56 protein-coding genes and 4 pseudogenes (1 of these 60 running past the window's edge) are annotated in these 54951 nt (G+C 64.6%); 25 read left to right on the top strand and 35 right to left on the bottom strand.

The window, feature by feature from the left end:
• Positions 1–56: 56 nt before the first annotated feature.
• The 3 genes and pseudogenes from JQ591_RS20835 to JQ591_RS20825 form a co-directional block, all read right to left on the bottom strand.
• Positions 57–470 carry a GFA family protein gene (locus JQ591_RS20835; protein ID WP_211397854.1) on the bottom strand — a complete coding sequence of 138 codons (414 nt, stop codon included), beginning with the start codon at positions 468–470 and terminating at the stop codon, positions 57–59.
• A gap of 67 nt (positions 471–537) precedes the next feature.
• Positions 538–1063: pseudogene (locus tag JQ591_RS20830) on the bottom strand (class I SAM-dependent methyltransferase).
• A 261-nt stretch (positions 1064–1324) separates the two neighbouring features.
• Entirely contained in the window at positions 1325–3022 is a 1698-nt protein-coding gene (locus tag JQ591_RS20825) for a methyl-accepting chemotaxis protein (RefSeq protein WP_211397853.1), read from the bottom strand.
• 237 nt (positions 3023–3259) lie between these two features.
• Here JQ591_RS20825 and JQ591_RS20820 point away from each other — a divergent pair, with 237 nt between their 5' ends.
• Complete coding sequence (locus JQ591_RS20820) at positions 3260–3451, top strand: hypothetical protein (RefSeq protein WP_249137357.1); 192 nt, start codon at positions 3260–3262, stop codon at positions 3449–3451.
• Between the two features lie 3 nt (positions 3452–3454).
• On the opposite strand, the gene JQ591_RS20815 is transcribed toward JQ591_RS20820, so the two are convergent.
• Positions 3455–3607, bottom strand: coding sequence for a hypothetical protein (locus JQ591_RS20815; RefSeq protein WP_211397903.1), 153 nt, complete (start codon positions 3605–3607; stop codon positions 3455–3457).
• A 113-nt stretch (positions 3608–3720) separates the two neighbouring features.
• Here JQ591_RS20815 and JQ591_RS35755 point away from each other — a divergent pair.
• Together JQ591_RS35755 and JQ591_RS20805 are read left to right on the top strand one after the other, a co-directional pair.
• Positions 3721–4124: pseudogene (locus JQ591_RS35755) on the top strand (hypothetical protein).
• 304 nt (positions 4125–4428) lie between these two features.
• Entirely contained in the window at positions 4429–4683 is a 255-nt protein-coding gene (locus JQ591_RS20805) for a hypothetical protein (RefSeq protein WP_211397851.1), read from the top strand.
• Positions 4684–4751: 68 nt separating this feature from the next.
• On the opposite strand, the gene JQ591_RS35685 is transcribed toward JQ591_RS20805, so the two are convergent.
• The 4 genes from JQ591_RS35685 to JQ591_RS20785 all read right to left on the bottom strand — a co-directional run bounded on the left by JQ591_RS35685 (position 4752) and on the right by JQ591_RS20785 (position 7291).
• Positions 4752–4994, bottom strand: coding sequence for a DUF6719 family protein (locus tag JQ591_RS35685; protein ID WP_028141091.1), 243 nt, complete (start codon positions 4992–4994; stop codon positions 4752–4754).
• Between the two features lie 242 nt (positions 4995–5236).
• The gene (locus JQ591_RS20795; RefSeq protein WP_211397850.1) at positions 5237–5950 is read right to left on the bottom strand and encodes an outer membrane protein; all 714 of its coding nucleotides are present in this window, start codon (positions 5948–5950) and stop codon (positions 5237–5239) included.
• A 302-nt stretch (positions 5951–6252) separates the two neighbouring features.
• Entirely contained in the window at positions 6253–6687 is a 435-nt protein-coding gene (locus JQ591_RS20790; RefSeq protein ID WP_211397849.1) for a hypothetical protein, read from the bottom strand.
• A gap of 205 nt (positions 6688–6892) precedes the next feature.
• Positions 6893–7291 carry a His-rich protein BRANT gene (locus JQ591_RS20785; protein WP_211397848.1) on the bottom strand — a complete coding sequence of 133 codons (399 nt, stop codon included), beginning with the start codon at positions 7289–7291 and terminating at the stop codon, positions 6893–6895.
• Between the two features lie 251 nt (positions 7292–7542).
• Between JQ591_RS20785 and JQ591_RS20780 the strand changes: the two genes are divergently transcribed.
• Both JQ591_RS20780 and JQ591_RS20775 read left to right on the top strand, forming a co-directional pair.
• Positions 7543–8085: a tetratricopeptide repeat protein gene (locus tag JQ591_RS20780; protein WP_211397847.1), complete on the top strand. Its 543-nt coding sequence runs from the start codon at positions 7543–7545 to the stop codon at positions 8083–8085.
• Positions 8086–8195: 110 nt separating this feature from the next.
• The gene (locus tag JQ591_RS20775; protein ID WP_211397846.1) at positions 8196–9581 is read left to right on the top strand and encodes a serine hydrolase domain-containing protein; all 1386 of its coding nucleotides are present in this window, start codon (positions 8196–8198) and stop codon (positions 9579–9581) included.
• On the opposite strand, the gene JQ591_RS20770 is transcribed toward JQ591_RS20775, so the two are convergent.
• Complete coding sequence (locus JQ591_RS20770; RefSeq protein WP_211397845.1) at positions 9571–11160, bottom strand: S10 family peptidase; 1590 nt, start codon at positions 11158–11160, stop codon at positions 9571–9573. The two genes, JQ591_RS20775 and JQ591_RS20770, sit on opposite strands and share 11 nt — an antisense overlap.
• 257 nt (positions 11161–11417) lie before the next feature.
• On the opposite strand from JQ591_RS20770, the gene JQ591_RS20765 reads away from it, so the two are divergent.
• From JQ591_RS20765 to JQ591_RS20755, 3 genes are all read left to right on the top strand, one after another.
• Positions 11418–12197, top strand: a complete 780-nt coding sequence (locus JQ591_RS20765; protein WP_211397844.1) for an NAD kinase — start codon at positions 11418–11420, stop codon at positions 12195–12197.
• Between the two features lie 88 nt (positions 12198–12285).
• Positions 12286–12831, top strand: coding sequence for a response regulator (locus JQ591_RS20760; protein WP_008133731.1), 546 nt, complete (start codon positions 12286–12288; stop codon positions 12829–12831).
• A gap of 31 nt (positions 12832–12862) precedes the next feature.
• On the top strand, positions 12863–13441 hold the full coding sequence (locus tag JQ591_RS20755; protein ID WP_211397843.1) for an Hpt domain-containing protein: 579 nt from the start codon (positions 12863–12865) through the stop codon (positions 13439–13441).
• A gap of 159 nt (positions 13442–13600) precedes the next feature.
• Here the strand turns inward: JQ591_RS20755 and JQ591_RS20750 are convergent, their stop codons facing one another.
• From JQ591_RS20750 to folE, 4 genes are all read right to left on the bottom strand, one after another.
• Entirely contained in the window at positions 13601–14776 is a 1176-nt protein-coding gene (locus JQ591_RS20750; protein ID WP_211397842.1) for a DUF2336 domain-containing protein, read from the bottom strand.
• Between the two features lie 207 nt (positions 14777–14983).
• Entirely contained in the window at positions 14984–16063 is a 1080-nt protein-coding gene (locus JQ591_RS20745) for a lytic transglycosylase domain-containing protein (protein ID WP_211397900.1), read from the bottom strand.
• Positions 16064–16151: 88 nt separating this feature from the next.
• Positions 16152–16574 carry a phosphoribosyl-AMP cyclohydrolase gene (gene hisI, locus JQ591_RS20740; protein WP_106944629.1) on the bottom strand — a complete coding sequence of 141 codons (423 nt, stop codon included), beginning with the start codon at positions 16572–16574 and terminating at the stop codon, positions 16152–16154.
• A 27-nt stretch (positions 16575–16601) separates the two neighbouring features.
• Positions 16602–17294 (bottom strand): GTP cyclohydrolase I FolE, encoded by a 693-nt coding sequence (folE, locus tag JQ591_RS20735; protein ID WP_211397841.1) that lies wholly within the window; start codon positions 17292–17294, stop codon positions 16602–16604.
• 241 nt (positions 17295–17535) lie between these two features.
• Here folE and JQ591_RS20730 point away from each other — a divergent pair, with 241 nt between their 5' ends.
• A complete protein-coding gene (locus JQ591_RS20730; RefSeq protein ID WP_211397840.1) occupies positions 17536–17997 on the top strand; it encodes an iron-sulfur cluster assembly scaffold protein in 462 nt (153 codons plus the stop codon).
• A gap of 59 nt (positions 17998–18056) precedes the next feature.
• Here JQ591_RS20730 and JQ591_RS20725 read toward each other — a convergent pair whose 3' ends face one another.
• Positions 18057–18956, bottom strand: a complete 900-nt coding sequence (locus tag JQ591_RS20725) for a hypothetical protein (RefSeq protein ID WP_211397839.1) — start codon at positions 18954–18956, stop codon at positions 18057–18059.
• 242 nt (positions 18957–19198) lie between these two features.
• On the opposite strand from JQ591_RS20725, the gene yidD reads away from it, so the two are divergent.
• Both yidD and JQ591_RS20715 read left to right on the top strand, forming a co-directional pair.
• Positions 19199–19543, top strand: coding sequence for a membrane protein insertion efficiency factor YidD (yidD, locus tag JQ591_RS20720; protein WP_211397838.1), 345 nt, complete (start codon positions 19199–19201; stop codon positions 19541–19543).
• A gap of 85 nt (positions 19544–19628) precedes the next feature.
• Positions 19629–19841: a hypothetical protein gene (locus JQ591_RS20715; protein WP_211397837.1), complete on the top strand. Its 213-nt coding sequence runs from the start codon at positions 19629–19631 to the stop codon at positions 19839–19841.
• An 8-nt stretch (positions 19842–19849) separates the two neighbouring features.
• On the opposite strand, the gene JQ591_RS20710 is transcribed toward JQ591_RS20715, so the two are convergent.
• From JQ591_RS20710 to JQ591_RS20700, 3 genes are read right to left on the bottom strand one after another with little or no spacing between them, the layout of a single operon-like run.
• Complete coding sequence (locus tag JQ591_RS20710; protein WP_211397836.1) at positions 19850–20806, bottom strand: PDR/VanB family oxidoreductase; 957 nt, start codon at positions 20804–20806, stop codon at positions 19850–19852.
• A complete protein-coding gene (locus tag JQ591_RS20705; RefSeq protein WP_211397835.1) occupies positions 20803–21324 on the bottom strand; it encodes an MOSC domain-containing protein in 522 nt (173 codons plus the stop codon). The genes JQ591_RS20710 and JQ591_RS20705 overlap by 4 nt, the downstream gene beginning before the upstream one ends.
• A gap of 55 nt (positions 21325–21379) precedes the next feature.
• Positions 21380–22693 carry an MFS transporter gene (locus tag JQ591_RS20700; RefSeq protein WP_211397834.1) on the bottom strand — a complete coding sequence of 438 codons (1314 nt, stop codon included), beginning with the start codon at positions 22691–22693 and terminating at the stop codon, positions 21380–21382.
• Between the two features lie 356 nt (positions 22694–23049).
• Between JQ591_RS20700 and JQ591_RS20695 the strand changes: the two genes are divergently transcribed.
• Entirely contained in the window at positions 23050–23613 is a 564-nt protein-coding gene (locus tag JQ591_RS20695; RefSeq protein WP_211397833.1) for a helix-turn-helix domain-containing protein, read from the top strand.
• Between the two features lie 21 nt (positions 23614–23634).
• Here the strand turns inward: JQ591_RS20695 and JQ591_RS20690 are convergent, their stop codons facing one another.
• Both JQ591_RS20690 and JQ591_RS20685 read right to left on the bottom strand, forming a co-directional pair.
• Positions 23635–24849 carry a hypothetical protein gene (locus JQ591_RS20690; RefSeq protein ID WP_211397832.1) on the bottom strand — a complete coding sequence of 405 codons (1215 nt, stop codon included), beginning with the start codon at positions 24847–24849 and terminating at the stop codon, positions 23635–23637.
• Between the two features lie 2 nt (positions 24850–24851).
• On the bottom strand, positions 24852–26219 hold the full coding sequence (locus tag JQ591_RS20685) for an APC family permease (RefSeq protein ID WP_211397831.1): 1368 nt from the start codon (positions 26217–26219) through the stop codon (positions 24852–24854).
• Between the two features lie 328 nt (positions 26220–26547).
• Between JQ591_RS20685 and JQ591_RS20680 the strand changes: the two genes are divergently transcribed.
• Complete coding sequence (locus JQ591_RS20680; protein WP_211397899.1) at positions 26548–27885, top strand: alpha/beta hydrolase; 1338 nt, start codon at positions 26548–26550, stop codon at positions 27883–27885.
• A gap of 172 nt (positions 27886–28057) precedes the next feature.
• Complete coding sequence (locus JQ591_RS20675; RefSeq protein WP_211397830.1) at positions 28058–28384, top strand: GrlR family regulatory protein; 327 nt, start codon at positions 28058–28060, stop codon at positions 28382–28384.
• 30 nt (positions 28385–28414) lie between these two features.
• Here the strand turns inward: JQ591_RS20675 and JQ591_RS20670 are convergent, their stop codons facing one another.
• Positions 28415–28804, bottom strand: a complete 390-nt coding sequence (locus JQ591_RS20670) for a hypothetical protein (protein ID WP_211397829.1) — start codon at positions 28802–28804, stop codon at positions 28415–28417.
• A 92-nt stretch (positions 28805–28896) separates the two neighbouring features.
• On the bottom strand, positions 28897–30069 hold the full coding sequence (locus JQ591_RS20665; RefSeq protein ID WP_211397828.1) for an MFS transporter: 1173 nt from the start codon (positions 30067–30069) through the stop codon (positions 28897–28899).
• A 186-nt stretch (positions 30070–30255) separates the two neighbouring features.
• Here JQ591_RS20665 and thrS point away from each other — a divergent pair, with 186 nt between their 5' ends.
• From thrS to JQ591_RS20650, 3 genes are all read left to right on the top strand, one after another.
• Positions 30256–32337: a threonine--tRNA ligase gene (gene thrS, locus JQ591_RS20660; RefSeq protein ID WP_211397827.1), complete on the top strand. Its 2082-nt coding sequence runs from the start codon at positions 30256–30258 to the stop codon at positions 32335–32337.
• Positions 32338–32430: 93 nt separating this feature from the next.
• A complete protein-coding gene (locus tag JQ591_RS20655) occupies positions 32431–32994 on the top strand; it encodes a nitroreductase family protein (RefSeq protein ID WP_211397826.1) in 564 nt (187 codons plus the stop codon).
• Positions 32995–33057: 63 nt separating this feature from the next.
• Entirely contained in the window at positions 33058–34326 is a 1269-nt protein-coding gene (locus JQ591_RS20650; protein WP_211397825.1) for a serine hydrolase domain-containing protein, read from the top strand.
• Here the strand turns inward: JQ591_RS20650 and JQ591_RS20645 are convergent.
• Together JQ591_RS20645 and JQ591_RS20640 are read right to left on the bottom strand one after the other, a co-directional pair.
• Entirely contained in the window at positions 34312–36774 is a 2463-nt protein-coding gene (locus JQ591_RS20645; RefSeq protein WP_211397824.1) for a putative bifunctional diguanylate cyclase/phosphodiesterase, read from the bottom strand. The two genes, JQ591_RS20650 and JQ591_RS20645, sit on opposite strands and share 15 nt — an antisense overlap.
• A gap of 1162 nt (positions 36775–37936) precedes the next feature.
• Positions 37937–38788 carry a LysR family transcriptional regulator gene (locus JQ591_RS20640; protein WP_211397898.1) on the bottom strand — a complete coding sequence of 284 codons (852 nt, stop codon included), beginning with the start codon at positions 38786–38788 and terminating at the stop codon, positions 37937–37939.
• A 106-nt stretch (positions 38789–38894) separates the two neighbouring features.
• On the opposite strand from JQ591_RS20640, the gene JQ591_RS20635 reads away from it, so the two are divergent.
• Positions 38895–39887 carry a zinc-dependent alcohol dehydrogenase family protein gene (locus JQ591_RS20635; protein WP_249137349.1) on the top strand — a complete coding sequence of 331 codons (993 nt, stop codon included), beginning with the start codon at positions 38895–38897 and terminating at the stop codon, positions 39885–39887.
• Between the two features lie 77 nt (positions 39888–39964).
• Here the strand turns inward: JQ591_RS20635 and JQ591_RS20630 are convergent, their stop codons facing one another.
• Together JQ591_RS20630 and JQ591_RS20625 are read right to left on the bottom strand one after the other, a co-directional pair.
• Positions 39965–40210 carry a hypothetical protein gene (locus JQ591_RS20630; protein WP_249137347.1) on the bottom strand — a complete coding sequence of 82 codons (246 nt, stop codon included), beginning with the start codon at positions 40208–40210 and terminating at the stop codon, positions 39965–39967.
• 253 nt (positions 40211–40463) lie between these two features.
• A pseudogene (locus JQ591_RS20625) lies at positions 40464–40956 on the bottom strand (aldo/keto reductase); the annotation flags it as partial.
• Positions 40957–41038: 82 nt separating this feature from the next.
• On the opposite strand from JQ591_RS20625, the pseudogene JQ591_RS20620 reads away from it, so the two are divergent.
• Positions 41039–41173 (top strand): annotated as a pseudogene (locus JQ591_RS20620) (LysR family transcriptional regulator); the annotation flags it as partial.
• Positions 41174–41332: 159 nt separating this feature from the next.
• Here JQ591_RS20620 and JQ591_RS20615 read toward each other — a convergent pair.
• Positions 41333–42406, bottom strand: a complete 1074-nt coding sequence (locus JQ591_RS20615) for a hypothetical protein (RefSeq protein ID WP_211397823.1) — start codon at positions 42404–42406, stop codon at positions 41333–41335.
• Positions 42407–42648: 242 nt separating this feature from the next.
• Here JQ591_RS20615 and JQ591_RS20610 point away from each other — a divergent pair, with 242 nt between their 5' ends.
• Positions 42649–43689 carry a patatin-like phospholipase family protein gene (locus tag JQ591_RS20610; RefSeq protein WP_211397822.1) on the top strand — a complete coding sequence of 347 codons (1041 nt, stop codon included), beginning with the start codon at positions 42649–42651 and terminating at the stop codon, positions 43687–43689.
• Here JQ591_RS20610 and JQ591_RS20605 read toward each other — a convergent pair whose 3' ends face one another.
• Positions 43690–44118 (bottom strand): CBS domain-containing protein, encoded by a 429-nt coding sequence (locus JQ591_RS20605; RefSeq protein WP_211397821.1) that lies wholly within the window; start codon positions 44116–44118, stop codon positions 43690–43692.
• A gap of 189 nt (positions 44119–44307) precedes the next feature.
• Complete coding sequence (locus JQ591_RS20600; RefSeq protein WP_211397820.1) at positions 44308–45144, bottom strand: rhomboid family intramembrane serine protease; 837 nt, start codon at positions 45142–45144, stop codon at positions 44308–44310.
• Between the two features lie 464 nt (positions 45145–45608).
• On the opposite strand from JQ591_RS20600, the gene JQ591_RS20595 reads away from it, so the two are divergent.
• Both JQ591_RS20595 and JQ591_RS20590 read left to right on the top strand, forming a co-directional pair.
• Positions 45609–46163: a PAS domain-containing protein gene (locus JQ591_RS20595; protein ID WP_211397819.1), complete on the top strand. Its 555-nt coding sequence runs from the start codon at positions 45609–45611 to the stop codon at positions 46161–46163.
• 226 nt (positions 46164–46389) lie between these two features.
• The gene (locus JQ591_RS20590; protein ID WP_249137346.1) at positions 46390–47178 is read left to right on the top strand and encodes a Crp/Fnr family transcriptional regulator; all 789 of its coding nucleotides are present in this window, start codon (positions 46390–46392) and stop codon (positions 47176–47178) included.
• Positions 47179–47456: 278 nt separating this feature from the next.
• On the opposite strand, the gene JQ591_RS20585 is transcribed toward JQ591_RS20590, so the two are convergent.
• Entirely contained in the window at positions 47457–47948 is a 492-nt protein-coding gene (locus JQ591_RS20585) for a phasin (RefSeq protein ID WP_249137342.1), read from the bottom strand.
• Between the two features lie 499 nt (positions 47949–48447).
• Here JQ591_RS20585 and JQ591_RS20580 point away from each other — a divergent pair, with 499 nt between their 5' ends.
• Positions 48448–48876, top strand: a complete 429-nt coding sequence (locus JQ591_RS20580) for a cupin domain-containing protein (protein WP_211397817.1) — start codon at positions 48448–48450, stop codon at positions 48874–48876.
• 263 nt (positions 48877–49139) lie between these two features.
• Here the strand turns inward: JQ591_RS20580 and JQ591_RS20575 are convergent, their stop codons facing one another.
• Complete coding sequence (locus JQ591_RS20575; RefSeq protein WP_211397816.1) at positions 49140–49529, bottom strand: COG4315 family predicted lipoprotein; 390 nt, start codon at positions 49527–49529, stop codon at positions 49140–49142.
• Positions 49530–49676: 147 nt separating this feature from the next.
• Here JQ591_RS20575 and JQ591_RS20570 point away from each other — a divergent pair, with 147 nt between their 5' ends.
• Positions 49677–50186 (top strand): GNAT family N-acetyltransferase, encoded by a 510-nt coding sequence (locus tag JQ591_RS20570; protein ID WP_211397815.1) that lies wholly within the window; start codon positions 49677–49679, stop codon positions 50184–50186.
• A gap of 65 nt (positions 50187–50251) precedes the next feature.
• Here JQ591_RS20570 and JQ591_RS20565 read toward each other — a convergent pair whose 3' ends face one another.
• Complete coding sequence (locus JQ591_RS20565) at positions 50252–52261, bottom strand: DEAD/DEAH box helicase (RefSeq protein ID WP_211397894.1); 2010 nt, start codon at positions 52259–52261, stop codon at positions 50252–50254.
• Positions 52262–52727: 466 nt separating this feature from the next.
• Between JQ591_RS20565 and JQ591_RS20560 the strand changes: the two genes are divergently transcribed.
• A complete protein-coding gene (locus JQ591_RS20560) occupies positions 52728–53081 on the top strand; it encodes a cupin domain-containing protein (RefSeq protein ID WP_211397814.1) in 354 nt (117 codons plus the stop codon).
• Between the two features lie 32 nt (positions 53082–53113).
• Here JQ591_RS20560 and JQ591_RS20555 read toward each other — a convergent pair whose 3' ends face one another.
• The 4 genes from JQ591_RS20555 to JQ591_RS20540 all read right to left on the bottom strand — a co-directional run.
• A complete protein-coding gene (locus JQ591_RS20555; protein ID WP_211397813.1) occupies positions 53114–53626 on the bottom strand; it encodes a hypothetical protein in 513 nt (170 codons plus the stop codon).
• Between the two features lie 110 nt (positions 53627–53736).
• Positions 53737–54177 carry a VOC family protein gene (locus JQ591_RS20550; protein WP_211397812.1) on the bottom strand — a complete coding sequence of 147 codons (441 nt, stop codon included), beginning with the start codon at positions 54175–54177 and terminating at the stop codon, positions 53737–53739.
• 35 nt (positions 54178–54212) lie between these two features.
• The gene (locus JQ591_RS20545; RefSeq protein WP_211397811.1) at positions 54213–54695 is read right to left on the bottom strand and encodes a DUF5680 domain-containing protein; all 483 of its coding nucleotides are present in this window, start codon (positions 54693–54695) and stop codon (positions 54213–54215) included.
• A gap of 3 nt (positions 54696–54698) precedes the next feature.
• Positions 54699–54951: the 3' portion of a zinc-binding dehydrogenase gene (locus tag JQ591_RS20540; RefSeq protein WP_211397810.1), read on the bottom strand. Its footprint extends 899 nt past the window's final position; the window shows 253 of its 1152 coding nt (coding positions 900–1152); its start codon lies beyond the right edge, outside the window — the gene reads right to left on this strand; its stop codon occupies positions 54699–54701.

Here is a 54951-nt window from a genome sequence, read left to right as displayed (position 1 = left end):
AACCGAAGGTCGGGGGTTCAATCCCCTCAGCCGGCACCAGCTTTCGAGCGCAACGCTCATTTCGAATGCTTCGGTGCGCTGCTTTGCTGGAAGTGCTCAACGCCTGATATCTCCACCCAGGCATGTTTCGACTGTTCGAAAACCGAGCGGATGGGCGCCGGGTAGTTCGGAACCGCGATCGCGCCGACGGCAACGCCGATCATCGAAGGCAGATTTTCGGCCTTCCAATAGACCGTCGAACCGCACTCGGGGCAAAAATAGTTGCGGACCTTGCCGCCGCTTGCGGCTGTCCGGACGTACTCCTTCGGCGTTCTCGAGATCGTGACGCCCTCCGCCGGATAGAACGCACCGACACCGAACGGCGCGCCGGTTCGACGCTGGCAGTCGACGCAATGACAGGCGACGACGAGGCTTGATGGTCCTGGAAGCGACAGCGCGAGAGCGCCGCAACTGCATTGGGCATTGATCATCGGGATTCACTCCTCCCTCGTTCATCTACGGGTCCTGTAGTTCGGATGGAGCGCAGCGCGATCCGGGCTACAATTGATCGAGCCGCCATAGCCCGAGGCTCTTGTCGCGCCAGCCGCCGCCCTCCTCGCAGCGCTCGTTGATCCGCTCGCGCGGGGCCGGCCAGTTGAACGGCGCCCTCTCCATGTTCAAGGCGCGCCAGTCGCCGTCCTCGCAATCGCGATTGCCGTCCCATTCGGGAAACGTCGTGACCAGCAGGAAGCGTGCGCCGCTTGCACGAAAGTTCGCGACGGCGCGAGCGATGTTGTCGAAACTCAGATGAACCAGGCAGTCACGGCACAGGATCCAGCCGGCATCGCCGCAGGGCGCATCGAGCAGCGAGCGCGCGCCGAGCCGTTGCAGCAGTAGAGGAAGCGCCTCGCGGAGCGCGGCGGTCGCGGGGTCCTCCGAGCCGGCCCGACACGGAGGTGGCCGCGCCCCACAGGTTGGTCTGCTCGATCCGCTCGAACCGCGCGGCGAGGTCGAGACCCGCGAAATTGTCGCGGTCGGCAGCGAAGCGTTCGTGGGCAAGCACGGGAGCACGATTGGCGATCATGGGACGGGATGTGAATTCCGGCGCAGCCGCAGTATACAGGCAAAGCGAGCGGTCCGAAAATGGTCCGTAAGCGAACCTGCTTACGTCATCCGCCGCGTCTGGGCCTCATGCGCTCCACCACAGCCAAAGAAAAGGCCAGGATCGCCGCCGGTGCCGCTACGGCGGTCATCATGACCGCCGTGCTGTTCGTCATCGCGTTTGCATTTCTGATGTCGCAATAAGCGCGCCATCTGCGCGGCGGACGAAAGCCGCCGCGCTGACTTATGCGGCGCGCACCGTCCGCAGGAATTTTCCGACTTCGTCCTTCAGCCGGTTGCTGTCGGTCGCCAGCATCTTGGCGGTGGAAAGCACTTGCGAGGAGGCCGAGCCGGTCTCGGCCGCACCGCGCTGCACGTCGGTGATGTTGGTGGAGACCTGCTGGGTGCCGTGGGCGGCCTGCTGCACGTTGCGCGAGATCTCCTGGGTCGCGGCGCCCTGCTCCTCGACGGCCGCGGCAATGGTCGACGACACCTCCGACAGCCGTTCGATCGTTGCGGAGATGTCGCGGATCGCGTTGACGGATTCCTGGGTCGCGGTCTGGATGCCGGAAATCTGCTGGCTGATCTCGCCGGTCGCCTTGGCCGTCTGCTCGGCCAGTGTCTTCACCTCGGCGGCGACGACCGCGAAGCCGCGGCCGGCCTCGCCGGCACGTGCCGCCTCGATCGTGGCGTTGAGCGCCAGAAGGTTGGTCTGGCCGGCAATGGTGTTGATCAGCTCGACGACGTCGCCGATGCGCGTCGCAGCAACCGAGAGCTCGCTGACGCGCTCCGTCGTGGTGCGGGCCTGGGTGACGGCTTCGCCCGCCATCCGTGCGGATTCCTGCACCTGCCGGCTGATCTCGTTGACCGAGGAGGACAGCTCCTCCGTAGCGGTCGCGACCGACTGCACGTTGCCGGTGGCTTCGCCCGACGCGACCGCAACGACCGAGGTCAGCTCCTGCGCGCGCTGCGCGGTGGTGGCCAGCGTCGAGGACGACGCTTCGAGCTCGGTGGACGCCGAGCCCACCGTTTCGATGATCTCGCCGACCGCCCGTTCGAAGCCATCGGCAAGGTTGACCATATCGCGCTTGCGCTGCTCGGCGGCCTGCCGTTCGACTTCCACCTGCGCAGCCTTGAGGCGCTCGACCTCGAGCGCATTGGTCTTGAAGATTTCGACCGTCTTGGCCATATCGCCGATCTCGTCGCGCCGGTCCTTTTCGGGCACCTCGGTCTTGAGATCGTTGCGGGCAAGGCCCTCCATGGCGAGCTTGAGGCGGGCAATCGGGCGGGACATCGCATTAAGGCCGATGAACAGCGCGATCGCGATACCCAGAACCAGGCCACCGCCGCTGACGCCGATCACGGTCCAGGTCGCGGATCTGGCGTCGCGGTTGATGGCGTCCTTGCGCTTGGTGACCGCCTGGGCCGTCTCGCCCACGAACTGCGCAATGCGCCCCAGGGCCGCATCCATCACCGGGTCGCACTCCTTGTGCGCACGTTCGGCTGCCCTGGCATTCTCTTCGGGGCTGCTTGCGAGCGAGCCTGCCTTCAGCACCGGATCGCAGCCCGCGAACACGGCCTTCAGCTGGTCGCCGATGCTCTTGATCTGGCTCGCGCGCGCCGGGTCGTCCTGCTCGGCCGCATCCAGATACTGACGGATTTCGTCGCGGTTCTGGGTCGCGGTCTTGAGGCGGTTGGCGTTACCTGCCTCCGTCGCCTCGGTGAAGACTGCATAGAGCGCGGCATGATAGGTCTCTGCGCGGCGCTGAGCCCGCGTCAGGTTGAGCGCCGAGGATTGCGCGGAGGAGAGCTCGGCGAAGCCATCGACGGTCGCCGAGAGTTCGCGCGTACCGAAGGCGGCGACGGCGGCAAGCGCACAGCCCATCACTGCCACGATCAGCGCAACCTTCCACACGATTTTCAGATTGTTCAAAACGCTCATTGCAGCCGTTCCAATGACTTTCCGCAGACGCATATTCCCAGCACCGTGCATTGGAACCGATGGACGTTAAGATTTGATGCCAAATATCCCGAGTAGTCTTACGGAAAACTAACCATTTGGGGCTCCGCCGTAAGCCTCGCGTAAGCTTCAGCCTGTTCTCGGGGCATCGCCGTCCCGGAACCGGTCGCCGGCGTCAGCCGTTGTCGGTCCATGCGGATCAGGGAAGAAAACCGAAACATGTTTCTGCTGTCGACGGTCACGCTGTGCTGTGGCGCCGTCGCTGGCATAGTTGCGCTGTTCGAGCTGACACTGGGGCCGGCTCCGCCGAAGCAGATGGCCGAACGGACGGCGATCGAATTGACCGCGCCGACACCGGTTCGCGTGGTCGGGGCGCCGTTCGAGCCCAACCTCAATCCGCGGGAGCGGTAGCGCTCACCTCGGCGAGACCTCAGTGCCCTCCTTGGGCCGTCCTTGGGCGCGCGCCAATTCTTCCAGGAACGCGATCACCTCCGCCCGTTTGTCGGGCGGCAGCGACAGGAACGCGCGGACGAGCCTCAAGCCCTCCGCTACCCCCGACCGGTCCATTTCGGCATCCATCGGCCTAGTTTCGGGCGATCGGGAAAAATATGCAATCCCTTGCAAACGACCTTGATTCGGCGCAGCCACTTTGCTGGAATAGCGCGCGGCTGAGGTGCACCATGAAGTGGATCAGGGAACGCGACGCGCTCATCGCGCAGACAATGGCCTTCGTCCAATCAGTGACTGGCAAGAAGGATGACATCCTTCAGCCGGAAGGCTCCACAGTTGCGCCAAGCGTCGCGGTGGAGATCGTCACCATCGAAACAATCGCGGTCGAAAGCCAGCCGCTGCAAGCCTCCCTGCCGCAAGCCTGCAGCAAGCCATCCTGCCGCCCCAGCCCTCACCTGCTCCCCTGCCGCGGGCGAGCAGCGATTTCCGCACCGAGATGCAGGCCCGCATCGCCAATTTCCGCAAGCATCAGGAACGGTTCGAGCGCGAGCGCGAGGAATATTGCGCGGTCACCCTGACCAAACTGCGCGCCGCCATCCGCGACGTCTCCCCCCGTCCACCGGCTGAAAAGTAAAGCCGGGTCTCCCGTTGCGGGCTTAAAGCCAAGACCACACCAGCCAGAGATTGGCCGCGCAGGCGCCGAACAGGCCCAGCGTTAGGGGCAGCAGCATGTGCCCGCAAGAGGTTTTCAGGTCGGTCGTCATGACCAAAAACATCCGCTGATTCCGCCAAACGAGTCCCGGGGATTCTTTTTTTCGGGATTCAGGACTCGTTAAGGACTCAGGGCCCGGCGACCCGATCACGGCCGCGTGATCGACCGGCCAACTGGAACCGCTCCCCCCGCAAAGTCGTTAACGCGCTTTCCGGGAGCGGGAAGAATGCCCTACGCGCTGTTTTGCAACGATGCCCAGATCAGCAAAGCCTACCCGAGCGATTCCGATGTCTGGAAGCTCGCGCATCGGAGTGGCCTCGTCGTGGATGTCAGTGCCGACGACGATCGCCACGGGCCACGCCGGGTGCTCGACAACGATTACGAGATCAAGCCGTGCCGGGCTGCACAGGGCGAGGACCCCGCCAGGAACAAGGCCGAGGCCGATCGCCAGTCCAGGATGGAGCTCGAGCTGAATTCGTAAGGTCCGGCCCGAAGCCGGGACGTCAGAGCCCAGGAAAATCTCAAGGCGAAAATCTCAGGGAGAAAATCTCAGGGCGTCGCGGTCGCCAGCGAGGCCTGCTCGCCGGCCAGAGCCACGCAGGCCTTCCGGCGATGCAGCCCACGGATCGCGCCGGTGACCTTCAGCACCTTGCCGGAGGGGCAAGAGGCGTCCTTGACGAAGGCCACCTCATAGGGTGCCAGCATCAGAGGCTCGGATTTGAGGATTGTTTGGGCAGAACACGGCAGACCGACGAAGCACGAGAGCACCACTGCCGACACCAAGATACGCATGTCCGTCGTCCCACCAGCCCGGTCATTCTCATATAACGCGTTCCGGAGCGCGAGTTCCGTAGGCGGCAAAGATTATTTTTGCTTTACCCCAGCTCCATGACGCGCGTGAGAAAGCGCCCGCCGAAACGTTTGCTTGCAAATGACGCGCCAGATGGTTCACGCAAAGCAAACAAACAGGAGGCCGGCAAACGAAAGGCCGGCGGGAGCCGGCCTTTGTCAGATCTTGGTTTGCCGCCGGCGGCTCAGTAGCGCGAGGCTGCCGGACCGCTCCAGCCAAAGCGGTAGTTCACACCGACCTTGACGGTATGCTCGTCTTCCCGGCCCCGGACGCCGATGATGTCGGGCGGACCGGAGGTGGAGGTGAAGGTCGTGCTGCCAAAGTTGTAGTACTGGTACTCGGCCTTGGCCGACCAGCTCGGCGCGAACATGTATTCGAGGCCGGCGCCGACGGTGTAACCGTCCTTGCTGTTGCCCGTGGTGGTGAATGTCTGCGGCACACCGGCAACGTTGACGCCAAGGCTGTTGTTGCGCCAGGCGTAACCGCCCTTGGCGTAGAGCAGCGCCGGACCCCAAGTGTAGCCGATGCGGCCGGTCACCGAACCAATCTGGTCGGTGTTGGAGGTCACCTGCGAGCCGAGCGGGAACAGGACACCGTTGTTGTTGGTCGGCAGCCAGGAATATTGGGCCTCGACACCAACCACCCAATTCGGTGCAAACTGGTAGTCGAAGCCGCCCTGCAAGCCGCCCAGGAAGCGCGCGTCGCTCGACTGGAAGCTGCTGTCGCCGGCAAAGGCGCCGCCGACATGGCCGCCGATGTAGAAACCGGTCCAGTTGTAGATCACCTGCGGCGGCGTAAACGCGGGAGCCTTGGCGTAGGTACGCGGCTGCATGTCGGCTGCGGCGGCCGGCGCGGCCAGCGCAAGCAGAGCGACTGCGCCCAGCAAAATCGTCTTCATGATCATCCCCGTTCTTTCATTTACGACACTCAGGAAACAACGTGGCGTGAATTGGGTTGCTTCGCGGCGATGCCGGAACGTTGATTGTTCGTTACTGTGACGGAGCGGCAACAACGCGATTTAGTTCCGTCGAACGGCCCTGTGCCGGCTGTATTTCGTCACCTGCACAAGACCTGTCTAACGAAACCTGCCGTAACAATTTGTCGCAAGGCGAAACCACTCCGTTCAAAGCTCGCCGAAATGTGATCCGGCAGCTCCGGCGGCCTCTGTCCTACCATCAGGCGATGAAGGTGGGCTTTGCGCTACCGCGTCATCTTTTCCAGTTCCGGAAAGGGTACGTAAACCGCGCCCGCGCACAGCTCGCTGGCGCGATCGACGACGCGGTCCGCCCGGCCGTTGACGAAGATGACGGCGCGTTCCCTCATGGCCTTGTAGGTGCCGTCGGTCTCGCGTGGGGTGAAGTGCAGGCAGCTGACATAGAACTGCCGGCCGCCGACCTCGCGCTGCACCGGCTCGGCCATGCTGGCGTCACGCACGCCGACGGGGTTGTTCAGATAGCTGCGCATCAAGGCCAGCGTATCGCTGCGGAAATTGTTGGGAAACGGCTGCGGCCCGCCGGCCTGCGTCCCTTCCATCAGGGTTGGACGGTCACTATCGCTGCCGAAACATGCCGCGAGCGCCAACGGCAATGCCAGGACCAATGCCAAGCTCACCGCACGTTTCGCCAATCGCCCCACAGCTCACGCTCTCCGCTCAATCAGACTCGGAAGACGTTCTAGCCCCAAGGTTGCGGGAAGGGAATTCGCTCCTGCTGGCAGGCCTCGCGGACAACGCACCGGCCCGCCGCCGACGTCCGCTTTCGCACAGGCGCCGAGACGACGGGTCGGACCTGAATCCACACGCGGCGGCGGGCAATGGGATGCCGCCGCGCGGGATCAGTCGTTAGCTGCGCTTCTCGACGGTCGCCGGCTTGGTCACGTCCGGCTGCGCCTTCAGCGACTTCTTCGCTGACAGATGCTTGTGGTGGTGACGATGCGTGCGCACGGTCTTGTGCTCGTCCGGTGTGACCGCGGCGTTGGCGTTCATCGCCTTCGACTTGGTATCCACCTTGGCGCCCGCCTTGATGTCGGCAGACTTGACGTCAGAAGCCTTGGCATCGGACGCCTTGGCGTCGGCCTTGAGGCCGGCGTCGGGTTTCGCGGCGGTGGTCGACACCTTGGTCTGGCTCTGGTCGGCCTTGATCACCGGCGTGGTCGTGGTGGTCTTGCCGGCCTCGGCGGCGAAGGCCGGGGCTGCGATCACGGAAGCTGCGAGCAAGGCTGCGGAAATTGTCTTCAACATGGTTCGTCTCCTCTTGGAAGGATCTTGAGGCGGGCGCCCTCTCGCCTACCCTTCGATCATAGGTGAAGCCTAGGGGGACCGCGCTGAACCCAGTCTGAAGCCGGCAGCCAGCTTCCGTTCATCTCGATGACAAGTTTGTCATCCGCGCCGGGGAGAATAGATCGTGCGAAGCGGGAATGTTTTCACCGGATGGGTGTTCCGGTCTTTGGGCAATCGTGTAGGATCGCCACGTTCCATACGGGAGAACTTAGATGCGCAAACTCTCTACGCTTCTTGTGCCGGGACTTGTCGCCATGACATTGGCGGCCGGGCCGGCTCTGACCAGCGCCTATGCCGCGGGTGGCGACACCCCCTCGTCGCCGCCGGCGTCGGACACCTCGACCAAAAAGGGCAAGAAGAAGAGCTCCTCCGTCAGCGATCCGAAATTCCTTGCCGCCTATCGCACCGCCTACACGACGATCTACGACAATCACGACTACACCGGCGCGATTGGCCAGCTGAAGTCGCTCAAGCGCGACGACGTCGCCGACGTCGCCAATTTGATCGGCTACTCCTACCGCAAGCTCGGCGACTACCAGTCGTCGAAGGTCTATTACGAGCTGGCGCTGAAGGACGATCCGAACCACGTTCGCACCTGGCAGTATTACGGCCTATGGCAGCTCGAGCAGGGCAACCGCGAGCAGGCGCAGTATCACCTGAACAAGATCGCCTCGCTCGCCGGCGCCGACAGCTCCGAGTATCGCTCGCTTGCCGCAGCCCTCGACAAGCCGACCGGCGCGACGCTCGTGTACTAAAGACTGCGCATCTTCGAACGATGCGAACGGGCACAACCTCAGGGTTGTGCCCGTTCCGCTTTCTCGGCTAGCTTCCCGCACCAAATCTTTTCCACGCAAATTGGTGCGCAATGGACAATTGGCTGCGATCCGCGATCGACTACATCGGCTCCTGGATCGAATTCCAGCAGACGACGTTCCAACAGCCCGGCGTCATCGTCGCATTCGCCCATCGCGGCGAGGTCGTCGCCGAGCACGCGTTCGGCCTCGCCAATCTCGACACCGGCGAGAAGCTCACCCCGCGCCACCGCTTCCGCATCGCCTCGCACTCGAAGAGCTTTACCTCGGCCGGCATCATGAAGCTGCGCGAGCAGCGCAAGCTCCGGCTCGACGACACGATCGGCCAATATGTCGGCGGCCTGCATCCGCGCGTCGCCGAGACGACGATTGCGCAGGTGCTCTCGCACAGCGCGGGGCTGACGCGCGACGGCGCCGATTCCGGCCAGTTTATCGACAGCCGTCCCTATCTCCACGCCGGGGAGCTGCTCGCGGAATTGAAGCGGCCGACCGCGATCGAGCCGGGCATACGCTTCAAATATTCCAATCACGGCTTTGGGCTGATCGGTCTCGTCATCGAAGCCGTGACGAAGGAGCCCTACCCGGTCTGGATCAAGCGCGAGATCATCGAACCTGCGGGCCTGCGCGAAACCGAGCCGGACGCGCCGCTTCCCAAGGGCGCGTCGTTCGCGCGCGGTCACACCCGCAAGCTGCCGTACGGGGAGCGATGCGTGATCCCCGGCGACAATCCCGCGCACGCCATGGCATCCGCCGCCGGCTTCGTCGCGACCGCCGCCGATACGGCCCGCTTCTACGCGCAGCTCGCGCCCAATGCGAAAAAGAGCGTGCTATCGGTCGCGAGCCGCCGCGAGATGACGCGAAACCATTGGCGCGTCCCGCAAGCCTTCGAAGGCTATTACGGCCTCGGCGTCAACGCCGGCAAGACCGACGGCTTGGACTGGTTCGGCCACGGCGGCGGCTTTCAAGGTTACATCTCCCGGACCTGCTCCATCCCCGCTTGCGAGCTCGCGATCAGCATCCTCAGCAACTCGATCGACGGCGCGGCGCCGTTCTGGATGGACGGCGCACTGCAGATCCTGCGCGTCTTCCAGAGCCGCGGCGCACCCGACCGGCGCGTGCGCGACTGGACCGGCCGCTGGTGGACGATCTGGGGCGCGACGGACTTCGTGCCGGTCGGCAACCGCGTGCTGATCGCCAATCCGCAGTTCAACAATCCGTTCATGGATGCCGCCGAGATCGAGGTCACCGGTCGCGACACCGGCAAGCTCGCCTGGGCCGCCGGTTACTCAAGCCATGGCGAACCGGTCCGCCGCGTCCGCGACAAGCGCGGCAAGGTCAGCGACATCTGGATCGCCGGTGCCAATGTGAAGCCTGCAAGCGTGGTCGCCCGCGAGATCGCGCGCCGATATCCACCACGCAAACGCCGGCCTATTCCCTGATCATTCCCTCGACCTCGCCCCGAAGCGCCTGGCGCGAGCCGTCGCGCGAATAGAACATGTGGCCGCCGGGATAGACGACGAACTTGACCCGCTGTGTTGCGAAGGCCGGCAACTGGTCGAGCACCCGCTTCGATCCGAAATAGGGCGTGGCGAGATCGAACAGGCCGTGCGCGACCAGCACGTTCAGCTTCGCATCCGTGGCGAGGATCTGGCGCAGCTCGGATACCGACTGCGGCGGGTTGATGCCGCGGCCGAAATCCCAGTGGCCTTCGACGGCGCCGTTCAACACCTCGTAGGAGCCATCGGGCCGCCAGTTGAGCTTGTGTGTCAACAGGTCAACCGCCGCACTCGTCAGCGGCGCCTGCAGCGCATCGCCGGAGGGATCGCCGAACCGCGAGCTGCTCGAATCCGGATAGGGATCGAAGCCGCGCACCGAGGCATCGTAGCGTCCCGTCACCTTGCCGTTCTTGCGGTCGAATTCGCGGCGGAATTCGCCGACGTCGAAGCGGCCGGCAAGCCGGCGGCTCACCGCCTGGTCGATGCCGGTGAGCTCGGCGACCTTGTCGGCAAGACGATTGGTCGCCTCCTTGTCCACCTCGCCCTTGACGAGGTCGGCCAGGAATTCGCCGCGCGCGTAAGCCTCGACGTCGGCGAGATCGGCGCGCTTAGTAGTCCCCTTGTCTGATTGCTTGGCCGATTCCTTGGCTTCGCGCGCCACCGCGACATAGCTCGGCAGCGTCGCGACATATTGCAGGAGGCTGGTGCCGGTGAACTCGCGGAAATCCAGGAGCGGCGACACCAGGATCAATCCCCTGACACCGACGCCATGCTGGAGCTGCAACTGGCGCACCACCTTCGGCCCGCGAATGCCGCCATAGCTTTCGCCGGCGACGTATTTCGGCGAGGTCAGCCGGTCGTGCTTCTCGAGCCAGCGGCGGATCACCAACGCGATCGAATTGACGTCGCCGTCGACGGAGTAGAACGACTTACGCGCGTCCTCGCTGCTCGCGACAAAGCGGCTGTAGCCGGTGCTGACGGGATCGATGAAGACGAGATCGGTGAAATCGAGCCAGGTCTCCGCGTTCGGCTTCACCTCGGGCGAGGCGGACGGCGACAGAGCTTCGCCATCGAGCGGCAGCCGCCACGGCCCGGCCGCGCCGAACTGGAGCCATGCCGAAGACGCACCGGGCCCGCCGTTGAACAGGAACGTCACGGGGCGCGTCGCGCGGTCGGCGCCGTCGACCTCATAGGACGTATAGGCGATGTCGGCCAGCGGCTCGCCCTTGCCGTCGAACACGCGGATCGATCCAGCGGTCGCAGCGAAGTTGAGGGTACGGCCGGGAAGATCGAGCGTCTGCTTCGTGGTCGAATCCGACGGGAGACGGTGCGGCTCGGCGGATGACGATGAATTCTGCGACGCGCTTTGTGCGCCGCCGCCGCGCCCGCCCTTCTGTCCGGCTGCCGCCGCATCGGAGCGCGGCTGCGGCGGATCGTCCGCACGGGCAAATCCTGCGAGCGCGAAAGCCGACACCGCCAGCACCAGGGTCGCGCGGCGGAGCGCCGGCATATTCATGGCCATGATCGTTCTCCCTGCCCGGCTGCGACAACCGGTGCGGATCACAAGGCTAACGCGGAATTGCGACGGTTTGGGGGATCATGGGTCCAGCGGCGCCTGAAGAGCCCGGTTGGGCACAAATCGACCCGGTTTTGTCCTCAAATCGGGATGGGCCGTTGCCGGTCCCCCTTGAAGGGCGGTCATCCTCGACAATCGAGGCCCAGGTCGTATAGACGAGCCCGGCGGAACTTTCTCCAGCCAGCGGCCCTGCCCCGGAAGCCATGACCAAGCCAGTGCGATACGACCGGATCGCCTTCGTCGCCAGCGCGAGCAGCGAGGCGCAAGCAGCCTTCGGCCAGCTCACCAGGGACTATGGCAATTGCGATCCGAAGGAAGCCGACATCGTGGTCGCACTCGGCGGCGACGGGCTCATGCTCCAGACGCTGCATCAGAACATGCACACGGGAAAGCCGATCTACGGCATGCACCGCGGCACCGTCGGCTTCCTGATGAACGAGTACTCGACGGTCGACCTTCTGGCCCGGCTCGAGGCGGCGCAGGAATCCGAGATCAACCCGCTCCTGATGCGCGCGACCGACGCCAACGACCGCGTCCACCTGCATCACGCCATCAACGAGGTCGCCCTGTTCCGGCAGACCTACCAGGCCGCGCGCCTGCGGATCCTGATCGACGAGCGCGAGCGCATGTCCGAGCTGATCGCCGACGGCATCATGGTGGCAACGCCGGCCGGCTCGACCGCCTATAACCTGTCCGCCCAGGGACCGATCCTGCCGATCAACGCCGCGCTCCTGGCGCTGACGCCGATCAGCGCTTTCCGCCCGCGACGCTGGCGCGGCGCGCTGCTGCCGAACACGGCTTATGTCGTGATCGAGGTGCTGGAGGGCGACAAGCGCCCCGTGGCGGCGGTCGCCGACCACGACGAGGTGCGCGACGTCCGCCGCGTCGAGGTGCTGTCCGACAGGACCATCTCGATGCGCATGCTGTTCGACCCCGGTCACAGCCTGGAAGAGCGCATTCTGCGCGAGCAGTTCGGCTCCTGAGCCGCCTCGCCAGACTGCCGATCGCAACCCTTCATTAACCCCCGGCGGGATATGGTTAACGAAAGTTGACCGCTCCGGCCCGGGCTCCATGTTCCGCATCGATTTCAACAAGCTGCGTTTCCTCGTCTGCGACGACAATCCGCACATGCGCCGCATCCTGCGGACGCTGCTGCATTCCTTTGGCGCGCGTGAAGTCTACGAGGCCGAAGACGGCGCCACCGCGCTGGAAATGTACAGCCACTACGTGCCCGACATCGTCATCACCGACTGGGCGATGCCGATCTTCGACGGGCTCGAGCTGGCGCAGATGATCCGGCAGCCGGAATCCAAGGGCAATCCTTACGCGCCGATCATCATGCTGACCGGCCATTCCGAGAAGCGCCGCGTCACGGTGGCGCGCGATGCCGGCGTCACCGAATTCCTGGCCAAGCCGATCTCGGCCAAGGGGCTCTACCAGCGCATCCTCAACGTGGTCGCCAGTCCCCGCCCCTTCATCAAGACCAAGACCTATTTCGGACCGGACCGGCGCCGCAACACCAACTCCGCCTATATGGGCCCCGAGCGCCGCGTCGGCGAAAAGCACGAGGTGCTGCAGCAGCCCTCGCTGCTCGACAAGGCTCGCTCCTCCATCTAGCGCAACGTCTCTCACGATCGAGGCCGACATCATGGCGAAGAACAGCGCAAGAGACATCGAGATCACGGCCTTCGCCACGCATCAGATTATCACGCAGCCCAATCCGCTGCGGTCGGTGCTGCGCCGCGTCGAAGAGAAGGACATGGATGATCCGATCGGCCGCGCCGAACAGGCGCTCGCGGGCCTCGCCAGCGAGTTCAAGGACTGGATGGCGACCGAGATCAACCGGCTGTCGGCCGCCTACGTCGCCATCCGGCACGACGGCTTCACCAAGGACAGGCGCGACGAGCTGTTTCACGCCGCACACGACATCAAGGGCGATGCCGCCACCTTCGGCTATCCGGCGGCGGCGGGGGTAGCCGAGAGCCTGTGCCGCGTCATCGAGCACGCGCCCGATCTCGAAAAGGTGCCGGCCGAGCTGTTCACGCACCACATCAACGCCATCCTCGCCATCGTGCACGAGAACACGAAGCTCGACAGCATCAGCGTCTCCGCCGAGCTCAGCCGGCGCTTGCGCAAGGTTGCCGACGACTATCTCGCCGACGTCAACCGCGACCGCCCCGAGCATCTCGAGGTGATCCTGGCGCCGAGCATCGCGCCGGCGGGGTAGCAATAGGCGTCGTTCCGGCGAAGGCCGGAACCCATACCCACCAGCGGAAATTGTTGCAAAAGGCGTCGGCCATCTCGCTTCGCTTGCGAGACCTCGCGGTATGGGCCCCGGCCCCCCGTGCGCAATTGCGCACTAGGCCGGGGCGACATAAGCGACAATTCAGGCCGCGATCAGGTCGTCGTACACGGGATCGACCGCATCATCCGCGACCAACTCGTCGCAGAACAGCCTTGCCTCTTCTCGCGCGGACTCGGTGGCGAAGCGGCGCAGCAGGACCATCAGCGGCTCGGTCGCACCGCGGTCGGTCTCGCAATGGGTGAGCACGCGCTCGACCATGCGGCGGCGCAACCGCGCCGCCTTGTCGTCGCTGTCGACGAAGCCTTGCTCGTGGCAGGCATCGAGCGCGACCTGGAAGGCCGCAAACGTCGCCTCGGGAAGCCCGGCGCGGCGGAGCAGCGCGTGCAGGCTATTGCCGCCGCGATCGTGCAGCAGCGCCGACACGCGCGCCAGCGGCAGGTCGGCGAGTTCAGCCAGCGCCGCATCGAACAGGTCGAGATTGCTCGACAGCAGCGCGCGCAGAATGAGACCCGCGGTGAGCTGGCCGGTGACGCGCAGGTGCCGAACAAGACCTTCCATGTCCTCGCCGCGCGAGCGCGCCGCGATGTTCATGGTGGAGCGGTCACGCGCCTCGGTCGCGATGCGCTCGGCGCGGTCGGCGCTCAGCCAGTTCCGGGCCACGACGAATTGAGCCAGCGTCTCGGAGAGTTTTGCCACCAGCGCGGCGCGCGTCGCGGACGGCAGATCCTCAAGCACCAGCATCGCCTCGCGGATCGCGGCGAGATGGCCGTGACGCTCGACGATGCGATCCCAGGAGAACGGCGCAAGCTCGGCATGAGGATTTTCGATCAGCTCGAGCGCTGCCGCCGCGCAGCCGACTTCGGCAATGGCGGCGCAGACCGATACCGGCAGCGCGATGCGGCGCGCGACCGCGCACTGCACCTCGTCGTTGCCGGTCGCGACGATGTCGACGAGATCGGCGTCGATCAGCAACGGAGAATGTTCGAGCACGGGCAGCGCGACGGTCGGCTGGTCCGCCGACAGCGCCCGCACGATCGACGCCGGCGCCTCGGTGCTGCGCGCAAACGCCTCGGCCATCGCCTGCCGCACCAGCGGCGAGGGATCGTCGAGCAGCATCAGAAGCGCGCCTTCGGCGGCAACCCGGTCGTCGTGGGAGAGGTCCGAGATCAGCCAGGCCCGGGCCAGCGCCCGCGTTGCCTCGGCCCGCTCGCCGGCGGGCGCCGTCCTGATCCAGTTGATGAACTGCCGAACAATCATGGTGCTTCCGGCTTACGCAACGAAGACGAAGCGGTGACGGCTTGTCACCTGCAACACAAAATAAACCACGACGCTTAACAAAGCGTTCACCATAACTGGCTGGTTTTATTGACGTTTTGTTAAGGGAACAAAGCCGGCCTGTTCACGCGCCGGGCTGTGCGCCGCAGCGTTTCACGCTGCGACGCGTCCGGGACACCGGAGCGCGTATCAGCTTGAGAACGTGCCGCTGCGATCGCTGAAGAGATCAAGCGGCTGCGGCGGCCGAACGTCGGGCGTCGCAGATGCGGCCGAGGTCGCGGGTGCGGCCGAGGTGAGCGAGGTGTTGTTGCCCCATAATTTCTGCACGGTCGTCGAGACCGGCTGGGTGGCATCGCCGGGCTGATAGATCGAGCGAAACACCGGCGTGCTCGGTGCATTGTCCGCGACCGTCGTTGGCGCCGTCGCGCTGACCGGCGTCACCGCGCGGGTGTTCGGAAAGGTCTGGAGATACGCGGCATTGTCGATCAGAGGCGCGGCAGGCTGTACGCCGTTGGCGCTCGCGACCTGCGTGGTCGACGGCGTGCCGCCATACATCGCCATCGCACTGCGGGTGGTTTTCGAATTTGCCGCGCTTGCGTAGCGTGCATCCAGCACCGAATAGACCTCGGAGACGCTGCGCGCGCGACCGTCCCTGGCGTAGAAGATCGAGCGATTGGCGGACGCCGCGTTGGGAAACAACCGCGCGCCGACGGCTTGCGGATTGTCCTCGGCATTGGCGATCAGTTTCGCGGCGCCGCCGACGCCCATGAAATGCGCCATATAGAGCTCGCTGTCGGACGGCCTGCGGCCGAGCAGGCCGGTGAGCTTGAAGCTGTTGGACTGCGTCAGCGCAGCCGCCATGCTGGAGGCGGCCTCCGGATCGTCGCGCAGCTTCATGATCGACCGCTTCATCGCGGGATCATCGACGGTGTAGGTCCCCGACGACGTCCTGGTGATGGCGTCGGAATAGTTGCCATAGCCGAGCTGGGTGCCCGCTTCCTTCACCGTGCCGAGCCAGGTCTGGTCGATGAACTGGTAGAGTCCGTGCGCCGACGACGTGGTCGCACCGGCGCTCGCATCGAAATCCGATTCCATCTTGGCGGTGGTCAGCATGTACTGGAAGCTGACGCCTGCGACGTTCGAGGCCTGCTTGATCGCACCGGCGACGCGTGCCCGCGACGGATCGAGAACCGCCGTCTGAGAGGCACTGGAACTGTCGACCGACATGATGAAGTGCCCGCCCCGCGCGGCGTTGAGGGGCGCCGGCAATTCGGCGCCCTGTCGTTTCACCGTGGGACAGGTATGGTTAATGCGGGGTTAATTCGGCCGCCAGCCCCGCCCTCCGCATGACGGCGAGCTATTTCTTGTACACCGCGTCCGGATCGAACAGCCTGTCGGCATCGACGAAGACGAGCCTGGCGCCGCCGTCTTCGGCCTCGACCTTGCGGTAGAAGCAGGACCGGCGGCCGGTGTGACACGCCGCGCCGATCTGCTCGACACGGATCCAGACCGCATCCTGATCGCAATCGGTGCGGATCTCGACCACGCGCTGGGTCTGACCCGAGGTCTCACCTTTTCGCCACAAGGCATTGCGCGAGCGGCTGAAGTACCAGGCCTCGCCGGTCGCGATGGTCTTGCGCAGCGCCTCGTCATTCATGTGCGCGACCATCAGCACGTCGCCGGTGGCGACGTCGGTCGCGACGACCGTTACGAGCCCGGCCGCGTCGAATCTGGGAAGGAAGGCGAGACCTTCCTCGGTCTCATGGGAGTGAGCGGACACAACGCCCTCGCCGGTCTATTCGCGAGGTCAGCGCTGCAGGCCTCGCACCAGGGACAGAAAACGAGCCTGCTCCGCCGGATTGTCGCGGAACATGCCGGTGAAGCGGCTGGTGAAGGTGGAGGCGCCATGCTTGGCGACGCCGCGCACCGACATGCAGGTATGCTCGGCCTCGATCAGCACGGCGACGCCGCGCGGCTTGAGGATCTCGTCGATCGCCGCCGCGATCTGCGCGGTCATGTGCTCCTGGGTCTGGAGCCGGCGGGCGAAGATGTCGGTGAGGCGCGCAAGCTTCGACAGGCCGACCACGCGTTCCACCGGCGTGTAGGCGATGTGCGCCTTGCCGTAGAACGGCATCATGTGATGCTCGCATTGCGAGGTGAACTCGATGTCGCGCACAAGGACGAAATCATCATAGCCGGCGGTCTCGCCGAAGGTGCGATCGAGCACCTCGGCCGGGCACTGGTGGTAGCCCTGATAGAGTTCGTCGAAAGCCTCGACCACGCGGCGCGGCGTGTCGAGCAAGCCCTCGCGGTTGGTGTTCTCGCCAATATAGGCGAGCAGCGTCTTCACCGCCTGCTCGGCCTCGGCGCGCGCGGGGCGCGGCTGGTCGGCGCGGACGGCGGCAGCGAGGAATTCGGAAGGATCAAGCTCCGCCGAGCGGCTCTCGGGCTGCTTATCGGATGGCTTGTTGGGGCGGATGGATTTGATTGCAGCGTCCATGTCTACTCCGTTCGACGGCCTTGCGGCCGGAGTGTCACCGGCAGACGGGGCGGCGAGCCGCCGGACGCCTGTAGAGAACAGTTTTGACGAAAAAGGCCCTTGGGTCATCACGCTGGCAGCGCAGATCTGCAAGACCGCCGGCGCACCGCTGGGCTGTTTTTCCGCCAGTTCCAGCACTATATAGGACCACGGACGCCACCCGCCAAGGCCGATCGGGTGAGGAAGTGCTGGACTCCATCACATGCTGAACGACATCTATAACAAGCGGATCATCGAACTGGCTGGGAATATTCCGCGGCTCGGGCGGTTGTCGGATCCCGATGCCACCGCGACCGCCCACTCCAAGCTGTGCGGCTCGACCGTCAAGATCGACCTCAAGATGGAGGGCGACAAGGTCACCGACTTCGCCCATGACGTGAAGGCCTGCGCGCTGGGACAAGCCTCCTCATCCATCATGGCAAGTCAGATCGTCGGATCGACTGCGAGCGAACTCCGTGAGTTACGCGAAACTGTTCGCAAGATGCTGAAGGAGAACGGCGCGCCTCCTGAAGGCAAATGGGAAGAGATCAAGTTCCTCGAGCCGGTCCGCGACTACAAGGCGCGCCACGCCTCAACGCTCCTGACCTTCGATGCCGTGGTCGATGCCATCGGTCAGGTCGAGGCGAAGGCGAAGGCGAAGCAGCCGGCTGCGGCGCAAGGCTGATTCCGGAGACTGATTCCCGGCTCGTCGCTGGCCCGGACATAAAATCAGAGATTCGAAGGCTACTTCTGCGACGCCGTGGCCGGCGTGGCCACGCCACCCGTCGGCACCAGAGCTTCCGCCGTCTTGGTCGATTTGGCAGGCTGCTCCGGTTCCGCACCGAACCTCGCCTGGGTCTTGGGTGCAAACTCCGCCATTGCCGGCGCGGAGATGTCGACATGCGGCAGCACGTCGGCCACGAGATCCGTCGTCACGAGATTGGTGACCTTGAGCTCGCCTGCATCGAGCTCGTGCAAATCTTCCCACGGCGGGACGCTGAGCGCGAGCGACAGCAGATCGCCGGCACCGCCCATGTCGAACGTGTATTTGGCGAGCCGACCGATGTCGCGCTCCACGATCATCAGGTCCTGCGCGCTGTAGCTCGCCGCCTTGGCATCGTCGGCACGATCGCCCATCCAGATCTGGTGGACCCGGACATGGGCCGCTTCCGGCACGTAGCGCTTCTTGCCCGCCAGCAGCAGGAACACGCACATGGATTCGCAATAGGCCTCAGGCGCGACCGCCGGACGGGCCGACTGCCCGCCGCGGTTCTGAACGCTGATGCCGACCGTGGTCAAAAGTCCGAGATTGCGGAAGCGCCTGCCGAGCGTGATCGCGTCGTTGACGGAACCGCCACTGGAATCGAGCACCACGGTAGCGCCGCCGAGCTGGCGCCCGCGGGAAAACTCCTCGAAATCTCTGGGCGTATCAGCGGTGATGATGCCGATCGCACTGACCCAGCCGCGGCAATTCGGCTCGCAGGCGACCCAGCCGAACTTCATCGGCAGCTTGCGCTCTTCGAGGGCAGCTCCGGCTCGGGCTGACGACCCGAATGTCGCGACGGCGCCAGCCAGCACGACCCCACAAGCGGCGGTTCCCACCAGCAACCAGCCGCGAAGATTGAGCGCCTTCAGAGATTTCAAACTGGTCCCTTCCCCAAGCCCCACTTGCGCGATTATCGCCGCTTCGCGCTCGATGAGTCGACCATACAGACGTATGTTTCCACGGGTGTCACAAAAATGGTATCCGGGGGAATACAGCTCGTCCACAGGTACTTGCTGCACTGCCCCCAAAAAGCACGTAAAATATGGCGTACAAACAACAACTTACAGTTCCCTGCGCCGGAACCGTGCAAAACCTCGCCCACGATCGCAGCAAAGCGCCCATGAAGCATTCAGCCTGCGAGCACTGTTCCAACCCCGTCTCGGGCGCGCTCCGGCTTCCGCGCAGATTCGGCCTCGCTCTGATCTGGCTCTACCGCCACACGCTCTCGCCGCTGGTCGGCTACAATTGCCGGCACCTGCCGACCTGCTCCGTCTATGGCGACGAGGCGATCGAGCGGTTCGGGCTGTGGGCCGGCGGCTGGATGACGCTGGCGCGCCTGCTCCGCTGCAACCCCTTCGGCACCTCGGGCATCGACAACGTGCCCCTCACCGCGCCACAAGGCGCACGCTGGTACTTGCCTTGGCGTTACGCCCGCTGGCGCGGCGTCAACGCGTCCCAGGCATGATGCGGCGCCTCATGCGTCGCTACCTTGAGTGGAACCGGAATTCTCCCCTCGCGTTGATGTGATGCTCCCGCGGGAGGAAACAACAATGCGCTGGAAAATCAGCCCTCATTTTCACTTCAGGCTTGGACCGGATTCCCGGGGGGCTTCGAGAGGCCACGATCCCAGAACCCTCGACATGCTCGCCATCATCGCCCTGCTGGTGCTCGTGGTCGGCTCCGGCTGGTATCTGGCGACGAGTCTTGCCACCCCCCAAAGCACGACGGCCTTCATCGTGCCGAGCCAGAGCGTGCACTGGTAGGCTAGACTTTAGAGGTCCAGCACCAGGCGGTCCGCGTCCGATCCGGCGACGCAGACCATGAGAAAGCGTTCGCGCTCATACGGCGACAGGACGCGATCGCGGTGCACGGGCTTGCCCTCGATCCAGCCGACCTTGCAGGCGCCGCAGATGCCGCCGCAGCAGGACGTCGATATATCGATGCCTCCTTCCTGCAAGGCGGCCAGCATGGTCTGGCCGGCGCGAACCTGGATTTCCGTCCCCGTACGCGCCAGCGACAGCACGAATGGCTTCGCGTCGGGGTCGATCACCGGTGGCGGCGCGACGAAACGCTCGATGTGAACGTTGGCTGCGGGCCAGGCTGCGGTCATGCCCTCGAACGCGTCGGTCATGCCTTCCGGCCCGCAGCAGGCGACCATCGTCTGCACCCCGACCTCTCCGACCAGCGACGCCAGATCCGGACGCCCGGCCGAGGACGTGCGGTGCACGACGACACGCCCCGCTTCGATCAGCGGCGCGAGGTGGGCGGCAAGCGGCACCTCCTCGCGCACGATGAGGTGCAGCACAAAGTCTGCATTGCCAATCTGCAGGAGGTGACGTGCCATCGACAGGAACGGCGTCACCCCGATGCCACCCGCGACGAACACATGGCGCACTATGTCCGCACCCGGCTCCAGCCCGCCGCGCGGCAGTGACACCCCGATGACATCACCTATGCCAACCTCGTCGTGAAGCGCGCGCGAACCGCCGCGCCCATCGGCCTCGCATTTGACCGCGATGACGTAACGCGTGTTGTCGGCGGGCTCGTTGCACAGCGAATAGGTCCGGACGAGACCGTTCGGCAAATGCAGATCGATGTGCGCGCCGGGCTTGAACGGCGGCAGGTCCCAACGGTCGGGATCGGCCAGCGTGAACACCTTGATCCCCACACCGGCCCCTTCGATGCCGGCGACAACCGTCTTGATCGTCGTTATGGGCCGCGCGCTCATGCCGCGTTCCGCACGGTGTCGCCGACCCTGACGATGCCGCCTTGCAATATCCTGCAGTTGAGGCCCGAGCGGTTGATTAGCGGATCGAAGATCGCCTTGCCGGTGATCTCCTCGATATGCCGGCATGGAATCGATAATCGGGTTGCTTCCAGCAAGGTCTCACCTAACCAGAAGCGGCGGCCGACCAGGTGGTTCAACGGCACGCCCTCGACCGTCACGTTGCGGCGATGCTCCTCGGGACCGAGTTCGATTCCCGCGTCGCGCTTGAGCGCGACCAAGGTTTCGAGCTCGAACAGGGTGACCTGCCGGCCCTCTTCGGGCTTGTGCGAATAAAATCCTTCCTCGCGCCCGATCATGTAGCGGTCGCCCTCGATCCCTTGGCCGGCGATGAGAACGAGCTGCTCCATCGCGCGCATTGGCAGGAACGCGCGCGGGGCAAGATGGAGGAAGCGGACCAGGCCAGTCCAGCCGAGGCGTGCTATACTATCGGCCGAGCCGGCGTCTATCTGATCGAGCATGACAAAATCCTTGTGAGAAGCGATGGCGCGCCGCCAGCAGCGGCGCGCCGCGGGATCAGGTCAGTTCCTTGTTCGCCATTTCCGGCGCGAACGTGGTCGCGGTCGCCGTGATAGCGGCGCAGCCAATCAGCAGCAGCGACACCGGCCAGGTGGCGCCGCCGCTCCAGGCCATCAGAGCCGCCGCAATCAGCGGCGTCAATCCGCCACTGATGGCAGCGCCGACCTGAAACCCGAGCGAGGCGCCGCTATAGCGCAGCCGCGCGGAAAACAGCTCGGAGTACCAGGGCGCGCCGATGCCGAACATCACCATCTGCCCGAAAGTAATCGCGACCACGATGGTGCAGATGACGATGGTGGGATCGCGGGTGTTGAGCAGCCAGAACAGTGGAAAGGCAAACAGCGCCGAAAACAGACAGCTCGCATAGAACATTTTTTTGCGGCCGGCGATGTCGGACAGCCAGCCGAACAGCGGAATGGCGAGCAGCGCGACCAGCGATGCCGCGAAGGCGCCATTCAACACCACCGTACGCGACAAGCCAAGATTCGCCGTGGCGTAGGACATCACGAACACGCCGCCGATGCTGGCATAGGCGATCTCCGAGATCTTCAGCCCGACCGCGGTAAAGAAAGGCCGGCGGTGATGCCTGAAGATCTCGACCAGCGGCAGACTTGCGACCTCCTTTTTAGCCTGGACCTGACGGAAGGCCACGGTCTCTTCCATGTTGAGGCGGATGTAGAGACCGACGCCGACGAGGAGGATCGAGATCAGGAACGGAATGCGCCAGCCATAGGTCATGAAGTCACTTTCCGGCAGGCTCGCCACCAGCGCAAACATGCCGATCGCGGCAAGATTGCCGATGGGATTGCCGATCTGCACCATGCTGCCGAGCAGGCCGCGGCGGTGCGTCGGACAGTTCTCCACGACCATCAGCACCGCGCCACCCCATTCGCCGCCGAGGCCAATGCCCTGGAGGAATCGCAGGCCGATCAGGAGCAGCGGCGCGGCGATCCCGATCTGCTGATAGGTCGGAAGCAGGCCGATCAGGAAGGTGCCGATGCCCATCACCATGATCGTGATCGCAAGCATCGCCTTGCGGCCCACCCGGTCGCCGTAGTGACCGAAGATCGCGGCGCCAAGCGGCCGCGCCAGAAAGCCGACCGCATAAGTGCCGAAGGCCGCGATGGTGGCGAGCGTGGGATTGCCGGCAGCGAAGAAGACCTTGTTGAAGACCAACGCGGTCGCCGTGCCGTAGATGAGGAAGTCGTACCATTCGACCGCAGTGCCGATCACGCTCGACCACACGATCCGCCGCAAGCTCGCCGCCTCGTACGGCGCTACGTTCAGGGTTACGTCGTCTGCTACGGTCATCGATGTCTCCAAAAAGTACCGGCGCCAGGGGAAGCAGTTGAGTTCTGTCCACGGAGCCCATCGGCAGCTCGGACGGTAAAATCGATCATGTTTACTGTAGGAAATCAACGACGCGGAACGCGGCAAATGCCGCACGGAGCGGCAGAATGCGCTAAATGCACTATTTTTGAGCTAGTTTATGCGATATACCAGAGTCCCTGCTTACAATATCCGCGCCCTCGCTCCAAATTTCTGCGCATGAGTTTTCCTTCGGAATACACTCGCGCGTAGGCGGAAGGGACCGCGTCCCCCCGACGGACTGGCAGTCGGGCGACATCTGTTGCAAAAGAGACATCAGCAGTTCGGGAGACTCATGCGTGCTTGATGTCAGCAAAGCGGCAGCCGTCGGGGCCAATATTCGCCAGGCGCGGATCGCCAAGGGCCTGACACTGAATCAGCTTGCCAAGCAGAGTGATCTCACGCGCGGCTACATCTCGCTAGTCGAGCGCAACCTGAAGATCCCTTCGCTCGCCGCCCTGCTACGGATGGCAGCCGCGCTCGAGGTCAACGTCGCGAATTTCTTCGACCCGAACGCCGAGCCCGCGCCGCGCTACACGCTGTTCCGCCGTGAAGGCGGCGACGTGCCGCTGTTTCAGGACACCTTTGGCGTGGTACCACTGGCAACCGGCCGCACCCGCAAGATGATGGAGCCGTTCCTCCTCAGCCCGCCGCACAAATCGGCGACGCGCGCCTCGCATGCGGGCGAGGAGTTGCTGTTCGTTATCAACGGCAAGATCGCGATCAAGCTCGACGGCGAAGAACTCGTCCTCGGCAAGGGGGATTGCCTGTACTTTTCAGGCGAGACACCGCATGAGGTCAGGAGCCTCGGCCGGCAGAAGGCGGAGGTCCTGGTCGTCGTCGCCCAGAGCCCTGCGGCGTAACGCCGGGCCTTAGCACCAGGCTTAGCGGGACCAGAAAAAGCGCCCGGGCGGCGGCGGGACCGGCTCGGGCGGACGTGGCCGCTTCGGACGCGGCGGTTTTGGCGATGGCTCGGCGGATGAGGTGGTCTCCGCGCCCGGCGCCGTCTCGCTTCCCGGCACCCTCACCGACAACAGCAAGTTCGACTCGTGCATCCGCCAGCGATAGCCGACCCCGAAATCGATCGGCTGGGCGCGCGTGAACAACGCGGCGTAGCGTTCCTGGTAGCGGCCGGGGAATTCGCCGATCGGACCGAGATAGCGGCCGAACGGGAAGAACCGCCATTGCCGCGCGTTGTAGTTCGAAAGCGGAATGCCGGAATCGTCCTGGACGATGGTCGCGCTGTTGGCGAGCAACCAGTCGCGCGCGACGGTGAAGTTGCCGGAGTGCAGCAGATAGGACGCACTCTTGATCAGGCTGTTGCCAGGGCCGAGCGTCTCGCAGAACTTCAGGAAACCTGCCGCGCGCGCCCCGGAATTGGAGAGATCGGTCGAGAAATAATACAAGGTGCGCGCTTCCCCATCGCTGCCGGCGAAAGTGATGCGGGCGCCGCGCGTCGCGTTCGGTCCTGGATTATCGTTGCCGACATGCATCCCGCCCTTGTCGTCGAGCGCAACCATCTCGACATTGCGGATGGTCTTGCCGGAGCGGACGAGGAAGACATAGAGGATCGGCAAGGTGCCGTTGACCTGGTTGGCGTGCAGGTCGACCTTCATTTGCTTGGTGATGAAGAAGGAAAAACTCAGGATCGAGCCGAGCGAGCGCTCGACATTATAGAGCGCGGCGCCGACCGAACCGCGCGACAGCCGGGTCAGGTCGGGCACCGCACCGACCGGCTCCAGCGCGCCGAGCACGTAAGTGCTGGCCTTGGAATAGAAGGCGTTGGCGTAGAGGAAGTCGGGGCCGCTGAACAAGTAAAACATGGTCGGCCTGGGCGCCGCCAGATTGACGTCGGCCCAGTTGCGGATCTTCGATAGCTGGCGCTGCTCGAGCTGGGCGAAGGCGCCGTCGAAGAACCTCGCGTGACGCTGCCAGCCCGGGTCCTTCGTGAGCGGCACCAGCGGCGAATCCGCCGAAGGTTGCATGCCCGCGAGGAAGCGCGCGGTGTCGTCGAAGGTTGCGTCGGCGGCACGTGCCGACGAGACGGCCGCAGCCAGCAAGGCGAGAGCGACGGCCGCAATTCTCATGGGTCGAAACATGTCTATTCGCGATGTGATGAAGTGCCAGCAGCGACCGGCCGCCTGCGGAAAACAGCATAAATCAACAGACCCGAGAGCATGACGAGCATCCCCGACAGCGACTGCACGGGCCGCTCGGTCAACAAATAGTACATCATGAACGCGGTCACGAGCAGGAAAACGAGCGGCGTGAACGGGTATCCCCAGGCGCGATAGGGCCGCGGCAAATCGGGATCGGTGATACGCAGCTTGATGACGCCGGCGACCGTGAAGAACGAGCAGAACAGCAGCGCGAACTGGATGAAGTCGAGCACCGCCTCGAAGCTGCGCGTGAACAGCAGCAGATTGGCGACGGCGAGCTGAAACAGGATGGCATAGGCCGGCGCGCCGCGCACCGATCTCCGCGAGAACACGCGCAGCGCCGGAATATCCTCCCCCATCGTCATCATCACGCGCGGGCCGATCCACATCATCGCGCTGATCGAGGAGATCAGGCCGAAACAGATCATCGCGCCGACGATCCGGCCGCCGAGACTGCCGAAGATCGCGCTGCCGGCGACGCTGGCGACGTCGAGCTGACCCGCGAGCGCGCCGACCGGCGTGGAATAGAGAAACACCGCATTCAGCGCGACGTACAGCACGAGCACGATCAGCGTGCCCGCGAGCAGCGCACGCGGCAGGTCCCGCTGCGGCATGTTCATCTCGCCGATGATGTAGGTTGCGGCATTCCAGCCCGAGAACGAATACATCACGAATACGAGCCCGATCGCGAAAGGCGCGCTGACGATATGCGCGAGATCGCCCGCCTGCGGCGTGAAGGCGATCGGCTGCGGCACGCCGACGACGAACCCGGCAACCAGGAAGGCAACGATCAGCACGACCTTCAGGATGGTCGAGATCAACTGGAACGTCGAGGAGTGCCTGACGCCGGTCAACTGCACGAGCGAGACCAGCCACACCACGGCGATGGCAAGCGGGATCGGCGGCAGATCGGGGACGACCGATTTGGCGTATTCACCGAAGGCCATCGCGGCGAGCGCGACGGGTGCTGCAAAGCCAACCGTCGCCGACACCCAGCCGGCGAGAAAGCCGAAGGCGGGATGATAGGCGCGGCCGAGGAAATTGTACTCGCCGCTCGAGCGCGGAAACATCGCACCGAGTTCGCTGTAGGAGAACACCCCGCACAGAGCGACGATGCCGCCGACGGTCCACAGCAACAGGATCGAGAAGCCCGAGGGGATGTCCTTGACCTGGAAGCCGAGGCTGGTGAAGACGCCGACCCCGATCATGTCGGCAACCACGATGGCGGTTGCGACCAGAACGGTGACCCCCGACCCGCTTCCGGTCAGCCGGCCGGTCCAGGGCGTAGTACCCGCATCTGATGCCGTCATCGGGTTCCTCAACCTCAGGCGTCACGCCTCCTGGGAAGCATCGTGCAGTTTGGTCCAGTCAATTCAAGCAGGGTTAACAAGGGCTAAATGAGGCAGGACAGATCGGTACTTGGACACCAGTAATGCACGGTCCGGGGCGATAAACCCGCGCAAACACCGGGATATCCCGTTTCCCTTCCCCACAATCACGACACGATTGCGTGGTCCTTTCGAGCGTTCCGGATGTGGGGAAGTTTCTCCGGACACTTAACGTCACCTAAACGCCCATCGGCTCAATTGCCTAATGATTGCCGATGGACTTGTGGTCATGACTTGGGGTCATGAGTGGATGGTCGGGGCCGTTCCGAAACTGAGAGCTCACATTCGTGCCGACCGGACGACGTCCGGCGCGCGCGGTCGTGCGCTTCGGATCGCTCTGATCTCAGCCTTGGTGCCGTTGTCGCTGACGCTGGTTCAATGCGGCAAGGCGCCCAATCCGGCAGCGCTCGCGGCGAACTCGCAGGCCAACGTCCAGACCAACGTCCAGGTCGTTGCGAAGACGAACCAGCAAGTCGCAAGCAGCGACACCTTCGAGGATCGCTTCCCGGCCCCCCAGTTCAGGGAGCGCTTCCCATCCGCGAGCGAGGGTTTTCTGCAACGGCAGATGTCGGACTTCTCACCCAAGCGCGCCGTGCAGCAGCAGCCACAGCCGGAGCAGGCGCCCTACAGGGTCGCTTCGCTCGCGCCGCAGGCCCCCTACCAGCGGCCGGCGCGCGAGGACCTGACGACGCTCGTCAGCATGAAGTCGTCAGCCTTCCCCTATTTCGGCAACAACCCCGCCTCCGACGCGCCGTTCCTCAACATCTCCAAGGGCGACCGTCGCGGCCACCGCAGCTATTCCGGGCGCGTGTTCTGGCAGGACGAGACCTACAGCGATAACCGCGTCCTGATGCACGTGCCCGAACATTTCGACGTGCGTAAGCCAGGCGTGATCGTGGTGTTCTTCCACGGCAATGGCGCAACGCTCGAGCGCGACGTGCGCGACCGACAGCTGGTGCCGCAGCAGGTCACCGATTCCGGCGCCAACGCCATCCTGCTTGCGCCGCAAATGGCGGTAGACGCCGCCGATTCCAGCGCCGGCAAGTTCTGGCAGGCCGGCGGCCTCAAGCGCTTCCTGGAAGAGTCCGCGAACCATCTCGCCCGGCTCACCGGCGATCCCAACAGCGCCCGCGCCTTCGCCAACATGCCGATCGTGATCGTCGGCTACAGCGGCGGCTTCCTGCCGACGGCCTGGAGCCTCGAGGTCGGCGGCATCAGCGACCGTGTCCGCGGCGTCGTGCTGCTCGACGCCGTCTACGGCGAAATGGACAAGTTCGCCTCATGGATCGAGAGCCACCGCTCCGGCTTCTTCGTCAGCTCCTACACCCGCTACACCGCGCGGCGCGACCGCGAGCTGATGAGCACGCTGCGGCAGAAAGGCATCACCGTCTCCGAAGACATGGACGGCCCCTTGCGTCCGGGCAGCGTGGTGTTCGTCGAAACCGGGGACGGCATCACCCATCGCGACTATGTGACCCGAGCGTGGACGCGGGATCCGCTCAAGGACGTGCTGGTGAAGATGTCGGCGACGCCATCACTCGCGCTCACGCGCGTGGCCTCCACCAATCCGTCCGCATCGAGCCGGTAAGCTCGCGATATTGCGCCGGTCGGTATTTGGCTGCGCGGCCTCCAATTCTCTCAGGCCTTGATCAAAATGTGATGTTGATGGCCGATGTCTCCGGGGCCGACCGGATTGCTTCCGCTGGCAACAATCATAGTTTGCCGGCCAAGTTGCATTTGGAATTCTGCGGGGACAGGCAGTGCGTCAGGGACTCTACAAGGTCGACTTCCACACGGTTCACGGCGCGGGCTGCGGCGTCGTCTACGTGACGGAGGGCAAGATGCGCGGCGGCAATTCCGCTTTCGCGTTCATCGGCACCTACACGGGCGAAGGCGACAGGATCAAGGTCAAGATCTCGACCGAGCGCCACAATGACGACCCGTCCTTCAAGGCGCTGTTCGGCGTCGACCGGATCACGCTGACGCTCGCCGGCCGGGAGGATGGCGACACCGCGGAATTCGAAGGCACCGCACTGCAACTGCCGGGCGTTGCCTTCAGGGCCGTGCTGAGCCGGATCAGCGACTGACCGTCCGGCTCCCAGACCTTGCTATCTGCCTCAGGTTTTGGGCAGCTTCGGAATGCTCTCGGCAAAGCCGTTGAAGCAGGTCAGCCGCTCGTCCTCTTCCTTGAAGAAACGGCAATCGGCGTAGCCCTTGGCCTTCGCCGGCTTCGGCTTCGGCGTCGGCGCGATCACGGCGTCGTAGCAATTGAGCCGGTCCTTGGTGCCGTCATCGAGGTCGAGGCAGGCCTGGAGCCGCGCTGCGATCGATTGCGGCTTGCCCTTCGGCGCCGCAGCCGGCTTGGCCGCAGCCTCCTTGGTCCCCGCCTTGGTACCCTTGGGCTTGACCTGCACCAACGGCTTGTCCCCGACCATTGGTGGCTTGTCGGCTTGCGCGAAAGCGGAGGCTGAATAGAGCACCGCGGCAACCGCCAGAATCATCCTCATCTCAGTCAACTCTCTTTGGTCCCCATGACCGGCCTTCTAGCGCCCCGGCGCGCGGTTTGCCAAGCACCTTGCGCACACGAAAACGCTTCCGTTCAGGCCGGGGCGGCAGCTGCCGGCCGGGGCCGGGTCAGGACCACCAGGATCAGCGCCAGCACGACGAAACCGACCGCGACGAAGCCGAGCGTATGCAGGAGCTCGTGGGCGAACAGCAGTCCGCCGACGGCAGAGCCGACAGCCTGGCCGATATAGAGGACGGAGGTGTTGAGTGCGACGGTCGCCGATGCCAGCGACGGTGCGGCCGAGACTAGCCGCACCTGCTGCATCGAATTGGTCGAGGCAAAGCCGAGGCCCCAGATCACGACCGCACCCGCCATCAACACGAGCGTGCCGGCGCCGAGCGCCCAGCCCGTGAGTCCTGCAAGCAGCAGGCAGGTGAACAATAGCGAGGTGCGATAGGGTCCCGAGGTGTCGACGATGCGGGTCGCGATGACAACGCCGAGGAAGCCGCAGACGCCATAGAGAGCGAACACCATGCCGATCGCATCGGGCCCTGCGCCGGTCAGCTTCTTGAGCAGCGGGCCCATGAAGGTGAACACCGCGAACTGCCCGGACATCTGCAACATCGTGATCGCAAGCAGCAGCAGGATCGTTCTGTTGCGACCGACGGCGCTCCAGGTTTTCAGATCCACCCGCGTGCCCTTCAATCCCGCCGGCAGCCGCATCAGCAACAGCAGGAAGCTGAGGCAGCCGAGCGCGCCGATCTCGCCATAGGCCGCGCGCCAGCCGTAACGGCTGGCGATGAAGGTGATCAGCGGCAGGCCGACGGCGGCAGCCAGCGACCAGCCGAGAAAGATGTAGGCAATCGTGCTGCCGCGGCGCTCCACCGGCACGATCAACGCCGCCGTGCCGGCGGCCTGCGGCGTGTAGAGCGCGCCGACCGCGAGCATCACCAGGCGGATGACGAGGAGGCTTGCATAGTCGGGCGCAAAGGCGGAGGCGAGATTGCCAAAAGCGAGCACCGCCAGCGTCGTGGTGAGCAGCGTCCGGCGCTCGATCCGGCTGGTGAGCCAGGCCGTCAGCGGCGAGCCTATGCACAGGATGATGGCGCCGAAGGTGATCAGGAGCGCGGCCGCATGGATGCTGACGTCGAGCCCCGTCGCCAATTCCGGCAGCATGCCCGCCGGGGCCAATACCGAGCAGCCGGTGACGAGATTGCCGAGCATCAGGGCGGTTGGCGCGAAACGGCCGGCACGTGCATTTTCCATGCAAACGCATGTAGAGCAGACCTGCGACCAGTTAAAGGGCGTTGCCCGGAATAGTTCGTGGGGCGCCCCGGCTTTTGCGCGCCACTTTCTTGGAAATGCCGGATTGCGCAGGCCGAATCGCCTGATATATCGCTCGTTCCCGCTTACCTGCGCTCGTTCGCAGGAGTGAGCCTCAGGAGACATGCAATGACCGACCAGCCCAAGGACCAATCCAAGGACCAATCCAAGTCCGAGCAGCCCAAGTCCGAATCCGGCTTCCAGTACAGCCTCAGCAATCTGAGGCCGGTGACCCCACCGGAAAAAATCACTCTCACCTTCCCGGACGGCGCCCGGCGCGAATACGCCAAGAGCATCACCGGCCTCGAGATCGCCAAGGGCATCTCGCCGTCGCTGGCCAAGCGTACGGTCGCGATGGCGCTCGATGGCGTGGTCTCCGACCTCGACGATCCCATCGAAGCCGATGCCAAGATCGAGCTGATCAACCGCGACGATCCGCGCGCGGTCGAGCTGATCCGCCATGACTGCGCCCACGTGCTCGCCGAAGCCGTGCAGACGCTGTGGCCGGGCACCCAGGTCACCATCGGCCCCGTGATCGAGAACGGCTTCTATTACGATTTCTTCCGCAACGAGCCGTTCACGCCGGAAGACTTTGCCGCGATCGAGAAAAAGATGCGCGAGCTCATCGCGCGCGACAAACCTTTTACGAAGGAGGTTTGGGATCGCGAAAAGACCAAACAGGTGTTCCGCGACAAGGGCGAGGCGTTCAAGGTCGAGCTGGTCGACGCCATTCCCGGCAACGAGCCGATCAAGATCTATTACCAGGGCGACTGGTTCGATCTCTGCCGCGGCCCGCACATGACCTCGACCGGCAAGGTCGGCAACGCCTTCAAGCTGATGAAGGTGGCGGGCGCCTATTGGCGCGGCGACAGCAACAACCCGATGCTGACCCGCATCTACGGCACGGCGTTCGCCAAGCAGGAGGACCTCGACGCTTATCTGAAGCAGATCGAGGAAGCGGAAAAGCGCGACCATCGCAAGCTCGGGCGCGAGCTCGACCTCTTCCACTTCCAGGAGGAAGGTCCGGGCGTCGTGTTCTGGCACGCCAAGGGCTGGACCATCTTCCAGCAGCTGATCGCCTATATGCGGCGGCGGCTGACCGGCGACTACAGCGAGGTCAACGCCCCGCAGATCCTCGACAAGTCGCTGTGGGAGACCTCCGGCCATTGGGGCTGGTACCGCGAGAACATGTTCGCGGCGCAGTCGGCCGGCGACGAGGCCGAGGACAAGCGCTGGTTCGCGCTGAAGCCGATGAACTGCCCGGGCCACGTGCAGATCTTCAAGCATGGCCTGAAGAGCTACCGCGACCTGCCGCTGCGGCTCGCCGAGTTCGGCGTGGTGCACCGGTACGAGCCGTCCGGCGCGATGCACGGATTGATGCGCGTGCGCGGCTTCACCCAGGACGACGCGCACATCTTCTGCATGGAGGATCAGCTTGCCGACGAGTGCCTGAAGATCAACGAGCTGATCCTGTCGACCTATGCCGATTTCGGCTTCACCGGCGATCTCACCGTGAAGCTGTCGACCCGGCCGGAGAAACGCGTCGGCACCGACGCGATGTGGGATCACGCCGAGCGCGTGATGGCGACGGTGCTGCGCGAGATCCAGTCGCAGAACAATCACATCAAGACCGAGATCAACCCGGGCGAAGGCGCCTTCTACGGGCCTAAGTTCGAATATGTGCTGCGCGACGCCATCGGCCGCGACTGGCAGTGTGGCACCACCCAGGTCGACTTCAACCTGCCGGAACGGTTCGGTGCGTTCTACATCGACCACGACAGCAGCAAGAAGCCGCCGGTGATGGTGCACCGCGCGATCTGCGGTTCGATGGAGCGCTTCATCGGCATCCTGATCGAGCACTATGCCGGCAACTTCCCGCTCTGGCTGTCGCCGGTGCAGGTGGTGGTCACCACCATCACCTCGGAGGCCGACGAATACGCCAAGCAGGTGCTGGAGCAGGTCCGGCGTACGGGACTTCGGGCCGAGATCGACCTGCGCAACGAAAAGATCAACTACAAGGTCCGCGAGCATTCGCTGGCCAAGATTCCGGCACTGCTCGTGGTCGGCAAGAAAGAGGCCGAGACGCAGTCGGTCTCGGTCCGCCGGCTCGGCAGCGACGGGCAGAACGTGATGACGACGGTGGAGGCGCTCGCGGCGCTGGTCGAGGAGGCCACCCCGCCCGACGTCAGGCGGGCGCGCGACGCGGCCTGACTTCTGAAATCGGTCTAAACTCGCTTTCGGTTGCGGGCGTGCATTCCTATGTGGGGACTGCAGGCCCGACGACCAGCCGAAGAGGAAACTGCAGTGCCCGACGCCATCGAACTCCTGAAGACCCGCCGCTCGGTCAAGCCGCGCGAGATGTCCGGGCCCGGCCCCTCCCCGGCCGAGCTCGAGACCATCCTCACCATCGGGGCACGCGTGCCCGACCATGGCAAGCTTGCGCCCTGGCGCTTCATCATCTTCGAGGGCGATGCGCGCCAGCGCGCCGGCGAGGTGATCGCGAAGGTGTTTGCCCGGAAGAATCCCGGCGCGCCGGCGGCCGATGTCGAGACCGAGCGCAAACGCCTCACGGATGCGCCGCTGGTGATCGGCATCGTCAGCTTCACCAAGCCGCATCCGAAGGTGCCGGCCTTCGAGCAGGAATTGTCGGCTGGCGCCAGCGTCATGAACATCGTCACGGCCGCGACCGCGCTCGGCTACGGCGCCTGCTGGCTGACCGGCTGGTTCTCGTTCGATCGCGACGTTCTGGATGGCCTCGGCCTCAAGCCGGACGAGAAACTCGCTGGCTTCGTCCATATCGGCAAGCCAATCAAACCGAGCGAAGACCGTCCGCGACCGGTCCTTTCTGAAATCGTGACGCGATTTTAATCGAAGGCGTGTTGACGCTTTCGACGTCTTGCGGCTTTGATCCCTGCGAGGGAGGAAGCCCGGATGAAGCGTCGTGAATTTCTGGTCGGAGCCGCGCTGCTGGCCGGCACGATAGCGCGAGGCCGCGCCGCCGACATCCCCGCACCGTCGTCCGACGGGCTCGACCGCATCACAGCGTATTTTGACAACGAGGTGACGACCGGCCGGCTGCCGGGCGCCGTGATCCTGGTCCAGCAGCACGGCAAGCCGGTCTATCTGAAGAACTTCGGCGTGCGCGACACCAGGACGGGTCTCGCCATGACGCCCGACACGATCTTCGCCATTCACTCGATGACCAAGCCGGTCACGTGCCTCGGCGCGATGATGCTGATCGACGAGGGCAAGCTTGCGCTCACCGACCCCGTGTCGAAATACATCCCGCTCTTCGCCGGCACCAAGGTGGGCATCGAGACCACCAAGCCCGGCGGCCCAACGACGGTCGAACTCGAACCGCCCGTCCGCCCCGTCAACATCGAGGATCTGCTGCGGCACACGTCGGGCATCAGCTACGATTATATCGGCGCCCCATGGGTCATGGAGGTTTATCTCGCCGCCAAAATCTTCGACGGCCCCTTCAACAACAGACAATTCGCCGACCGCATCGCCGAGCTGCCGCTGACGCGTCAGCCCGGGACGCTGTGGCGCTACGGGCATTCCACCGACGTGCTCGGCAGCGTGATCGAGATCATCTCGGGCCAGACGCTGTACGAATTCCTGAAGCAGCGCATTTTCGATCCGCTCGGAATGAACAGCACCAAATTCGTACTGAAGACCCCGGAGGAGCGCGCGCGGATGGCTCGGCCGCTGCCGAGCGACCAGGTCTTGCTCGCCGGCGAGCGCGACCGCCTCGACCATCCCGAATGGGAATCCGGCGGTGGCGGCCTGCTCTCGACCATCACCGATTATCAGCGCTTCTCGCAGATGCTGCTCAATGGCGGCGAGTTCGAGGGCAAGCGCTACTTAAGCCCCGCTGCGTTCAAGGCCATGACGACCGATCACGTCGGCCCCGGCTCGGGTGTGGGGCGCGACTATTTCTATTTCCCGGGCGACGGTTTTGGCTATGGCTACGGCATTGGCGTGCGCACCGATCCCGGCAACGCCAAGCCGCCGCCGGCCGGATCGATCGGCGAGTTGAAATGGGACTCAGGGAGCGGCACCTATTTCGGCGTCGATCCCAAGCTCGACTTGGTCTACCTCTTGATGCAGCAGACCCAGAACGAGCGCAGCCGCATCACGCCTGCTTTCAAGGAACTGGTCTACGGCACCTTTCCGTCCGAGTTACGCCGCCCGTGAGGCACGTTGGCCGAAATCGGCGAGCAGCTTTGCGATCTCGGCGGCGGGCCGCGCCGCGCTGAACAAGAAGCCCTGCACCTCGTTGCAGCCTTCGGCGCGCAGCCACTCGAGCTGATCCTCGGTCTCGACGCCTTCCGCGGTCGTGGTGATGTTGAGGCTGCGGCCAAGCCCCGAGATCGCGCGGACGATCGCGACGCAATCGGGCCGCTCTGCCAGATCCTTGACGAAGGAGCGGTCGATCTTGATCTTGTCGAAGGGGAAGCTGCGGAGATAGCTGAGGCTGGAATAGCCGGTGCCGAAATCATCCATGGAGATGCTGACGCCGAGCTCGCGCAGCTGATGCAGGATGGCGAGATTGGCGTCGGTCTCGGCCAGGAAGATCGACTCGGTGATCTCCAGCTCGAGCCGCTTCGGCGACAGACCGGACTGCGCCAGCGCCGAGATCACGACCTGGACCAGATTTCGGCTGCGGAATTGCGCCGGCGACAAATTGACCGCGACCTTGACGTCGACAGGCCATTTCACCGCCTCGGAGCAGGCCTCGCGCAGCACCCACTCACCGAGCTGGGTGATCAGGCCGATGTCCTCGGCGACCGGAATGAACTCCGCCGGCGAGATCATGCCCTTGTCGGGGTGATGCCAGCGCAGCAGCGACTCAAATCCGGAGATGCGGTCGGAAGCGATCGACACCAGCGGCTGGTAGTGCAGCTCGAACTCGCCATTGGCAAACGCGCGGCGCAGATCGAGCTCCATGTCACGGCGCTTCTGCGCCTGCAGATCCATCTCGCGCTCGAAGAAATGATGCACGCCGCCGCCGTCCGACTTCGCCCGGTACAGCGCCATGTCGGCGTTGCGCATCAACTCTTCCGACGTCGTACCGTCGCCCGGCGACAGCGCGATGCCGATGCTGGCGCCGATCACCATCTCCTGCCCGTCGATCTCATAGGGCGCCTTCAGCATGTCGATCAGCAAGCTCGCGCAGGCGCTGGCCTCGTTGGGCGAGACGTCGGCTGCCAGGATCACCGCGAACTCGTCGCCGCCGAGCCGGGCCGCGAGATTGGCGCCGCGGACCGCGGTGCTCAAACGGGCGGCAACCTCCTTCAACAGGCGGTCGCCCACCGGATGGCCGAAGGAATCGTTGATGTTCTTGAACAGGTCGAGATCGATGTAGAGCACACCGACCCGTTTCCCGCCGGCCTGGTCCAGCGCCTGCTTCAGGCGCTCCTGGAAATATTCGCGGTTCGGCAGATCGGTGAGCCCATCATGGTGCGCCATGTGGGCAATCCGCGCCTCGGCCTTGCGCCGTTCGGTGATGTCGACCACCGCGACCAGATAGCCGTCGCGATCATCGAAGGCGACGCGGCGGCCGAAGGTGAGCACCTCGATCTCGCTGCCGTCGGCGCGCAGATGCCGCCAGTTGCGCGAGGAGTGATAGGCGTCGCCGAGGCGTTCCAGCGCCTCGGCATGGCTGTCCCACTCGTCCTGCGGCCAGATCTCGTGCAACTTCATGCGCAGGAAGGTGGCGCGGCTGTAGCCGTAATGCTGGACCGCGGCGTCGTTGACGCTGAGAAACTGCTTGCTCTCGGCGTCGAACACCCACATCGGCATCGGATTGTTGTCGAACAGCAGGCGGAACGAGGCGTCGCGCCGCTTCAACACGGTGACATCCGAGATCGTCAGCGAGACCACGTCGGCGAACGCGGTGGCGCTCAGCCGGAGATGCCGACCGTCGCTCTCGATCTCCAGCTGCTCGCCGCGGCCGCCGGAGAGAGCCCTGAGCAGGAATTCCATGACCTCGAGCGAGGCCAGCAGCGTGTCTCCCTCGCCGATCCGGCGCCACAACAGGTCCGCGCCTGCGGCCTTCAGCAGCAGCCCCGCACTCTTGTTGTGGTGCACGATCTGGAGGTCGAACGGCTTGCCACCGGCGTCGCGCAGCGTCGCCAGCGAGACCACCGCGTCGTCGGTCGAAGCGAAGATCGCGTCCAGGAGATTGTATTGCGCACCGCGTTCGTTGATGTAGGCGCCGACCAGCGTCGCGCCCCAGCGCGAGGCGGTCGGCAGCGCCAGCACGTCGTAGGTCCTGACCATGCCGTCGCGCACGCAATGTGCGCTCGCCTGGTGCGGCCGTCCGTTGGCGAGCGCGCTCGCCGCAGCTTCCGACAGCGCGGTGGCGCAATCCGGCGAGAGCGCCGCGACCGGGATGTCCCAACGCTCTTCGCCGAGCCAATTCTGCACGTAGCGTCCGCTGCGCGACAGTTCGAGGGCGCCGTCGCCCTTGAGCAGCGCGATATGGTCGGCGAGACGTCCGAGGCTGCCGAGCATCACGTCCTCGTAGCGCGGCAGCCGTTCGCCCGGCTTCAACGCGGCACGCCATTTGCGCTGAAGCACCGGGATGTCGTCAAACATTTCGGCGGCCGGTTTTCCCGACACTTTCTTCGCGGCACTCATGGCAGTCCCCAACGCACTTTCCCGCCGCATCCAATGCAGCCGCGCTTAACGGCGTGTAAAGAGCGCGCGAGCGCGGGTTCCGTTGAGCAATTATGACAGTTTAAAGTCGGGCGTTGGTTAGTGGGCATTAGAGACTATGACGGTTGTGCGAAGGCACGGAGCACGTCCGCGCGCGAACGCGCGCCTTCGGCGCGCAACGGCTCCAGCGCCATCATTGCGAGCGCAGCAAAGCACTCCAGAGTCTTTCCGCGGCGGCGGTATCCATTCCGTCATCCTGAGGTGCGAGGCTTGCGATGCGAACGCATCGCAAGCCGAGCCTCGAAGGATGAACGGCCGGGATGCGGCCGGGCCGTCGCCCTTCGATGCTCGCCCCGCGGCGCACATGCGCCGCAAGGCTCGCACCTCAGGGTGACGGTGATGGTTGCGCGCTTGCAGCAATATTCGGTCCTAGACTTCCAATCGGCAGTCACACCTTCGCATCCTCGCGGCGTGGTCGCCCGAGCTTTGCCTCGATGCTTCACCCCCATACGAAAGAGGGCGCAGGGAAGACCGGGCGCCGGCTGGCACCCGCGGTCCACTGTGCGAAGTTGCAGTCAGAAATTTGCACAGCGGCATACAGGTGAAGCCAAGACATCCCGGCCTTTCCCTGCGCAATGGTTGGAACGGCTTATGTCGTGCTCTCCCCGGGGAGCGATGCACTATTGCCCCCGTCGCCTTGCGGATGGCTGATGCGCGGACCCGGTTGGGCCGCCACATCACCGCAAGACTTGGCGCACAGACCCCGGGCGCCAGGACGACACGATTTCGCCGTACGCCGATCACACCGGTCGTGCGCGCGATGCCCTCGCTCACGGTTGCCCGCCCTGCGAAACCTTTCGCGCCGATGTGATCCACGTCCACCGCCGCCCGGCCCGCGTTCGTGACGATCGCGATACGCCCCTCTTCCTTGGGCCGGGTTGCGGCGACACATACGCCGTTTCCGAATTTCGGTAAAGTGGAATATTTTTGCCGGCCGGCATCGACCAAGGGATAGCGTGTTTTGCCCGACGGGCAACGCGAGATCTTGTAGCCCGGATGAGCCAAGCGCCATCAAGGATTCCCACCACGAGCGGTCCCGGGCATCGCTTTGCTCACCCGGGTTACGGCAGCGTGTCGAAAGCGATCACCCCGCCAACCGCTCGATCACGAGATCGAGCAGCGCGCGCAGGCGGGCGAGGCGCCTGAGATCGCGGTGATAGCCGACATAGGTGTCGCGGCCGGGCGGCATCGCGCCGATGTCGAGCGCCACCAGCCGGCGGTCGCGGTCGCCGAGCGGACGCGGCAGCACCGCGAGCCCACCGCCGCTCGCGCAAAGCTCCGCCTGCGCCTGCCTGTTGTTGCTGCGCGAGGCGATTTCCGTATTCGGCAGCACGCGCTTCAGCCACAGGGCATCGGGCATGTCGGCGAATTCGGCATTCATGGTCACGACGCGGACACCGCTTCCGTCGCCGGCGCGTGGCGGCTTGCTGCCTTTCTTGCCGTAGAGTGCGTAGGGAATGTGGAGCAGCTTCCGGGAGATCACTTCAGGTTCGTCGAACGGTTTGATGCGGAAGACGAGATCGGCCTCGCGGCGCGGCAGGCTGTAAAGGCGCGCATCGGTCAGAAGCTCGACGGTCACTTTGGGATGGCGCTTGCCGAAGGCGGCAATCACCGGCGAGAGCATCACCGTCCCGAACCAGTCCGACGAGGACAGGCGCAGCAAGCCATCGAGCTGCGTCTCCGCGCCGGACGCACGCCGCTCCAAAGCGAGCGCCTCCTCTTCGATCCGCTCGGCGTGGCGCAGCACGGCCGTGCCCTCGTCGGTCAGCACGAAACCATCCGCCGTGCGCTGGAATAGCGTCTGTCCGAGCGATTGTTCGAGCGCGCGAAGTCGCCGCCCCATCGTCGGCTGGGTCTGGCCGATCTTCCGTGCGGCCGCACCGAGCGTGCCTTCGCGCGCAATCGCCAGGAAGATGCGCAGATCGCTCCAGTCCACCGAGATGGCCTCCTCATACAAAAACGCACGGTAATCGTACATTCTCATTCCTTCCCATGCAAAAAATAATGGGCATATTGGAGGCCGACCACGGAGCAAGACCATCATGACGAGACAATCGACGATGCGCGCGGCCGTCCTGACGACCCACAACGCGCCGTTGCGCCCCTCAACCGTCTCCACGCCCGAGATCGGCCCGCGCGAGGTGCTGGTGCGCATCCGCGCGAGCGGGGTCAATCCGCTCGACACCAAGATCCATGCCGGCACGGCGGCGCATGCGCGCCATCCGCTGCCTGCGATTCTCGGACTGGATCTCGCCGGCGTGATCGAGCAGACCGGGCGTGACGTCTCGCGGTTCAAGCGGGGCGACGAGGTCTATGGCATGACGGGAGGTATCGGCGGTGTGCAGGGATCGCTCGCCGAATTCGCCGCTGTCGACGCCGACCTGTTGGCTTTGAAGCCTGCCAATCTCAGCATGCGGGAGGCAGCCGCCCTGCCCCTCGTCTTCATCACGGCCTGGGAAGGACTGATTGACCGCGCGGCGCTGAAGGCCGGCCAGAAGGTGTTGATCCATGGCGGCGCAGGCGGCGTCGGCCACGTCGCGATCCAGATCGCGCGCGCGTTCGGAGCAGACGTGTTCGCGACCGGCTCGGCATCGCAGCGCGCCACCGTCGAAGGCTTTGGCGCGACCTTCATCGATCGCGATACCGCCGTCGCGACTTATGTTGCAGAGCATACGGGCGGCCGCGGCTTCGACGTCGTCTACGACACCGTCGGCGGCAAGGTACTCGACGCCTCCTTCGAAGCGGTGCGCCGCTTCGGCCATGTCGTGAGCGCGCTCGGATGGGGGACGCATGCGCTTGCGCCGCTCTCGTTCCGCGCCGCCACCTATTCCGGCGTGTTCACGCTGCTGCCGCTGCTCTCAGGCGAAGGCCGCGCGCATCACGGAGAGATCGTAGCGGAGGCCACCCGCCTCGCCGAGGCCGGCAAGCTCGTGCCGACGCTCGATGCCCGGCACTTCACGCTGGAGAACGTCGGCGATGCCTATGCGCTGATCCGCGATCGCGCCGCGAAGGGCAAGCTCGTCGTCGACATCTGACGGCGCCCGCAGAGAAGTCACGCAGCCCGGATGGAGCGAACCGCAATCCGGGCTTTGGGCCCCGCGCGCGGATGCCGCTAGTCCTCGCTGGAGGCCGCGGAGCGATCGCGCAGCAGATGGGCCTGCGACAACAGGAAGAACAAGGCGCGCTCGCCATGATATTTGGCGGACGGCCGGGTCCGCTCGAAGCCATCGGCAAATTTCTTGCCGGACTGGTCGCACACCTGCCACCGCCAGCCGAACCGCTTACGCCTGGTGAGGATCACTTCGAACATGCCGACGAGCTTGGTCCCCTGCTCCTTGCCGATCTCGCAGACGCACAAGCCTGCTCCGGCCTCCTCCGTTGGAGGGATGCCCGACATATAACGCAGCAGGATGGAAAGAGAATAAAATTGATTATCGGAAACAGGTATCTTGCACCGGCTGTGAGGAAGTCGTGAGGCTTCTGGAATAAGCCGATGGTGGCGGTGTTACCGGCCCTCCTGCTGCTTGGTAGCTGCTGACAGAGGTATTCAAGTCGGAACACAGGCGGCGAAGTCCGGTAAGCGAATGCTCACCGGACTGCCATGACAGACCTCAGCGGCCGACTCGCGCCTGGAGATGCGCAGGATAGCGGTCGCCTTGGACCACGACCCTCGCCAGCACGTCGGCGATGGCGCGGAGATCCGCATCCGACAGCATCACCGCCGCCGCGCCAACATTCTCCTCGAGCCGATGCAGCTTGGTGGTGCCGGGAATCGGCACGATCCAGGGCTTCTGCGCGAGCAGCCAGGCCAACGCGATCTGCGCCGGCGTCACCTTCTTCGCCGCGGCGATCTCGCCAAGCAGGTCGACCAGCGTCTGATTGGATTTTCGTGCGCTGGATGAGAAGCGCGGTACGATGTTGCGGAAGTCGCTCGCGTCGAACGTCGTGCTTTCGGTGATCGCGCCGGTCGCGCCACCACAGTGAATATTCGCTTTGCAATGCGGTAACGGGCTGCACCGCGTGGGCGCGGCGAATGGTCTGCGCGCCAGCTTCCGACAGGCTGAAATGCAGGACCTTACCGTCGCGGATCAGCTCCGAGCTCGTCGTCGACTACGGCCTCACCGACATCGTCACCGAGCGCTACGATGCCGGCGTGCGCCTCGGAGATCTCGTGAAGCGCGCGATCGCCGACGGACGGCTGATCCGCGTGCTCGCCGACTGGTGCACGCCGTTCGCGGGTTATCACCTCTATTACCCGAGCCGGCGGCAGCCGGCGCCGGCCTTCGCCGTGCTGGTGGATGCGCTACGGTATCGGAAGTGAGGGCGCGTACTCAGCTCTCGTGCCCCGGACGCAGCGCAGCGCTCCTTCAGCGATGCGCTGCGGAGCCGGGGCCCATCCAACGAAATATGTGCTTGTGGCCTTCTGGGTCCCGGCTCTGCGGAGCGTCACTTCGCGCCGCACCGCGTCCGGGACACGAAACTACCGCGCGACCACTTCCACTTCGCCGTCGACGCCGTTGACGACGTTGAAGCCGCGCTCGTAGACCTTGCCCTCGTTCTTGGCGATGGCGCGGTATTCGCCTTCGGAGAGCACGACGCGCGGGAAGGCGCCGATCGATTCCTTGATGACGTCGCCGCCCGGGGTCAGCACCGACCAGGCGGTGTTGGCGAGCGCCTCGCCGCCCCTGTCGCTGACGAGCTTGAGCGTGATGACGGCGGCGCGGTGAGTGATGGTGACGTCGGTGAGCTTGCTGGCCTGGACGCGGATGTCCGAGCGCACCACCGAATTGGCGTCGCCGTAATTCGAGATGATGTAGTAGGTGCCCTCCGGCAGCAGCACGACGTCGCCGGCGGCGACGTTCGGCACCAGGGAGGCGCGCTCGCCGGATTCGAACTGGCTGCCCTTGTAGATCGCGAACGAGATCTGGTTCTGCGGAATGCGGCTGGTGCCGACGCGGCCCTCGATGCGCAGGCCGCCGGCCGGCAGCACGAAGGACTCGCGGTCGGTCTCGGCCTTCAGGCTGACGGTGCGCACCGCGCTGACGAGGCCAAAGGCGACGTGCACGACGTAATTGCCGGGCGGCAGCACGATGTTAGGCGTGGCATTGCGGTCCTCGCGGATCAGCTTGAAGGTGCCGTTCTCGTCGGGACGATCCGCAAACACGCGCCAGACCAGGCCGCTGGTGATCGGGGGGGTGTCCTTGCCGTATTTCGCCGTCAGCGACAGCACGCCCTGCCCGGGGACGGCCGCGTTGAGCGGCGCTGCCGGCGGCACGGTCGTGACCGCGGGTGGCGGCATGCTGGGCGTGTTCGGCTGCATCAGGGTCGGCGGCAGGCTCGGGGGGCCGGCACCCGCACCCGAGGGCGGCGCCAGGCTGACGGCACCGCCGGGATCGGGCACCGAAGCGGGCGGCACCGGCGGCGGACGATCGGAGAACAGCTGCGCCTGCGCAGCATTCTGGCCAAGGATATAGAGGCAGGCAGCAAGGATCAGCGTCGGCAGCAACGATGCGCTGCGCCGCCATCCGATGATGCCGTCACCCCCGAGAGTCATGCCACCTGCTTTTCACCGAAAACGCGGCAAATTCAAGCCTCTGAAACCCCAGGAAATACGGCCTCTACGGTTTTGTGGAACCCGGTTGACGCCTGCGTGATTACCCCGGAGGCAACCGCCCCTCGCCATACTCCTGCCCCGTGGCCTTCCCAAACCGGCATAAACCATGCTTCGGCCCGGTTCTGGCGGAGCGCGAGTGCGGTGCCTAGTCTGATGGCGGGTCCCGGCGTAGGAGAGTCTCGGTGCTGGACATATTGAAGGGGCGGAGCTCGAACGGCGAGAAGGTCGGCGAGAAAGTCGGCTTGGGCAGCATCCGCCGGCCGGTCATTGGCCTTGCCCTCGGCGGCGGCGCCGCGCGTGGCTTCGCTCATATCGGCATTATCAGGACCCTGCTCGCCAACGGAATCGTGCCTGAGGTCGTGGTCGGCACCTCGATCGGCGCGGTGGTCGGCGGCCTCTATGCGGCCGGCAAGCTCGATACGCTGGAAGAATGGGGCCGCAGCCTGCAAGGGATGCGCAACATCCTCGGCTATCTCGACATCCGCCTCAACGGCTCCGGCCTGATCGGCGGCGAGAAGCTGGCGACCCGGCTCGAGGCCGCCTGCGGCCAGACCCAGATCGAGGATCTCCCGGTCAAGTTCGCCGCCGTCGCGACCGAGGTCCGCACCGGCCACGAGATCTGGCTGACGCGCGGCCGCGTGGTCGAGGCGATGCGCGCCTCCTATGCGCTGCCCGGCATCTTCTCCCCAGTCCTGATCGGCGATCGCTGGCTGGTCGACGGCGCATTGGTGAACCCGGTGCCGGTCTCGGCCGCCCGCGCGCTCGGCGCCGAAATCGTCATCGCCGCAAATCTTTCCAGCGACATCTTCACCTATTCGACGACGGTCTATTCGCACGGCGCGAGGCCTGAACCGGCGATCCCCGTGGCCGAAGAGCCGACGTCAAAGCGGCGCTTCCCGAGATTCTTCTCGCCTGAGAAGACGGTGAAACGCGAGTTCTTCGGCGGCGGCAGCGCCCGGCCCGGCCTCTCTTCGGTGATGGTCGACGCCTTCAACATCATGCAGGACCGCATCACCCGCGCCCGCCTCGCCGGCGATCCGCCCGATATGCTGATCACACCGCGGATCGGCCAATTCGGCTGGTTCGATTTCCACCGCTCCGAGGACCTCATCGCCTTGGGCACCCGCGCCGCCGAACGCGCGATGGAGTCCATCCAGGAGGCAATCCACGAGCTGGCGCCGGCGCCCGAGGGCACCGCGCCCAAAGCCGACCAGCAGGACTGATCAGGCGGTCTTGATGTAGTCGCGCAGGGCTTCCTGCTCGGACTCGTATTCCTGCACCCGACGCTTGACGATGTCGCCGATCGAGATCAGGCCGACCACCTTGCCGCTGTCGACCACGGGCAGATGGCGGAACTTGCCGGTGGTCATCATCTCCATGAGCTCGGCGACCGTGTCGGTCTCCTTGCAGGTGACGACCTTGCGGGTCATGACCTGAGAGACCGGCTCCTCCAGCGCGACGGCGCCGCGCTCGCCGATCACCCGCACGATGTCGCGCTCCGACAGGATGCCTTCCAGCCGGGTCTGGTTCATCACCAGCACAGCGCCGATCTTCTTCTCGGCGAGCAGCTTGACCGCGACCGCCAGCTTCGCGTCCGGCTCGACGCTCATGATCTGGTGGCCCTTGGTGTTGAGAATCGAACGTACCGTCATTGTCGCCTCCCTGAATCGGAACCGCCCGCTGTTCGCGGTCCGGACTTGTTCTTCGAGTCTTCAACTAACAGTGTCAGCGCCGGTTTCATGCTCGTGCGCTTTGCGAAGCATCGCCGCTAGTGGCCTGTCGCTTCGGAACATTCTTCTCGGGAATGATGGATGAATTCGGGCGGCGCCGCAAGCGCCGCTTCAAATACCGTCTGAAATGTCCTGTGATGACGCATCCGCAGCATCGCTTCGCACGCGCGGCACGGGATCGAACAGCGCGAACAGCAGCAGTCCTGCGAAGAAGCCGCCGATATGCGCCTGCCAGGCGACGCTCGTGGTCTCGGAGTCGATACCGATCGCGCCGACCCCGAAGATGATGTTGACGCCGAACCAGACGCCGAGGAAGCCCAGCACCCGCCCGTCGCGCAGCGCGCGCGACAGCGGCAGCGCCGGAACTCTCGCGGCGGTATCGGCATCCGATCGGCTGAACGACAGGAAGCTGCCGCGAACGAAGGCAAAGCGGATCGCCGCCGCCATCGCGCCGGACACCGAGGCCGAGGCGCCGATCATCGGCGCCACCGCGTGCTCATGGGTGACGAGATGGGCGAGCGCGCCGGCCGCCGCCGTCACCGCGAGGAACAGGAAGAACCTGATGGCGCCAAAGCGCCGCGCCAGCGCGCTGCCGAACGGCAACAGCCACAGCACGTTGAAGCCGAGATGGGTGAGATTGGCGTGCAGCAGCGAATAGGTGACGAAGGTCCAGACCTTGGCACCGGCCCCGCCGGGAATCTGCAGATTGAGCAGCGAGGAATCGTAGCGCTTGGGGATGAAGCCGAAGACGTCGATGGTCCAGTTCTCGATCTCCGGCGGCAGCAGCACCCGCAGATGGATCACCGCGAGCAAGAGGATATAGGCGGTCAGCGCGAACGGCAGCGTCAGGATCGGCTCGCGCGGAGCCTCTTCAACGACGGCCGGCGCCCCCCGCGAAGGGTCTTGCGACGGAGGATCTTGCGGCGGAGAATCTTGCGGGGAATCCAAGGCAGCTTCGCTTTCAGGCGCGATCGGAGCGACAGGCTTAACGACAGGCCTTGGAGATAGGCGCCTTTGCCCGCGCTGCGCAAGTGCACAAAAGGAAAAGGCAGGGCCCTGGGAAAGCCCTGCCTATCCGTGTCGGACTTCCGGTACCCAGAGAGACGGGAATATCCCCACCCCTCCCCGCGGCCGGTGACCAAACTGTTTGACGCTGTGTACAGGCCTCGCCGAGAACCTGGAGCAAAGCGGCGAGGCTTGCGACCGCGGTCACCATAGCAGCGGGACGGCGCACGGAAAGCGCATAGTTAATTTAACGTTAACGACGCAAAGGCAGCGCCAGGGGCGCCGAAAACGCCTCCGCGGCATGGACGCTGCAAATCCCCTCCTGCACAACAACAAAGGGATCGCGGCTGCACTGAAGCGGGACAGGTTTGTCCCGCGAGGTTGCGCCCCGGGGTAAGCGTTCAGTCATGAAACATCCGTCGAGCCGCGAGTTCTTCGCATATTGGGACAAGAAGCGCGGCACTGCGCGGGCCCCTGACCGGGCCGATATCGATCCGGCCGCCGTGCGCGGCCTGCTCGGTGACATCTTCGTGCTGTCCTGCGAGCCCAATCTCGGCTTCCCGTTCCGCGTTGCCGGCACGCGCGTCTGCGCGCTCGCAGGGTGCGACCTCAAGGATTCGAGCTTTGCGGCGCTGTTCAACGAGGCCAGCCGTCGCGAGATCGAGGAGATCACGACCATCGTCGCCGACGAGAGCCTCGGCGCAATCGCAGGCGTCACCGCCGCGCGCGAAGACGGCAGCAAGGCGCATCTCGAACTGCTGCTGCTGCCGTTCAACGCCCGCCCGCATACACCGGTGAGCGTGACAGGCGTGCTCGCGCCGTTCGACGACGAATGCGGCGCGCTTGGCCCGTTCGCCCTCACCTCATGGCGCTATCTGCACCAGCCGGAAAAATTGCTGCCGCGCGCGATCCGCAAGCTGCAGGTCGCACGCGGTCTGATGGTGTATGAGGGGTTGAGGTAGGAGTAACGTCGGTCAGGGCGCGCAGCGTTTGCAAGCCGCCCGATCTTCGTCGCAGTCAGACGCGCCGGCCCCCGCCGGCGCGCAGGCTCGCGATCCGTGATTGGAACTTTACCTGTTGAAGTGCGTTTATCCGCCTGTCGTCGCAAGCGTCTGCGCGGCGACGCGGCTCGGTCGGAAACGATGTGTTTGCTAGCCGCCGGGCCTCGGTCGAGGGGCGATGCCCGTGATGGAGCACGCAACCAGAGTTGGTAATCGCCTGTTAGCTGCGTTACCGCCGGCCGACTTCGCTTTGCTTGCACCGCATTTGCGGAAAGTACCGCTCCCGCACGACGCAGTCCTGGTTCGATCGGGCGACCGGATCGAACACCTCTACTTCCCCTGCAGCGGCGCGATCGCCCTCATCTTGGAATTGCCGAACGGACAAACGGCCGCAACCGCCGTGATCGGCAACGACGGCGCCGTCGGACTGATGACGGCGCTCGGGCCCGTCCGATCCCCCCTGACCGCGGTTGTCCGCGTGGCCGGGACCGCACTGCAGATCTCGCCCGCGCGCTTTCACGCGATGCTCGAACACGGCCCCGCCATCGCAAGCGCGGTTCAGATTGTCACCAGGGCGATGATGACGCAATTCCTGCACGTCGCGGCCTGCAATGCGCTGCACTCCGTCGAAGCGCGCCTCGCCCGCTGGCTGCTGCACATTCACGATCGGACGGATGGCGGTAACGTCCTGCCCTTGACCCAGGAGACGTTGTCGGAATTGCTCGGCGTCCGGCGTACCACGGTCACGCACGTCGTAAGTGCACTTCGAACATCAAGGGCGATCAAATCCAATCGACGCGGCCAACTCGAGATCGACAGGCAACGGCTCGAGGTCGTCGCATGCGAGTGCTACAAGGTGATGAGCCGCAGGATCGATCGGATCGTTTCGCGGGATGCGTTAAGGGTCCTTCACGCCGCGCCGGCGCGGGACGGCTCCCCGCGCCCGGACTTCCCGTTCGCCAAGACCGACTCGTAGACCCAGGCCTCCCTGGCGAACCACTCGTGCGTCGCCGCGCACATCCGGCAATAGGTACGCGAAAAGAACACAGTACTGCAGCGAAACCTTTCTCCATCCATCTCGATGCCTGTCGGAATTGCGCTTCCCGTTTCCGGGCACTTGATCATCACCATACCCATCCTGATTTCCCTCCAGCTTGGCATCACCTCACGGCGAGGCTGGCCGCCACCGGCTGGACGGCGTCTCTTCTCGCGAAGACGCTCGTCCAGCCGATCCACGTGGCCAGTAGCTTCGATTCAAGCAGCCCTATGCAGAACCCGGTTGAAGCTGTTCTTGATCGGCTCGGCCGTCTCGGTCGCGACCTTCTGGGCCAGATCCCAAAGCTCCCGTTTCTGGGCGGAAGCCGCTTCAAAGGTCTTGCGGCCGTGAGCGGTGGAGAGGTTCACGAGGTCCGCAAACGACCTCGCGTCTGCAAGCTGGGAGAGGAATTCCAGCGCGGAGCTGGTATTGGCGTTGGATATTTCGATGACCTTGGTGCCGTAATCGGCGGCACGTTTGGCATTGATCGAACAGGCGTCGCAGAGAGCTTCCGTGATCTCCTCGGAAGTCGCCTTCATCTGCTCGAAATTTGCCTTGGCCCGCGTGGCGGCCGGCGCGGCGAGATCGCCGAAGATCGCCTGGATGTTGAAAAACGGTATGTCGAATTTGAAGTTTGCATTTCCGTTCGCCGTCCCATTCAGCGGAGCGGCATTCGTCTCGGCTTTCACATTGGCATCACTCACGGGCATTCATCCTTTCAAGCGAAACTAGATAATGGATTGAAGACTCCCCGACGCGCCCAGGTGCGTACTGCACCGGGACACCAGTGCCCCTACTTTCACGATGGTGGGATGCTGCCGCGAATATACCGCTCTTGCCCCCTGCCGGAGCCAACTATGGCCGACGAAGGTCGAAGCTTCGGTTCGCTTTCGGACTCTTGACTTGATTTAATTCGATTCATCTGATGCTGCGGCGCAGGCAGCATTCTGCATCTTTGAAGTTGCTGCCATTGCACGCGCCAACTTAAGATCAGCGCCGGCGAGCTATTCAGAGGCGTCGATCCCGTAGCCGTTCGCGCCAGAATGTCTGCCGCTTGCGCAGCCGGCAGGTCGGCCTGCAACGGTCTCTGTGCAACAAATTGGCCGGTCGCACGTGGCTGATGGTGTATGACGGGGCTGCGGTCGTTCTCGTTTCGACGTGAGCGAGCGCCGCGATCTCGATGCAGCCTCTCACCTGGACGAAACGACCATGCCCGATCTCATCAATTTCGGTTCGCTTCAGCTCCGCTTCCTGCACAGCAAGGATGACACCGGCGGCAGCGTCGATATCTTCGAAATGACGTTGCAGCCGAATGCGCGGATGCCGATCCCGCATTATCACGACCGCTGGGACGAAACGATCTACGGGTTGTCCGGCGTCTCGACCTGGACGATCGACGGCCAGCAGAACGATCTCACCCCCGGAGCCTCAGTCTTCATCAAGCGCGGCATCGTGCACGGCTTTACCAACCGTTCGACGACGCCGGCGACCTGCCTGTGCATCCTGAGCCCCGGGGTGCTGGGACCACAATATTTCACCGAGATGGCCGCGCTCCTGTCGGCCGGCGCGCCACCCGACCCCGCGAAGATGAAAGAGACGATGCTGCGCTACGGACTGGTGCCGGCACCGCCTGCGTGAGCCAGGCTCGCCGCCCAACGGACATGAACCGGCCTTGACGCGATCTCGTCGGCCCAGCTAGCCATGCGATTGCCTCCCCCGCAGGCGCCCGCGAGCGGGAGAGGTGAAGCGAGCACGCGGTCCAGTCGATCTAACCCACCGGTCCCTGCGCTAAAGCGCGATGAGATAAGGATGAAATCATCATCGCGCTTTAGGTTGTTGCTTGAGTATGATTTTTTCGGAAAACCGATTCGCACTTTTCCGGATCATGCTTCAGCGATCCATCACGGCATCGCCAGATGCCAGGCGCCGTTCAGAAAGCCGTCGCCGGTGACGTCGCCGGGCTTGGTGTCCTTGGCGAAGGTGTAGAGCGGCTTGCCTTTGTAGGCCCACTGCTTCGAGCCGTCGTCGCGCGTAATGACGGTGTAGCCGTCGGCGGCGGCATCGCTCGCCTCGGCCTTCAGCACCGGCCAGTTGGTCGCGCACGGACCATTGCAGGCCGACTTGCCGTCCGCGTCCTTGTCGAAAGTGTAGAGCGACATGCCCTTGGCGTCGGTGAGCACGTTGCCCTTGTCGGTCTTGCCGGTCTTGGTCGGCGGTGCCGCGAATACGGCGGGAACCATCGCCAGCGATATTGCGAGCGTGAGCGCGAGGCGGATCGAGGATGTCGTCATGGTCTCTCCTGTCATGCAATGGGCTTGCATGGGGTAGGACGCCGCGCGAGCCGCCGTATTCCTGAGATGGCGGCAAAGATATTTTTCGCTGCACGCATCGTCGCATCGGAATAAACTGCGATGATTGAGACGGAACGACGGATCGACATGAGCAAGCCGCATTGGCGTCCCGCGCGCGCCTCCGACCTGCCGGCGATCGGCGCGATCGCAGCGCGCATCCATCCCGATCTGCCTGAAAGCCCCGAGGTGTTCGCGGAGAAGATGCGGCTCTATCCCGACGGCTGCCGCGTGCTTGCTTCGGACGACGGGATCGTCGGCTACGGACTCGCACATCCCTGGACGCAGCACCGGATTCCACGGCTCGACGGCTTCCTCGAACTACTGCCCGGCGATGCGGATTGCCTCTACCTGCACGACATCGCGGTGCTGCCCGACTTTCGCGGCAGCGCAGCGCGTGACTATGTCGTTGCGATCGAACAGCTCGCGCGCGCGTCGGGGATCGCGACGCTCGCGCTGGTGTCGGTCTACGCCACGCGGTCACTGTGGGAGCGTCTCGGCTTCCGGCCCGTCACGGCGGATGCGGAGCTGCGGGCGAAGCTCGCGACCTACGGCGACAGCGCAACCTACATGCTGCGCGACCTCGCTGCTCACACCTGATTTCCGAGATGATGCCGCCGGTGCAATTCGGCGGCATCATTGCCGTCCGCGCAGGGCAGCAGCAGTCAGGCGCGATGCTTCTTTTTCGTCTTCGGCTTCTTCCCGGGAGCGCCCTTCACGGGCCACGAACTAACCGAAGGCTCTGCGTGGCCCGGCTTGTTCTTGTGCTTCTTTTTCTTTGCGAAGGAAGGAGCATCGTCGAATTTCGGTGTGCGCTCGCCGTACGGCTTTTCGTGCGGTTTGCCTTGAGGTTTACCGTGAGGTTTGCCGTGTGGTTTGCCTTGCGGCTTGAACCCATTCGGCTCGCGCGCGCGTTCGCCCTGGCGTTCACGATGATCGCTGTCGCCGCTGTCGCGCCGCGGCGCGTGGGACCGCTCTTCCGAAGCCGCTTGCCGCTGCGGCGCATCCGCCAGCGGCTCGAGGCGGATATTGTCTTCCTTGTCCGGACGCTTGATCATCACGGCGAAGGATTCTGCGGCCCGCTCGGAAATTTCGAACTCGGTCGTGGTGTCCATGATCTTGATGGCGCCGATATCTCCCTTGTCGATGCCGCCACGGCGGCAGATCATCGGCAACAGCCAGCGCGCTTCCGCGTTCTTTTTTCGTCCGATGTTGGCCCGGAACCAGACGCTGCCCTCCGCCATGCCGTGTTTCGACGACGATTTTCCCGATTTGGGTCGCGCCCTTTCGAGGCGGTCATCGCCGCGCGAAGCGCGGACATCGTCGCGCGAGGCGCGGGCATCGTTGCGACCGCGATCTTCGCGCGGCCGGCTGCTCCGCTCGCCGGGATCCATGATGTCTTCGGGCGACGGCAGCCGCGCACGATAGAGCCGTGCGAGTGACGCGGCGATCTCCTCAGCCGACCGCTCGGCCAATAGCGCCTGCGCCAGCGCCAGATCGTCGGCGGTCGTCTCCTCCGTGAACAGCACGTCCTTCATGCGCTCGTGATCGAGCTTGCGGATCTCATCCGGCTGCGGCGCCGTCCCCCAGACCGCGTCGATCCCCGAGACGTTGAGCAGCATTTCCGCACGCCGCCGCCGCACGGGTGGCACCAGCAGGACGCTCGTGCCCTTGCGGCCCGCCCGTCCGGTGCGGCCGGAGCGATGCTGCATGACCTCGGCGTCGTTGGGCAGGTCGGCATGAATGACGAGATCGAGGCTCGGCAGGTCGATGCCGCGGGCGGCGACGTCGGTCGCCACGCAGACGCGCGAGCGTCCGTCCCGCAGCGACTGCAGCGCCGTGGTCCGCTCGTTCTGCGTCAATTCACCCGACAGAGCGACCACGGAGAAGCCGCGCTCCAGCAGCGCCGCCTGCAAATGCCGGACGCCATCGCGCGTGCTGCAGAATACCAGCGCGCTCGGCGCCTCGTAGAAGCGCAACACGTTGACGACCGCGTGCTCGGCATCGCCGGGCGCGATCCGGATCGCGCGGTACTCGATATCGGCATGACCGCCTTCGTCGCCGGCGACCTCGATCCGGAACGCCCGCTGTTGGTACTGCTTGGCCAGCGCGACGATGCCGCGCGGGAACGTCGCCGAGAACATCAGGGTCCGGCGCGTGTCCGGCGTGGTCTTGAGGATGAACTCCATGTCCTCGCGAAAGCCGAGATTGAGCATCTCGTCGGCCTCGTCGAGCACGACCACCTTCAATTCCGAGATGTCGAGACGGCCGCGGCGCAAATGATCGCACAACCGGCCGGGCGTGCCGACGACGATGTGAGCGCCGGCCGCAAGCTCGCGCTGCTCGCGCCTGGGATCCATGCCGCCGACGCAGGAGACGACGCGTCCGCTCGCATGCTCGTACAGCCAGGCAAGTTCGCGATGGACCTGCAAGGCAAGCTCGCGGGTCGGCGCCACGATCAGGGCAAGCGGTGCACCCGCCCGCTCGAACCGCTCGGCGTCGCCAAGCAGGTCCTTGGCCATAGCGAGCCCATAGGCCAGGGTCTTGCCGGAGCCGGTCTGGGCCGAAACCAGCAGGTCGCGGTCAGCGGCCTCGTCCGTGAGCACGGCGAGCTGAACGGGGGTCGGACGGTCGTAGTTGCGCTCGGCCAAAGCTCGGGCGAGCGGCGGACTCATGGTCGGAAAAGACACGGGATAAACCTTGGTTGGTCCAGGCGCGGAACGTCGAGCCGCGCGACCTGAAGCTGCGTAGGCGGCAAATAGTCCAGCCGCACGCGTGGTGATTTGATTTGGACGCTCTTTACGCCAAGTGCGGGCAAATCACCATGCCTATGACGCATGGCTTTGGTGATGCCGAGAATAAGCTTACCGGTCAGCTCGACCCACTACATCCAGCGTTTTCGAGCCGTTTTGCTGCATATAGCGGGATTTCGCGCCGAAGCAGAGGGTTTTCGCGGCGACCCGACTCAAATTGCACGCCATTGGGCGCGCCGGGATGCGCGCATGACCTCTCTCGGTCGAACGGCTTGTGTGGCGACTGCACGCCTTGCGACGAGACCATAGCCGTCGAAACGCAAGCCTTGTCGCGCCAGCACGTCGACCCCAGATCGTGCCTCACGAGAAAGCAAAATAAGGGTGACACATGGCCGACGGCATATCGCTTGCCGACAAACTCGCGACTTTTGGGGATTTCTGGTCGCCGCGCACGATCACGACCTTCAACGACTGCGACGTGATGGTGGTGAAGGTGAAGGGAGAGTTCACCTGGCACAAGCACGAGGACACCGACGATTTCTTTCTCGTCCTGAAAGGCAGTTTGGACATCGAATTGCGGGATCGCACGGTGACGCTTGGTCCGGGCGAACTCTATGTCGTGCCCAAAGGTGTTGAGCATCGCCCGGTGGCACGCGAGGAGGTCCACCTCCTGCTGATCGAACCGAGCGGCACGCCAAACACGGGCGACAAAGCCACCGCCGCGGCCCGCAAGCTCATATAGAGGGTAGCTCGCTTGTCCTAATCCCTGCAGCCCTAATCCCTGGAGGTCACCGGCCTGCTGAAGCCGCCAACCAGTCTAGCTCTTGCCCGCACAATAGTGTCCCTGGCCGCGCGGCTCAGTGCGCGGATGGCGCGCCAGGCTTCGGTTGCCTGCAGCCATGCCTTCACCTCGGAGTACTTGCCGTACGCCCAGGCAAAAGCCGGAATCCGCATCAGCTTGTCACGCGTGAGCTGAAACAGGCGTTCGACAAGCACGAGCTTGAGCAGCTCGCCGACAATGAACGTCACAGCACCGCTCACGACCTGCCCCGTCGCGGCAAGATAGGCCGCCACGGGCTTGATCGGCTCCAGGATAATGACGGGCACGGAAAACAAGGCGAGCGAGCAATAAGGCGGCAGCGATCTGATCCAGGCCCGCAATCGCCTGAATTCGAAATGCCGCTCAATCCAGCGCGAGATTGGCCTCGCCACGGCCATGAAGACCGCATCCACCAGGAAGTAGATGGCAGCCAGGATGTAGGTCAGGGGCTTCAGGATTCGCTTCACAATCATCTCCTGCGAACTGAAAGCCGGAACTGGGGCCTAAGTTTCACCTCGGCGTGAATAACTCGCGGATTTCCGATGGAACTTTTGGCATGGCCCGCTTCCCTCGCGTCTCAGATCTCCGCATAGACCTCCAAAAGATTGCCGTCGGGGTCGCGGAAGAACAGCGTTCGATGCCCAAACGACTGGTTCGTCGGCGGCGACAGCAATGCAACGCCGTGCCGTACGAGTTCGTCGGCACACGCATCGACTTCGGCCGCGGACACCTTGAAGGCCAGTTGCAGCGCGGCACTCCCCGCTGGCGTCGGCGCGTCAGTCGCGGTCCGGTTCGGCCTTGCGAGAGCCAGCGTGTTGGGGCCCAAGCCATACTCGATCCAGTTCGACGACAGCTCCCGCAGCAGCGGAAACGCCAGAACCTCCTCGTAGAAGCGACGCATCGCCGCCATGTCGCGCACGAAGATGACGGTGTAGTCGATCGCGCGAATGGCGCTGAAGGGCGAGCGGGTGCGCTGGCCTGGTTCGGTTGTCTGTTCTTCCATCATGGTGTCTTTCATTCCAAAACGCCGGCCATCTACAAGGCTCGCGCCAATTATCGCAGCAAGCCACCACCATAGCGCAGCTCGTAAAGCAGCGCGCCATCCTGCCGCGAAATCGTCTCGATGCCGTGAAAGCGATCGAGCGATCCTTCGACCTCGTTGCGGTAAACCATGTCCGCCTGCTCGAACAGGCGCGGTCCCCGATAAGGCTCCTCGGCACGGACGGCCAGCAGCGCCTGGCGCAGGAATTTGTAGATCGCGAGGAAGGTGTCTCGATCCGTGATCTCCGCGCGGACGCCACCGCTGTAGCTCATCGACCAAATGACGCGGTCATCCCGGGACACGGTCTCCTGTCCGACGAAAAACCCCATCCCGAAATAGATATCGCGATAGGCATAGGGTGCCGCGCGATGCTCGAGCTGTTTTGAGCCTCTGAGCAGCGGAGCGGCCACGGTGGCGTTGTCGTCCAGCCCCGCATAGGTGCGGCGCTTGGCTTCGACCAGGAACGGTGCAAGATCGTGGGAGATGGTCGACATCGGCTATTCCACCAGCTCCGGCCACGGCACGATGGTCGACTTCACCGTTTTCATCGCCATGGCGTCCCTGACCGCCTGCGCGACGCCCGCTTCCGTGAACGGATAGATCGTCTGCATCTTCAGCCAGGGATATTTGCCCGCCGTGCGATGGAGCATGTCGACGCCGAGCGGCAGATCGTTGGCGGTAAAACCCCAGGAGCCCAGCACGTTGAGGTCCTTGGTGCAGATGCGGTGCCAGGAGGTATCGATCGAGCCG

The sequence above is a fragment of the Bradyrhizobium canariense genome, assembly GCF_018130465.1.
Taxonomy (GTDB): domain Bacteria; phylum Pseudomonadota; class Alphaproteobacteria; order Rhizobiales; family Xanthobacteraceae; genus Bradyrhizobium; species Bradyrhizobium canariense_C.
Note: the sequence above shows the minus strand (reverse complement) of the source record. Positions and strands in the feature narration are given on the sequence as shown.

Bases quoted from the DNA above. Each gene is read 5' to 3' on its own strand.
- JQ591_RS20835 (WP_211397854.1), bottom strand. From the start codon at position 470: ATGATCAATGCCCAATGCAGTTGCGGCGCTCTCGCGCTGTCGCTTCCA.
- JQ591_RS20825 (WP_211397853.1), bottom strand. From the start codon at position 3,022: ATGAGCGTTTTGAACAATCTGAAAATCGTGTGGAAGGTTGCGCTGATC.
- JQ591_RS20820 (WP_249137357.1), top strand. From the start codon at position 3,260: ATGTTTCTGCTGTCGACGGTCACGCTGTGCTGTGGCGCCGTCGCTGGC.
- JQ591_RS20815 (WP_211397903.1), bottom strand. From the start codon at position 3,607: ATGGACCGGTCGGGGGTAGCGGAGGGCTTGAGGCTCGTCCGCGCGTTC.
- JQ591_RS20805 (WP_211397851.1), top strand. From the start codon at position 4,429: ATGCCCTACGCGCTGTTTTGCAACGATGCCCAGATCAGCAAAGCCTAC.
- JQ591_RS35685 (WP_028141091.1), bottom strand. From the start codon at position 4,994: ATGCGTATCTTGGTGTCGGCAGTGGTGCTCTCGTGCTTCGTCGGTCTG.
- JQ591_RS20795 (WP_211397850.1), bottom strand. From the start codon at position 5,950: ATGAAGACGATTTTGCTGGGCGCAGTCGCTCTGCTTGCGCTGGCCGCG.
- JQ591_RS20785 (WP_211397848.1), bottom strand. From the start codon at position 7,291: ATGTTGAAGACAATTTCCGCAGCCTTGCTCGCAGCTTCCGTGATCGCA.
- JQ591_RS20780 (WP_211397847.1), top strand. From the start codon at position 7,543: ATGCGCAAACTCTCTACGCTTCTTGTGCCGGGACTTGTCGCCATGACA.
- JQ591_RS20775 (WP_211397846.1), top strand. From the start codon at position 8,196: ATGGACAATTGGCTGCGATCCGCGATCGACTACATCGGCTCCTGGATC.
- JQ591_RS20770 (WP_211397845.1), bottom strand. From the start codon at position 11,160: ATGGCCATGAATATGCCGGCGCTCCGCCGCGCGACCCTGGTGCTGGCG.
- JQ591_RS20765 (WP_211397844.1), top strand. From the start codon at position 11,418: ATGACCAAGCCAGTGCGATACGACCGGATCGCCTTCGTCGCCAGCGCG.
- JQ591_RS20760 (WP_008133731.1), top strand. From the start codon at position 12,286: ATGTTCCGCATCGATTTCAACAAGCTGCGTTTCCTCGTCTGCGACGAC.
- JQ591_RS20755 (WP_211397843.1), top strand. From the start codon at position 12,863: ATGGCGAAGAACAGCGCAAGAGACATCGAGATCACGGCCTTCGCCACG.
- JQ591_RS20750 (WP_211397842.1), bottom strand. From the start codon at position 14,776: ATGATTGTTCGGCAGTTCATCAACTGGATCAGGACGGCGCCCGCCGGC.
- folE (WP_211397841.1), bottom strand. From the start codon at position 17,294: ATGGACGCTGCAATCAAATCCATCCGCCCCAACAAGCCATCCGATAAG.
- JQ591_RS20730 (WP_211397840.1), top strand. From the start codon at position 17,536: ATGCTGAACGACATCTATAACAAGCGGATCATCGAACTGGCTGGGAAT.
- yidD (WP_211397838.1), top strand. From the start codon at position 19,199: ATGAAGCATTCAGCCTGCGAGCACTGTTCCAACCCCGTCTCGGGCGCG.
- JQ591_RS20715 (WP_211397837.1), top strand. From the start codon at position 19,629: ATGCGCTGGAAAATCAGCCCTCATTTTCACTTCAGGCTTGGACCGGAT.
- JQ591_RS20710 (WP_211397836.1), bottom strand. From the start codon at position 20,806: ATGAGCGCGCGGCCCATAACGACGATCAAGACGGTTGTCGCCGGCATC.
- JQ591_RS20705 (WP_211397835.1), bottom strand. From the start codon at position 21,324: ATGCTCGATCAGATAGACGCCGGCTCGGCCGATAGTATAGCACGCCTC.
- JQ591_RS20700 (WP_211397834.1), bottom strand. From the start codon at position 22,693: ATGACCGTAGCAGACGACGTAACCCTGAACGTAGCGCCGTACGAGGCG.
- JQ591_RS20690 (WP_211397832.1), bottom strand. From the start codon at position 24,849: ATGTTTCGACCCATGAGAATTGCGGCCGTCGCTCTCGCCTTGCTGGCT.
- JQ591_RS20685 (WP_211397831.1), bottom strand. From the start codon at position 26,219: ATGACGGCATCAGATGCGGGTACTACGCCCTGGACCGGCCGGCTGACC.
- JQ591_RS20680 (WP_211397899.1), top strand. From the start codon at position 26,548: ATGGTCGGGGCCGTTCCGAAACTGAGAGCTCACATTCGTGCCGACCGG.
- JQ591_RS20670 (WP_211397829.1), bottom strand. From the start codon at position 28,804: ATGAGGATGATTCTGGCGGTTGCCGCGGTGCTCTATTCAGCCTCCGCT.
- JQ591_RS20665 (WP_211397828.1), bottom strand. From the start codon at position 30,069: ATGGAAAATGCACGTGCCGGCCGTTTCGCGCCAACCGCCCTGATGCTC.
- thrS (WP_211397827.1), top strand. From the start codon at position 30,256: ATGACCGACCAGCCCAAGGACCAATCCAAGGACCAATCCAAGTCCGAG.
- JQ591_RS20650 (WP_211397825.1), top strand. From the start codon at position 33,058: ATGAAGCGTCGTGAATTTCTGGTCGGAGCCGCGCTGCTGGCCGGCACG.
- JQ591_RS20645 (WP_211397824.1), bottom strand. From the start codon at position 36,774: ATGAGTGCCGCGAAGAAAGTGTCGGGAAAACCGGCCGCCGAAATGTTT.
- JQ591_RS20635 (WP_249137349.1), top strand. From the start codon at position 38,895: ATGACGAGACAATCGACGATGCGCGCGGCCGTCCTGACGACCCACAAC.
- JQ591_RS20615 (WP_211397823.1), bottom strand. From the start codon at position 42,406: ATGACTCTCGGGGGTGACGGCATCATCGGATGGCGGCGCAGCGCATCG.
- JQ591_RS20605 (WP_211397821.1), bottom strand. From the start codon at position 44,118: ATGACGGTACGTTCGATTCTCAACACCAAGGGCCACCAGATCATGAGC.
- JQ591_RS20595 (WP_211397819.1), top strand. From the start codon at position 45,609: ATGAAACATCCGTCGAGCCGCGAGTTCTTCGCATATTGGGACAAGAAG.
- JQ591_RS20590 (WP_249137346.1), top strand. From the start codon at position 46,390: ATGGAGCACGCAACCAGAGTTGGTAATCGCCTGTTAGCTGCGTTACCG.
- JQ591_RS20585 (WP_249137342.1), bottom strand. From the start codon at position 47,948: ATGCCCGTGAGTGATGCCAATGTGAAAGCCGAGACGAATGCCGCTCCG.
- JQ591_RS20580 (WP_211397817.1), top strand. From the start codon at position 48,448: ATGCCCGATCTCATCAATTTCGGTTCGCTTCAGCTCCGCTTCCTGCAC.
- JQ591_RS20575 (WP_211397816.1), bottom strand. From the start codon at position 49,529: ATGACGACATCCTCGATCCGCCTCGCGCTCACGCTCGCAATATCGCTG.
- JQ591_RS20570 (WP_211397815.1), top strand. From the start codon at position 49,677: ATGAGCAAGCCGCATTGGCGTCCCGCGCGCGCCTCCGACCTGCCGGCG.
- JQ591_RS20565 (WP_211397894.1), bottom strand. From the start codon at position 52,261: ATGAGTCCGCCGCTCGCCCGAGCTTTGGCCGAGCGCAACTACGACCGT.
- JQ591_RS20560 (WP_211397814.1), top strand. From the start codon at position 52,728: ATGGCCGACGGCATATCGCTTGCCGACAAACTCGCGACTTTTGGGGAT.
- JQ591_RS20550 (WP_211397812.1), bottom strand. From the start codon at position 54,177: ATGAAAGACACCATGATGGAAGAACAGACAACCGAACCAGGCCAGCGC.
- JQ591_RS20545 (WP_211397811.1), bottom strand. From the start codon at position 54,695: ATGTCGACCATCTCCCACGATCTTGCACCGTTCCTGGTCGAAGCCAAG.